Here is a 55,888-nt window from a genome sequence, read left to right as displayed (position 1 = left end):
GTGGTGGCGCTGGGCTGCGCGGTGGCGGTCTTGGTGGGGCGCGGGCTGCCGGCCGGGCGCAAAGCCCTGGCGGACTCCTTCGCCCCCGTGACCGGGCGGGAGGTGGGGGAGGCGGCTGAGGAGGTCGTGACGATGGCGGTGGTGTCGGCCGGGACGCGGAACACGGGCAGCCAGATCCAGGCTGCGACCAGCGCCCCGGTCACGGCCAGCGCCGTCCCGGCGGCGAGGAAGACGACTCCGGCCCGCCGGCGCGCGGCCGCATGCGTCGGACCGGTCCGCTCGAGCGCGCGCGGGCTCCTGTGACCAGGCCGTGCTCCCGCCTGCGCCGCGCCACCAGTGCCCGGGCCATCGACGGGTGGGGAGCCGTCGGCGAAAGGGGTCGCCGGTGATGGGCCGCCGATGAGGCGGAAGAGCACGTCCTGCATGGCCGGGCGGGCGTGCGGGTCCTTGGCCAGGCAGGCATGCACGATCGACCGCAGTGGCTCGGGCACGCCGTCCAGCCGCGGCTCCTCGTACTGGATCCGCCTGAGCACGGCAGGCAGGGAGTCGTTGCCGAACGGCGGGGCGCCGGTGGCGGCGTACACCATGACGGACGCCCAGGCGAACACGTCGGCGGCCGGTCCGACGGCGGCGCCCGCGAACTGCTCGGGCGCCATGTACGCCGGCGTCCCCACGATGCTGCTGGTCCGCGTCACCGCGTCGTCCATGGCACGGGCGATGCCGAAGTCGATGACCCGTGGCCCGTCGCGGCCGAGCAGGACGTTCGCGGGCTTGAAGTCGCGGTGCACGACACCGGCCCGGTGGATGGCGACGAGCGCGGTGGCGGTGGCGACGGCCAGCCGCTGCAGGTCGGCCCCGGTGTGGCGGCCCGCCTCGCGTAGGGACGGGCCCTCGACGTACTCGGTCACGATGTACGGCCGCCCGCCCAGCGACGCGTCCAGCACCTGCGCGATGCAGAAGGGCTCGACGCGCCGAGCGGCCGCGATCTCCTTGGCGAAGCGCCCGTCCCCGCGAATGCCCTCGCGCAGGACCTTGACCGCGACCCGCGTCCCGTCAGGGGCGGCGGCCAGGTAGACCATTCCCTGGCCGCCCTCGCCGAGCTGCCTGATCACCTTGTAGGGGCCGATGGAGTCCGTCATTCGTAGGACTCCACGTCGCACATGGTGATCGAGACGCTCTTGCTCGTCACGGACGGCGAGGTGACCCGCAGGGTGATCCGGTGAATTCCGGGCTTCAGGTCATAGTGATAGGAGGTCACGAACGCCGTGTACTCACCTTTCGACACCCATGACCTGCTGCGTGAGACGGCCTTGCCGTCCACCTCCCAGACATAGGAGACCCACACCTCGGACCGGGACGATTCCACGTTGGTCTGGAAGTGCACCGGCGGCATGTAGCAGCCCTCGGCGTTGGACTGGCCGGGCCCACCGGACAGCTGGATCTCGAGGATGCTGATCTTGGCGGTCGTGGCCGGCTTCTTGGTGGTCCGTGTGGGGGAGGGCGTCGGCCGTTCCGTCGTGCGGTCGGGGGTGGGGGAGGAAGAAGGTGTGGGTTTGGGGGTCTTCGTGCGGCTGGGCGTTCCCGTGGGGTTGCGTGTGGGCTTGCGCGTGGACTTGCGCGGCGGCGATGTCGTGGTCGCGGGCACCTGGGTGGCCGGGGCGGAGGGCGCCGGCGAGGAGGCCGCGAGCTGCACCGAGCCGGCCTGGACACCCGGCCACGGGGCCAGCCACACGACACCGGCGACCAGCACGGCCACCACGACGCCCGACACCCCGATGGCCACCGGCACACCGCTCCGCCTCCGCCGCCCTCGCCCGCCGCCGGCGGCAACGCCAGGTAAGCCTCCCGCCCCAGGCATCCCCGCTGCCGACGGCCCGGCTCCCGCCCACTGTCCGGGTCCAGGTGGCGGCATCGCTCCAGCGCCTGGCGCGGGCATCGCCATCGGCCCCGGCGCTGCCATCGGGCCCGGCGCCGCCATCGGGCCCGGTTCCGGCATCGGCGGTCCGGCAGGGCCGGGCGTCCGAGCGTGAGGAGGCTCTTGGGCCCCGCCCAGCAGGAACAGCAGCACGTCCTTCATGGTCGGCCGGGCACGCGGGTCCTTGGCCAGGCAGCCGTACACGATCGACCGCAGCGGAGGCGGCAGATCACCCAGCTGCGGCTCGTTGTGCAGGATCCGGTTGATGATCGCCGGCAGCGTGTCCTGGCCGAACGGCGGCGTGCCGGTCGCGGCGTACACCATGACGGCCGCCCACGCGAACACGTCGGCGGCCGGCCCCACCGCCTGCCCCGCCAATTGCTCCGGCGCCATGTACGCCGGCGTCCCCACGATGCCGCTCGAGACCGTGGCGGCGGTGTCCGCAGCCCGGGCGATGCCGAAGTCGATCACCCGCGGCCCACCGGGCCCGAGGAGCACGTTCGCGGGCTTGAAGTCCCGGTGCACGATGCCCGCCTGGTGGATGGCGGTCAGCGCGGTGGCGGTGGCGACGGCGAGCCGCTGCAGGTCGGCCCCGGTGTGCCGGCCGGCCTGTTGCAGCGAGGGCCCCTCGACGTACTCGGTCACGATGTACGGCCGCCGCCCCAGCGACGCGTCCAGCACCTGCGCGATGCAGAACGGCTCCACCCGCCGGGCGGCCTCGAGCTCCTTGGCGAACCGGTCGTCGAACCCCGCGCCGTCCCGCAGCACCTTGACCGCCACCGGCCGGCCGCCGGGAGCCTCCCCCAGATAGACGGTCCCCTGCCCGCCCGCGCCGAGCCGGCCGAGCAGGCGGTAGACCCCTACAACCGCTGGATCGTCCTCCCGCAGCGGTTCGACATGCGCCATGAGAGAAGTGACTCCTGGGACGGGTGCGGTGGACGTTACGTACGATAGCGATCTACTTCCGGAAGCGGCTCATTTCTCGGATTTGTAGTGAAGTCGTATGGAGGCGGTGAGTCCGGACGGCAAACGTCAGGCGTACCCCTCTTAGTGGCGGGCGCGGGGGAGTGAGGCGGTGACGACCAGTCCGCCGCCCTCGCGCGGCCGCGCCCTGACGTCGCCCCCGTGCGCCAGCGCCACCGACCGCACGATCGACAGGCCAAGACCTGCGCTCCGTGCGGTGACCACGCGCTCGGCGCCGTGCCGGTGGAAGGGCTTGAACAGCAGCGGGATGTCGTACGGCGGCACCTCCGGCCCGGTGTTGCTGACCTCCACCTCGACCTTCCCCTCCGACACGGTACGACTGACCACCCGCACCCACCCGGTGCCGTCGTCGACGTTGTACCGGATGCCGTTCTCGACCAGGTTGTGCACCAGCCGTTCGAGCAGCAGCGCGTCCCCGGTGGTCGGCGCCTGCGCGGTCACCTCGTACACGGTGATCTTGGCTTCGGCGGCGTCGCCCTCGGTCTGCCTGACCACGTGCGTCACCACGTCGGCCAGGTCCACAGGCGAGCGGTCCGCGATCTCCTGCTCGGACCGGGCCAGCAGCAGCAATCCGGAGATGAGCCGCTCATGGCGGGCGTTGATCTCCAGCAGGCTCTCGCCCAGCTCCTTGACGTCGGCCGAGGCCGTGCGGCGGTGCATGGCCAGCTCGACCAGCGCCCGGTTCAGCGTCAGTGGCGTCCGCAGCTCGTGCGAGGCGTTCGCCACGAACCGGCGCTGTCCGTCGAAGGAGTGGTCCAGCCGCTCCACCATGGTGTCGAACGTGTCGGCCAGCGTCTTGACCTCGTCCTCCGGCCCTTCGAGTCCGATCCGCTGGTGCAGGCCGCGCTCGGCCATGGGTTCGGCAGCGATCTTGCGGGCCGTGTCGGTGACCCGGTGCAGCGGGGCCAGCACCCGCCCCGCCACCACCCAGCCGAGCCCGACGGCGGCGCCGCCGACCACGATCAGCGCGATCGCGCCCTGCGTGAGGAGCGAGGTGATGGCGGCGCTGCGCAGCTCCAGCTCCTGCTGGCGCAGCCACTCGATCGCGGCCTGGCCCTCCATCAGGACGCCGTCCTTCATGAAGAACAGGTTCTTGACCTTGCCGGGCTCCGACGCGTACCGGCTCTCGAACGTCCGCGTCAGCTGCTGGTTGAACAGTAAATAGGTGACGCCGAGCAAGGTCAGCCCGGCGAGAAAGAAGACGGCGCCGTACACGAGCGTGAGCCGCAGCCGCAACGTGGGCTGGAGGCGCGGGAATCTCATGCGATCCGGTACCCCACTCCTGGCACGGTCTCCACGACCGGCGGGTCGGCGAGCTTGCGGCGGAGCTTGAGAATGGTGAGCCGGACCGCGCCCGTGAACGGGTCGGCGTGCTCGTCCCACGCCTTCTCCAGCAGTTGCTCGGCCGAGACCACGTTGCCGTTCGCCCGCATCAGCTCGGCCAGCACCGCGAACTCCTTCTTCGACAGCGGCACGAACCGCCCGTTCCTGAACACCTCCCTGCGCGCCGGGTCCAGCGTGATCCCGGCCCGGCGCAGCACCGGCGGCACGGCCGGCCGCGAGCGCCGCCCCAGCGCGAGGACGCGGGCGGCCAGCTCGGGGAACGCGAACGGCTTCGACAGGTAGTCGTCGGCCCCGATGGACAGCCCCGTCACCCGGTCGTCGATCTGCGCGGCGGCCGTCAGCATGAGCACCCGCGCGTCGGACTCCGAGGCGACCAGCTCCCTGCACACGTCGTCACCATGCACCCGCGGCAGGTCGCGATCCAGCACGACCACGTCGTAGTCGTTGACCGCGATCCGTTCCAGAGCCGCCTCGCCGTCGTGTGCCAGATCGACCGCGTGGGTCTCCTCGCGCAGCCACTCGGCAATCGCGTCGGCGAGCATCCGCTCGTCCTCAACCACCAGCACCCGCATGGCGTACCTCAGGCCCTCTCATTCGCTTACAGAGCTGAGTGTGGCGTAGGGGGCATTTGGTCAAAATAAGCCGCCGGAAGAAATCAGCACCTCCCCGGAAGAAATCAGCACGGACGGAAACGCTGAGGAAACGGCGGGCCCTATTGCATCTCCCCTCGAACGACGTTGATTCGACGGAGGAGACATCCATGAGAGCACGAGTTCTCGTCGCCCTGGCCGCAGCGACCATGCTGCTGGCCGGCTGCGGCGGCGGCGGCGACGCCGGTTCGGACGTGGCGTCGGTGAGCGGCACCGGAAACCAGGCCGCGGCCAGCGCGAAGCCGAGCGAGGACCCGCACGAGAGGGCGCTCAAGTACGCCCAGTGCATGCGGGAGAACGGCATCGACATGCCGGACCCCGAGCCGGGCAAGGGCGTCATGATGCGGCTCGACAAGAACACGCCCAGGGAGACGATGGAGAAGGCTCAGGAGGCCTGCAAGCAGTACGCCCCGAGCGGCCAGAAGGCGGGCGGGGGCGACCCCAAGCAGGCCGAGGCCCTGCGCAAGGTCGCGCAGTGCATGCGCGACAACGGGGTGGAGAAGTACCCGGACCCCGAGGGCGGCATGATGCGCATCACCGGCGACGTCGGCCAGGACCCCGACTTCAAGTCCGCCCAGGAGAAGTGCCAGAAGGAGATGGCCGAGGCGGGCATGGGAGGCATGTGATGGGGATGACCACCGTTGACGGGAAGGCGGAGCCCGACGCGACGCCCGCCCGCCCGCGCCGCCGTCGCGGGCGGGGCAAGGTGGTCGCCGGACTCCTGATCGTGCTGGCCGCCGCGGGCGGCGGCTTCGTGGCGATCAACAGCGCCGGACTGCTGAAAGGCGCCTCAGGCCCGACCCAGTCGGCCAACGTCCTGCCCCCGGCCACCGCCACGGTCGCCAAGCAGACGCTGAACGACACGATGGACGCCGACGGCGAGCTCGGCTACGGACCGGTCACCACGGCGGTGACCAGGAAGCCTGGCACGATCACCTGGCTGCCCGAGAGCGGCAGGCAGGTCACCCGCGGCAAGTCGCTGTACCGGCTGGACAACGACCCGGTCACGCTCATGTACGGCGACACGCCCGCCTACCGCGACCTCAAGATCGGCGTGGAGGGCAATGACGTGGAGAACCTGGAGCGCAATCTCAGCAAGCTGGGCTATGACGGCTTCACGGTCGACGACGAGTACACCTACGACACGGCCGAGGCCGTCATGGAATGGCAGGAGGACCGGGGCCTCGACGAGACCGGCGTGGTCGAGCTGGGCCGGGTCGTCTTCGCGCCCGGCAAGGTACGCGTGGAGAGCATCGAGTCCGAGGAAGGCCAGCCGGCCCAGCCCGGGCAGAAGGTCCTGACGTACACGGGCACGTCCAAGGTCGTCACCGTCGAACTGGAGGCCGAGGACCAGCGGATGGCCAAGAAGGGCGCCAAGGTCGAAGTCACGCTGCCCGACGGCAAGAGCGTGAAAGGCAAGGTCACCGAGGTCGCCACGGTCATCGTGCCGGGCGAGAGCCAGAACGCCGACCCCGAGACCCGGGTGGAGGCCCTGGTCTCGATCGGCAACGCCAAGGCCGCCAACGGGCTCGACAAGGCATCGGTGGATGTGACGTTCACCGCTTCGCAGCGCAAGAACGTGCTCACCGTGCCGGTCGCGGCGCTCGTGGCGCTGCAGGAGGGCGGGTTCGGCCTGGAGATCATCGAAGGCGGCACATCCCGGTACATCGCCGTGGAGACGGGGTTGTTCGCCGGCGGGCGGGTCGAGGTCGAAGGTGACGGGCTCACCGAAGGCATGACCGTGGGGATGCCGAAGTGACGTACCCCATGATCGCGCTGACGGATGTGTCCAAGTCCTACCCCGGCGGGGTGACGGCGCTGAACTCGGTGACATTGCGCATCGAGCACGGTGAGCTCATCGCCATCGTCGGCCCGTCGGGGTCGGGGAAGTCGACGATGCTCAACGTCATCGGCACCCTCGACCGGCCGACGTCGGGAACCATCCACATCGACGGCTACGACGTCTCGAAACTGTCCGACGGCCAGCTCTCGGCGCTGCGCGCCACCACGATCGGCTTCGTCTTCCAGCACTTCCACCTCGCCGCGAAGGTCCCCGCGCTGGACAATGTGGCCGACGGCCTCATCTACACCGGTATGAGCCGGTCCGAGCGGCGCCGCCGGGCGGCCGCCGCGCTCGAACGGGTCGGTCTCGGGCATCGCATGGACCACGAGCCGCACGAATTGTCCGGCGGCGAGCGGCAGCGCGTGGCCATCGCCAGGGCCGTGGCGGGCGAGCCGCCGCTGGTGCTGGCCGACGAGCCGACCGGGGCCCTGGACTCCGTGTCGGGCACGGGGGTCATGGAGTTGCTGCACGAGCTGAACACGTCCGGCACGACCATCGTGATCATCACGCACGACCGGGAGATCGCCGCCAGCCTGCCGCGGCAGGTGGGGATGCGTGACGGTGAGATCATCTCGGACACCGCAGCGCCGGAAATGGCCGAATCAGGAGTGGCGTGATGACCCTCGTCGAGGTGAAACGGCCCAAACTGGCCCCGGCCGGCATGCGGCTGGGCGACGTGATGCGGGTGGGCGCGATCGGTCTGCGGACGCGCCCGCTGCGGGCGTTCCTGTCCGCGCTCGGCATCGCCATCGGCATCGCGGCCATGGTGGGCGTTGTCGGGCTCTCGTCCTCCTCGGGCGCCGAGCTCGATCGTACGCTCTCCGCCCTCGGCACCAACCTGCTCACGGTCACGTCGGGCACCACGCTCGCGGGCGAGGCGGCGCAGATGCCGAAGGACGCCGAGGCGATGATCGAGCGCATCGGCCCGGTGCAGGCGGCCTCCGCGGTGGCGAAGGTCTCCGAGGCCAAGGTCTACCGGTCCGAGCAGATCCCCGAGGCCCAGACCGGCGGCATCACCACGTACGCCGCCCGCCTCGACCTGCTGGCCACCGTGGGCGCGACGCTGCGCAGCGGGACCTGGCTCAACCAGGCCACCGAACGGTACCCGGCCGCGGTGCTCGGCTCGGCCGCCGCCCAGCGGCTCGGCATCGGCTCGGTCAGCCAGGACACGCAGGTCGTCGTCGGCGGCGAGCGCTTCACCGTGGTCGGCGTGCTGAACCCGGTCGCGCTCGCCACCGACCTGGACAGCGGCGTCATGGTCGGCTGGCCGGTGGCGGAGGAACGGCTGGACTTCGACGGGCACCCGACCACGCTCTACACCCGGTCGGAGGAGGCCAAGCTGGAGGCGGTACGTCAGGTCCTCGCCGGCACCGCCAACCCGGAGGCGCCGAACGAGATCGACGTCTCCCGCCCGTCCGACGCGCTGGCCGCCAAGCAGGCGACCAGCCAGGCGTTCGCCAACCTCCTGCTGGGCGTGGGCGCGGTGGCCCTGCTCGTGGGCGGTGTCGGCGTGGCCAACACCATGGTGATCTCGGTGCTGGAACGCCGCGCGGAGATCGGCCTGCGCCGCTCGCTGGGCGCGACCCGCGGCCAGATCCGCACCCAGTTCCTGGCCGAGTCGCTGCTGCTGTCGGCGATCGGGGGAGCGGGCGGCGTGCTCCTGGGCACCGCCGTCACCATGGGGTACGCGCTCTACAGTGGCTGGCCTTCCGTGGTGCCGGCCTGGGCCACCGTCGGCGGCCTCGCGGCGACGCTGATGATCGGCGCCATGGCCGGCCTCTATCCGGCCATCCGCGCCTCCCGTCTGTCCCCGACGGAGGCGCTGGCCACGCCGTAGCCACGTGCTGTCACGTGGGTTGGAGGAGCTGGGCGGCCAGCGTACGGTGCGTCCACTCCTCCCACTGCTCGGGCGGCCACGCCACCGGCTCGTCGGCACCCGCGACGGTGACGTCCACCAGCTCCTTCAGCAGCGAGCGCTTGTCGCCGAAGACGACCAGGCCCGGCGTCACACGCCGCCGCCCCTGAGCTTGGCGATCAGTCCCAGGTCGTCGACACAGTGTCCGAGGCCGAGCGCCACGGACTCCAGCGGCCGCTCCGCCCTGCGCACCGGCATGCACAAGGCGGTACGCATCCGCCGGCACAGCCCGCGTAGCAGCGCGCCACCCCCCACCAGCACCGCACCCTGTTCCCCGAGGTCGGCCACCAACTCGGCCGGGCAGTGCTCCACGATCCCGGCCGCCGCCCGCTCGATGGACTCGACCGGCTGCCTCGTCGCCTCGTAGATCAGTTGCACCGGGAGCGCGGCCGTGCGCTCCTGGCCGGTCTCCGTGTCCTTGCCGCGGACCAGCACCTGCCGGTCCAGCGGCTTCCACTCCGAGCCCGCCCGGCGCTTGGCCGCCTCCGCCTCCTCCTCGTCGATCAGCAGCCCGTGGTCACGCTCGACCAGACGGACGATCGACTTGCTCATGGCATGGCCGCCGACGGCCACCGTGCCGGAGGCCACCACGGCCCCGTACGAGAGCACCGCGATCCTGGCCGCGTCGCGGCCGATGTCGATGACCATCCACCCGGCGCAGTCCTTGACCGGCACGCCCGCGCCGAGCGCCGCCGCCAGGGCGTGCGGGATCAGCAGGATGTCCCGCACCTCCGCCTCGAACGCCAGGTCCCGCAGCGCCGCCCGGTCGATCGGCGTGGAGTCCTCGGGCACGGCCATGACCACGCGCGGCCGGGCGAACGGATGTCTGTGCACTCTGCGGATGAAATACCGGAGCAGGCGCCGGGTGAGCTCACCGTCGGCAGGCAGACCGGCGCTGATCGGCCAGCACGTCTCGCCGGGCACGCCCACGGCTGCCGCGCCGTACCCGAGGACCTTGCCCGTCTCGGCGTCGAGCGCGACGGCCGAGGGCTCGTCCAGGACAATGCCCTTGCCCTTGACGTAGATCCGCGTCCTCGCCGCCCCGAGATCCATCGCCAGGTCGTGGCCGAGGACGCTCATCGCCGCTCCGGGGGGTTGACCGTCATGTGGCTTCTGTTTCCAGGTGCGCCCCAACGCAATACCAGGAACGGTTCGTCTTTACTCAAGGCATCTGAGCTCGGGCCGCGTGCCGCACCGCCCCGGTTTCGCGCCACAAGCGGGGCCGTGCGAAGCTGTGATTGTCCCCAACACCATGGAGGTCCTCATGGCGGATACACCGGAGCCGGAAACCAGCGAAACTTCCGAGGACGAGATGAAGCGCAAGTTCCGTGAGGCGCTGGAGCGCAAGCGCAACCAGCACGCGGGGTCGGGCGCGGGTGGCAGGGGTGGCGACCCATCGAAGATCCACGGGGCGCACGGCCCGGCTGCGAGTAAAAGATCGTTCAGGCGCAAGAGCGGCGGCTGAGGCTCGAATTTCGAGGGGGTACGGCATGCCGTGCCCCCTCTTTCTATGCCTTCATATGAAGGTAGATCTTTTGTCCGATTCATGATGAATCGTTTGCGTATGTCCGGAATACGTGGTTACAGTGTGGGCCATTACATAGCCGAATCCCGAGCGATCGGGAACCGGGGACCCATCCCTCAGGGGTGAATCCGGCCACCTGGCCGGTAGGGCATCCTCCAAGCCCGAACCCGTCAGCTAACCCGGTAGGCGTGATGGAGAGGACACCTCATTGATGTATCACCGCGTCGTACCCCCAGACAGCGTCGTGCCGGCCACCGGCTGATCGGCCCTTTTCCCAGGCTCTTTCCGCGCTCCGCGTAGTAACCCCCGCTCGGCTTTCTGCTTTGCTACGCCCTTTTTCAGGAGCGCGTGTCCCTGACCCCTCGCAAAGGACCTCACTGCTCTATGTCTGCACGTTTTGGCCTGCGTTCCTGCGCCCTGCTCGCCGCCTCCGCCGCCACCACGCTGACCATCGCCTGTACAGCCGCCCAGGCCGACTCCGACAACGAACAGAAGGTCCTGCTCAAGGGCTCGACCACAGCGTCCTATTTCTGGGACGACGGCTCCGGCCGCGCCGGTGACACCGGCATGCCGGCCAGTGGCAAGCCCATGCAGAAGGGGCTCGCCGCCAGCCCGAGCTGGCCGCTGCTGACCGAGGGATACGTCATCTACAAGGGCAAGAAGCTGCCCTTCTTCGTCGGCGACCGCGGCCCGGGCACGCCGTCCAACCGCGGCATCATGCTCGACCTGGACGCCAAGACCTTCGCCGAGCTGACCGGCGGCACGTTCAACCCCGACACGCTCCACGTGGACGGCGTCGGCGGCCAGGGCCACATCGACATCGACTACGTCATCACCAAGTGGGGTCCCGGTGTCGGCAAGAAGAACCAGCCGGTCCCCTTCTCCACCGGCGCCTGGGCCAGGAAGGACACCAACCCGGCCGAGCCCCCCAAGGTCGTGGCCGAAGAGGAGCCCACCGAGAAGCCGGCGGCCGGAAAGGCCGCTGAGCCCACCGAGGAGCCGGCGGGCGGGAAGGCCGTCGCCGCTCCTGAGCGTGTCTCCGCTCCCGCGAGCGCAGAGGACACCGAGGCCGAGGTCGGGGCGTCCAGTCCGGTGAGCGGCGCCGTTCTCGCCACGGGCATCCTGGCCCTGGCCGGCGGTGGCGCGGTGCTCGGCCGAAGGCTCCTCAAGAGCTGACTACGCGCCGCAGGCTCGTCAAGCGCTGACTTTACGTACGGAGACCAGAATGTCATTCTGGTCTCCGTGACCATGCGCGCAACCGCCAACGGCATTGACATCGCCTACGAGACCTTCGGCTCGCCGGCAGGACGACCCCTGCTCCTCATCATGGGGCTCGGTGCTCAGCTCATCCACTGGAACGAGGAGTTCTGCCGGCTGCTGGCGGAGCAGGGCCACCACGTCGTGCGGTTCGACAACCGCGACGCGGGCCTGTCCACGCACTTCCACGACAAGGGCGTCCCCGAGGCGGGGGCGCCCGCGCCGTACCTGCTCGACGACCTGGCGGACGACGCCGCCTGCCTCATGGACGCGCTTGCCTGGCCCGCCGCCCACGTGGTCGGGGCGTCGATGGGCGGGATGATCGCCCAGACCCTGGCCATCCGGCATCCCGAACGGGTGCTCACCCTGACCTCGATCATGTCGACACCGGGCACCGAGGTAGCCCCGCCGACCGCGGAGGCGCTCGCGGTGCTCATGGCCACGCCGCCGGCCGATCGGGACGGCGTGCTGGAGCAGGCGCTGCGGACCTGGTCCGTCATCGGTTCGCCAGGCTACGAGCTGGACCGCGAGTGGATCACCACCTTGGCCGGGACGGCCTACGACCGGTGCTTCGACCCTGCGGGCACGGCCAGGCAGCTGGCCGCCATCATGGCCTCGGGCAGCCGCACGGAGTCGCTCACGCAGGTGAAGGCGCCCACGCTCGTCCTGCACGGGGAGGCGGACCCGCTCGTCCCCGTGGCGGGAGGCCAGGCCACGGCGGCGGCCGTTCCCGGCGCCAGGCTGGTCACCTATCCCGGCATGGGCCACGACCTGCCGCGTGCGCTCTGGCCCGACATCGCCACCGAGATCACCAAGCTCACGAGCGCCTGAAAGCCTCGGCAGCGGCCCGTGCCCGGATGCGGGCCGCTCAGGCGGATTTCTCGCGGTACCGGAGAATCTCGGCCACGTTCCGCTCCGCCCACGCGGCCACCGCCGAGATCGGTTCGTGCAGCGAACGCCCGAGATCCGTCAGCGTGTACTCCACCCGCGGCGGCACCTCGGCGAACACCTCCCGCGTGACCAGCCCGTCCTGCTCCATGGCCCGCAACGTCTGCGTCAGCACCTTGGGCGTGACCCCACCCATCCGGGCCCGCAACTGCGTGAACCGCATCGGCCCGCCGATGAGGCTGAGCAACACCAGCACCGACCACTTGTCCCCAATCCGATCCAGAACCACCCTCGTCGGGCAGTTGGGGTCGAAGACATCACCGGTATCCATAAGGTACTTATAGCACGATGAAGTAACCAGTATCCGACGGATACTCTTGCCGGTATGAAGATTCTTGTCTTTGGCGCGACCGGCATGATCGGCCAGCGCATCGTCGCAGAGCTCACCCGTCGCGGGCACGAAGTGACCGGCGTCAGCCGCTCAGGGGGCCCGGTCAAGGGCGACGTCCACGACGCCGCCACGCTGGCCAAGGGGCACGACGCCGTGGTCAGCGCCATCTCCCCGCCGCGGGACGGCACCGAGCCGGAGGGGCCGTTCCTCGACGCCAACCGGGCCCTGATCGAGGGCGTGCGCGAGGCCGGGGTGCGTCGGCTGATCGTGGTCGGCGGCGCCGGCGGCCTCAAGGTCGCGCCCGACCTCGACCTGGTCGACACGCCCGAGTTCCCGGACATCTACAAAAAGGAAGCACTGGCCCAGCGCTCGGCGCTCGGCCTCTTCTTCCCGGTCGAGGACCTGGACTGGACCTACATCTCGCCGGCCGCCGAGGTCGCGCCGGGCGAGCGTACCGGGGTCTACCGGATCGGCCACGACTACCTGCTGGCCGACGCCGAGGGGCGCAGCTTCATCAGCGCCGAGGACTACGCGGTCGCCGTCGCGGACGAGCTGGACAACGGCGCTCACCCGCGCCGGCGCATCACGGTGGCCTACTGAGCGGCGTCCTCCGGCAGCAGCGCCTTCTCGTCGGGCTTGTGGACGAGCACGTTGTCCACGTACGACTTCACGGCCGCCTCCAGCCCGACGTCGGCGCCCGCCTGCTCGGACAGGTACCAGCGGTGGTCGAGTATCTCGTGGAACAGCTGCGCGGGCTCCAGCTTGCCGCGCAGCTCCGCGGGGATGGCCTCGACCGTCGGCTGGAACACCTCCGCCAGCCACTTGTGCGCCACGATGGCCTCGTCCTCGTGCCGCAGTCCCTTGGCCACCCGGAACCCGTCGAGGTCGTTGAGCAGCCGCCGCGCCTGGTTCTCCTCCACGTCGAGTCCGGTCAGCCGGAGCAGCCGTCGCTGGTGGTGCCCGGCGTCGACGACCTTGGGCCGGACGATGAGCCGCCCGGTGCCGACCTTGCGCCGCACCATCATCTCGGCCACGTCGAAGCCCAGCAGGTTGAGCCGCCTGATCCGCTGCTCCACGCGGTGCCAGTCCACCTCCTCGATGATCTCGCTCTCGTTGATCTCGTCCCACAGGCGGTGGTAGCGGGCGACGACGTCCTCGGCGGTCTCCATGGGGTCGATGGACGGATGCAGCAGGCCGCCGGCCTCCAGGTCGAGCATCTCGCCGAAGATGTTGGTGTGCGCCGCGTCGATGTCGGCCAGCCGCTGGCCGTTGCTGATCATCGGGTGCATCTCGCCGGTCTCGGCGTCCACCAGGTACGCCGCGAACGCCCCGGCATCCCTGCGGAACAACGTGTTGGACAGCGAGCAGTCGCCCCAGTAGAAGCCGTTGAGATGCAGCCGCACCAGCAGCACGGCCAGGGCGTCGAGCAGCCGGGTGAGCGTGTCCGGGCGTAGCGTGCCGGACATGACGGCCCGGTAGGGCAGCGAGAACTGCAGGTGCCTGGTGATCAGGGCCGCGTCCAGCCCGTGCTCGCGGCCGGTGACGTACGCGACCGGCTCCACGGCCGGTGCGTCGAGCCGGGCCAGGTCCCACAACAACTGGTATTCGCGCTTGGCGTAGCGCTCGCTGATCTCCTTGATCGCGTACACCTTGCCCGAGAGCCGGGCGAAGCGCACCACGTGCCGCGAGATGCCGCGCGGGAGATCGACCAGATGGTGTTGCGGCCAGTCGGCCAGAGGGACGTCCCAGGGGAGGCGAATGAGGTCGGGGTCGCCGAGCGCGCCGGTCATCTGCAGGGGCATTTGCTCAGGATAAGGTGCACCGGTGGACGAGTTTCTCAAGTGGTACTTTTCTGACCGTCCCGTCGTCGCCAGCCTCCTGGGAGCCGACGGCTACGATCACACCCTCGGCGATTTCACCGCCTCCGCCTGGACCGCCCGCGAGCAGGAAGAGGCTCGCTGGCTGGATCGCCTGTCGGCGACCGAGGCCGCGTCCCTCGACGACGCGATCGACAGAGACCTTGTCCTCTCGCAGCTGAGAGGGTCCATCGCGCTGGCGTCCTGGCCCGAGTGGCGCCGCGACCCCGCGGCCTACCTCTCGCCGATCTTCGGCGCCATGTACACGCCGTTCCAGCGGCGACTGAAGCCTGAGCCCGAGCTGGTGTCGGCCGCGATCTCCCGGTTAGCGGAGGTTCCCGCCGTGCTGGCGGCCTGCCGGGCGAACCTCGACCCCGACCTGGCGGCGCCGCTGCTCGTCCAGCGAGGGCTCGGCCAGGCCCGCACCGGCCGCAACTTCCTCACCCGGACGATCCCCGGCATGGTCGAGGACCCCGAGCTGCGTGCCAAGCTGGCGGCCGCCGCCGAGCCGGCCGGCGAGGCGTTCGACCAGCTTGTCACCTTCCTCGAGGAGTTCCAGTGCGGCGGCACCTGGCGGATGGGGGAGCGGCTCTACTCCACGCTGCTGCGCGAGCGCGAGCTCCTCGGGTACGGCGCCGCCGAGCTGCACGAGAAGGGCAAGAACGCGTGGGCCGAGCTGGACGCCAGGATGCGGGAGGTCGCGGTCCGGGTCAACGGAACCGAGGACTGGCGGGCCGCGATGGAGTTCCTCATGGACGACCATCCGCCGACCTTGGCGGACATGCGGGCCGAGTACGAGGCGGAGACCCGGCGGGCACGGGAGTTCGTCAGGGAGCGTGACCTGGTGACGTTCGCCGACGGCGAGGAGTGCCACGTGCTGCCGTCTGCGGAGTACACCCGGCCGATCTTGTCCGTCGCCCACTATCTCGCGCCGCCGCCGCTGGCCAGTTCGCGGACCGGCGTCTTCTTCGTGCCGTACACGCCTGACGACTTCACGCCCGAGCAGGTGCGCCAGCGCCTGCGGACGAATTCGCGGGCCCAGATGCCCTCGATCTCTGTCCACGAGGCGTACCCGGGGCACCACTGGCACCTGTCGTACATGGCGGGCAACCCGCGCACGGTCAGGAAGGTCTTCCGCACCTCGTACTTCACCGAGGGCTGGGCCCTGTATGTCGAGAAGCTGCTGCACGAGCAGGGTTACTTCGACACCCCGGCCACCGAGCTGGCCCACCTGGACTGCCGGATCTTCCGTGCCGCCAGGATCGTCGTCGACACGGCGCTGCACTGCGAGGACATGTCGATCGAGGAGGCCGAGACGTTCATGGCCACGAAGGCGTCGCTCTCGCCCGGCACCGCCCAGGGCGAGGTGAACCGCTACTGCGCCTGGCCCACGCAGGCGCCGTCCTACCTCACCGGCGCCATCGAGATCGACCGCATCCGCGGGTCGTTCCAGGGCTCGCTGAAGGAGTTCCACGACACGATCGCCGGGTCCGGGGGACTGCCGCTCGGCCTGGCGGAGAAGGTGGCCCTGGCCTAACGCCGGGGGAACTCGGGCGGGTTGAGCGCGCGCTCGACCACGGCGGCGAGCTGCTCTTCCGTCAGGATGGTCGGCTTGCCCACGCCCAGGCCGCGGACGTAGACCTCGCAGAGCCACTCGAGCAGCCGGGTGGCCTCGAACGCCTGCTCAAGCGTCGCCCCGATGGTCACCCCGCCGTGGTTGGCCATCAGGGCGGCGCGCTTGCCCTCCAGCGCCGCCCGCACGTTGGCGGCCAGCTCCGGAGTGCCGTACGTGGCGTACTCGGCGACCCTGATCACGCCGCCGAGAAGCAGCGCGTTGTAGTGGACCGGCGGCAGCTCGGTCATCGTGGTCGCCACGACGGTCCCGAACACCGAGTGGGTGTGCACGATGGCCTGCGCGTCGGTGGTCTCGTAGACGGCCAGATGCATGGGCGTCTCGCTCGACGGCTGCAGCTCGCCTTCCACCAGATAGCCCTCCACGTCCACGATGGGGCACATCTCCGGGGTGAGCCGGTCCAGCGCGGCGCCCGACGGGGTCACCGCGACCAGGTCGCCCTGGCGCACGCTCAGGTTGCCCGAGGTGCCGATGACCAGGCCGAGCTCGACGGCGCGCCGGCCGTACTCGCACAGCTGCTCGCGGAGGCTCATACGCTGGCAATGTAGTCGGTCGTCCGATATACAGCAAAGCCCTGCCCATGGCCTCACTCCGTTCGGCAGGTCGGTCGCCGGACGCCGCCGCCTTCCCCCGCTCTGGTCGCTGCGCTCCCGCCGCTCCTCCAGGCGACGGCACTCCCTCACAGGCGGTCGAGTGCCTGCAGCATGATCCGCTCCAGGTCGACGCGGGTCAGCCGGCCGGGATAGAGCAGCAGGTGCAGGCTGAGGCCGTCGACCAAAGCGAGCAGGTGCTCGGTCAGGTCGTCGAGGTTGTCGTCCGCGCGCAGCTCGCCGGCCGAGCGCGCCTCGCCCAGCAGATCGCGTACGGCGGCCCGCAGCTCCTCCGCCTCCGTCCGCTGCACCTCCGCCAGCCGCTCCGAGGCCAGGCTGCGACTCCAGAAGCTGACCTCCAGCCGCGTCTCCTGAGTACGCTCCGCGTCCAGCGGCAAGTTGTCGAGCAGCAGCTCGCGCAGGGCCGCGAGCCCCGTCACGCCCTCCACCTTGCGGGTCAGCCGCGCCCTGATGCGCTGGTGCGACTGCCGCAGCGCCGACAGCAGGATCTCGTCCTTGTCGGCGAAGTAGTGCGCGAGCACCCCGTTGGAGTACCCGGCCTCCTTGGCGATGGCCCTGGTGGTGGCGGCGTCGATGCCGTCCCTGACGATCACCCGGCGGGCCGCCGACAACACCTCGCGCCTGCGCTCGTCGTGATCGACGATCTTCGGCATCGGTCGCCTCCATTGACTTTTTATTCGGACGTCTGTCTATTTAGACTATGACCGTCGCCACCGTCGGCGTCCACATCGTCGACATCCTCGCCAGGCCCATCGACCACATTCCCGAGGGCCAGGACACCGTGCTGGTCGACCAGCTCCGCCTCACCGCCGCGGGCTCCGCCGCGGGGACGGCGGTCGATCTGGTCAAGCTGGGCAACGCCGTGGTCACGATGGGCGCCATCGGCGACGACGAGCTCGGCGACTTCCTGCTGATGGTGCTGGCCAAGCGGGGAGTGGACACCTCGTTCCTGGTCCGCAGGACGGGGGAGCAGACGGCCGCCTCGATCCTGCCGATCCGGCCGGACGGCGGGCGGCCCAGCTTCCACGTGCCCGGCGCGAACCTGTCCGTGACCTACGCCGACCTGGACGTCGCCGCGCTGCGCGGCGTGCGGGCGATCCATCTGGGCGGCATGGACGTCACGTTCGGCCTGGGGGATCCGGCCTTCTTCGCCCTTCTGGACGAGGTACGGGCGGCGGGGACCATCGTCACCATGGACCTCCTGTCGGAGATGCCCGACTTACTAGGCATGGCCCGCGCCTTCCTCCCCCACGTCGACTACGTGCTGCCGAACGAATCCCAGGCCCTCCTCATGACCGGCTGCACGGACATCCCCGAGGCCGCGGCCGCTCTGCTCGGCGACGGCCCGCGCGGCGTGCTGATCACGATGGGCTCGGAAGGCAGCCTCGTCGTCACCGACGCCGGCTCCGAACACGTGCCCGCGCTCAAGACGGACGTGGTGGACACGACCGGCTGCGGCGACGCGTACTGCGCGGGTTTCCTCACCGGCCTCCTCCACGATCAGGACGTCCTGACGGCCGCGCGATGGGGCACGGCCGCCGCCGCCCGGGTCGCCACCGGCCTCGGCTCGGACGCCGGGCTCACCGACCTCGACTCGACCCTAAGGATGCTCACGTGAACGACGCCGAACTCCGCCTGCGCGCCGCGAAGGTCGTCCCCGGCGGCATGTACGGGCACCTCAACGCCGCCATCTTCGCCCCCGGCTACCCGCAGTTCTTCGAGCGCGGCGAAGGGTGCCGGCAGTGGGACGTGGACGGGCGCGAGTACATCGACTTCATGTGCAGCTGGGGTCCCATCGTGCTGGGGCACCGGCATCCGCGCGTGGAGGAGGCCGCCGCCCGCCAGGCCGCGCTCGGCGACTGCCTCAACGGTCCCGGCGCGATCATGGTGGAGCTGGCCGAGCTGCTCGTGGACACCATCCCGAGCGCCGACTGGGCGATGTTCTCCAAGAACGGCACCGACGCCACCACCCAGGCGTTGATGGTCGCCAGAGCCGCCACCGGCCGCACCAAGGTCCTGATGGCCCACGGCGCTTACCACGGGGCCGACCCGTGGTGCACGCCCTCCCTGGCGGGCACGACGCCGAACGAGCGGGCCGACCTGGTCGAGTTCACGTACAATTCGCTGGAGTCGCTGGAGGCCGCGGCGGCCACCGTGGAAGGGGACGTGGCGGCGATCATCGTGACGCCGTTCAAGCACGACTCGTTCGAGGACCAGGAGCTGGTCGAGCCGGCCTTCGCCCGCGGCGCCCGCGCCCTGGCCGACCGGCTGGGGGCGGCGCTGGTGATCGACGACGTGCGGGCCGGTTTCCGCATCGACCTGCGAGGCTCGTGGGAGCCCTATGGGGTGCGGCCGGATCTGACGGCCTGGTCCAAGGCCATGGCCAACGGCTACCCGATCGCCGCCGTCACCGGCACCGACGCGCTGCGCGGACCCGCGCAGACGTTGTACTCGACGGGCTCGTTCTGGTTCTCGGCGGTCGCCATGGCGGCGGCCAAGGCCACCATCGAGACCCTGCGTGACACGGACGGCATCGCCGCCATGGAACGCGCCGGCACGCTCCTGCGCGAGGGCCTGAACGACCAGGCCAAGTCCCACGGCTTCGTGGTGAACCAGACGGGGCCGGTCACGATCCCGTGGCTCAGCTTCGACGGCGACGCCGACCTGTCCGTCGCCATGTACTGGAGCGACGCCTGCCTGCGGCACGGGGTGTATCTGCACCCGTGGCACAACTGGTTCATGTCGGCCGCGCACACGGAAGACGACGTCGCCAAGGCACTGGAGGGCACCGACCGGGCCTTCGCCGAAACCCGGGCCCACTTCGGCTGACATCTCCTCGGTAATGCGTCCGGGATTCCGGACATGGGGTTGATGTCAATGACCCCAAGTGAGGAGACCGGATGGGAGCCGATCCCGCGAGCCGGTTCGAGGAGATCTACGGATCCTCGTACGGACCGCTGCTGGGGTACGCGTTACGCCGTTGCGCGGACCCCGATGACGCGGCCGACGTGGTGGCCGAGACCTTCATGATCGCCTGGCGCCGGATAGCCGAAGTCCCCGCGGGCGACGAGGCGAAGTTGTGGTTGTTCGGCGTGGCCAGGAAGGTGCTGGCCAACCACCGGCGCGGCGAGCGCCGCCACGAGCAGCGCACCGCCGCCCTGCGTGCCCAGCTGGCCGCCACGCCGCTGGTCGCGCAGGGCCCGCCCGCCGCTGACCTGTCGCAGCTCGGCCGGGTCTTCCGCGCGCTGTCCGACGACGACAGGGAGCTGCTGTCCCTGGTCGCCTGGGAGCGCCTCGACCCCGGCCAGATCGCCAAGACGCTCGGCATCTCGCGCAACGCCGCCAGGGTGAGGCTCTATCGCGCCCGCAGGCGCTTCGCCCGTGCCCTGGCCGAGGCCGGAATCGATGCCCCACGTGCCGTCGCAGTCGAAGGGAGTGTCCTGTGAACATCGCCGATCTCGCCCGCGTGCGCGACGAGGACCTGCTCAAGGAGCCGGTGGGACAGGCGTCCGGCGCGGGGGCGCGGGCACTGATGCAGTCGATCATGTCGGATGAGCGAGCTCCCGTGTCCGGGAAGCCCACGCCGGCCCTCGGGTCGCGCCTGCGACGCGGCCTGGCGCTGGGAGTGCTGGTGACCGGGCTGGCCGCCGCGCTCGTCGTCGGGCTGCCCTTCGGCGACCCCGTCACCGAGTACGCCAACGCGGCGGTCTCTGTCGAGACCCGCGACGGCTACCTCCACGTCACGATCACGGACCCCGAGGCCGACGTCGCGGCCTTCACCGAGGCCTTCCGCGCCGTCGGGCTGGATGCCGAGGTGAAGAGCGCCCCGGTGGCCCCGGAGGAGGTGGGCACGTTGGTGGGACCCGTCACGCCGGGCGACTTCCCGGAGGGGATGGGCATGACGCGCTCCTGGCGCCGGGAGAACTGCGCGTCCGCCTACTGCGGCAAGATCTCCATGCCGATCGACTACAAGGGCAGGATCATCTTCGGCATCGGCCGGCCGGCCGCGCCCGGCGAGCCCTATGCCCAGCGCGTCCAGATCCATCCGGTCAACGGCGACGACCACAACCCGCGAGGCAAGCCGGTCGCCGAGGTCAGGGCCGACATGGAGAAGCGCGGACTGAAGGTCACGTATGTAGTGATGTGGTCGCACCCCGACGGCACCGGCTCGGGCTACAAGGTCGATGGCGAGCACATCAAGGACGACTGGCTCGTCGGGGCGGTCTTCAAGACGGCGTCCGACGCCGCCGAGGTGACCGTCGAGGTCGGCCCGGACGTGCCGCTCGACTCGCTGCCCAAGTCCGCGGCGCCGGAACCGCGCGCCTGGTGGGAGGATTGACGCTCACCGGCGGCGGGCCCCATGGGTGGATGTCCGGGCTGCTCTTGCTCTCTTCGCGCAGGTGGACGATGCTGTCGTCTGCTCTCAGGTCACGGGTGCGGTGCACGCGGTCACGGCCAGGTCACGGGTCGATTGCGGCCCTTGACGCAGGTCGGCGGCCGTTCGTACCTTCGGGCAAACGTTAGGAAACTTTCCTAATTCGGGAGCCTCCATGACCCACCCGGGTGAGATCACACGACGCCAACTGCTTCGCCGTATCGGCATGACCGCGTTCGTGGCCGGCCCCGGCGCGGGCCTGCTGAGCGCCTGCGCCACCGCCGGCGGAGGCGGCGATCCCACGGCCGCCCCGGCGACCTCGATCGCCGCCTCCGCCGACCCGAAGAACCCGTTCGGGGTCGACGCCAAGAAACCGCTCGAAGTGGTCATCTTCAGCGGCGGGTACGGTGACGCGTACGCCAAGGACCTGCACGAGGAGCTCTACAAGAAGGCGTTCCCCGGGGTGTCGATCAAGCACACCGCCACGCAGCAGATCGGCACCCAGCTCCGCCCCCGCTTCGTCGGCGGCGACGTGCCTGACGTGCTCAACAACTCCGGCCCCGAGGCGCTGGACCTGGCCGCGCTGGCCGCAGAGGGTCATCTGGCGGACCTGGCCCCGCTGTTCGACGCGCCGTCGGTGGACGAGCCGGGCAAGAAGGTGCGCGACACCATCACGCCCGCCGTGCTCGACAACGCCAAGATCGACGGCAAGGACCTGGTGCTGAACTACACCGTGTCCCATCGTGCGCTCTGGTACAACGCCAAGCTGTTCGAGTCCAGGGGATGGGCGGTTCCGAAGACGTGGGCCGAGTTCACGGCGCTGGGGGAGACCGCGAAGAAGGACGGCATCCTGCTCTTCGCGTACCCGGGTCAGAAGGGCCCGTACTACCAGCTCTGGAACGTGCTTTACACCGCTGCCAAGATCGGCGGCAACCAGGTCATCATCGACATCGACAACCTGGTGGACAACGCCTGGAACGCCGAGCCCATGAAGCAGGCGGTCACGGCGTGGGCCGACATCCAGGCGAAATATGGCGACAAGGCATACTTCGGGCTCGACCACACGCAGACCCAGATCAAGCACCTGCAGAACAAGGTGCTGTTCTATCCGGTCGGGTCGTGGATCGAGAACGAGATGACCAAGGAGATCCCGCTGGACTTCCAGTACGCCATCGCCCCCATTCCCGACGTCACCGCCGCCGACAAGATGCCGTACGGCGCCATCCAAGTCGGCGTCGGCGAGAACTTCGTCGTCGCCGCCAAGGGCAAGAACCCGCAGGGAGGGCTCGAATACCTGCGCGTCATGCTCTCCAAGGAAGGCGCGAAGGGCTTCACCGAGAAGACCAAGAACCTCACGGTGGTCAACGGCGCCGCCGAGGGCGTGGACCTGCCCGCCGGTCTGAAGAGCGCGGCCAAGGCCCAGGACGCGGCCGGCGAGAACATCATCACCGACGCCCGGTTCGAAGGCTGGTACAAGGAGCTTTTCGACTACGGCACCGAGCAGATCAACGTGGTCATGGCCGGGCGGATCACGCCGGAGAAGTTCTGCGCCAACATGCAGAAGAAGGCCGACGCCATCAAGCAGGACGACGCCGTCGCCAAGCAGACGCGGAGCCAATAGCCCGATGGAGCGGTTGCGCAGGTACGGGTTCGTCGCCGGATTCCTCGTCGTCCCCGTCGCCCTCTATTCGGTCTTCGTCATCAGCCCCTACATCCAGGCGTTCCAGCTCTCGCTGACGAGCTGGAACGGAATCTCGTCGGTCGTCCGTTATGTGGGCTTGGGCAACTTCGGCCGGTTGTTCGAGGACGAGGTGTTCTGGCGGGCCCTGCGCAATCACGGAATCCTGCTGCTCGTCTTGCCGATCGTCACCATCGTCATCGCGCTCTTCCTGTCGTTCCTGCTCAACCTGGGCGGCGGCACCCGGGGCGCGGGCATGAAAGGCGTCTGGGGGTCGAAGTTCTACCGGGTGGTGTACTTCTTTCCCCAGGTGCTCGCCGTGGCCGTGGTCGGGGTGTTGTTCCAGGCCGTCTACCGGCCGGACGCGGACGGCGTGCTCAATGGCGTGCTCGCCAGGGTCGGCGTCGATCCGGTCGGCTGGCTCACCGAGCCCGGGCTGGCCCTCTGGTCGATCATCGCGGTGATGGTCTGGCAGGCCGTCGGGTTCTACGTCGTGCTCTTCTCCGCGGGAATGGCCGCCATTTCCCGGGACTACTTCGAGGCCGCTGCGCTCGACGGCGCCGGACGCGTGCGGCTGTTCTTCTCGATCACGCTGCCGCTGCTGCGCGACACGGTCCAGGTCGGCTGGATCTACCTCGGCATCGCCGCCTTCGACGGGTTCGCGCTGATCCTGGTGCTGGCGGGGGACAAGGGCGAGCCCGACGGGGCCACGACCATCCTGCCGATCACCATCTACAAAACGGCCTTCGCCTTCAACAAGGTCGGGTACGCCAGCGCGATGGGCGTGGCGCTGTTCTTCCTGACCGTGACGTTCGCCGTGCTGACGTTGCGTACGACCAGGCGCGAGAGGGTTGAGCTGTAGTGACCGCGAGGGGGATGGGCGGGCCGCGGCTCGGCGTGCTCAACGCGCTGTCGCACGTGGCGCTGGCGGTCTGGGCGTTGCTGATCATCGCGCCGCTGGCGTGGACGTTCCTGGCGTCGTTCAAGACCAACACCGAGATCTTCGGCGACCCGCTGCAGTTGCCCGGCGCGTTGCGGCTCGATTCGTGGGGCCGGGCCTGGGACAAGGCGCATATCGGGCAGTACATGCTCAACACGGTTGTCGTCGTGTTCTTCGGGACGGCCGGGACGATGCTGTTCGGGTCGATGGCGGCGTACGTGCTGGCGCGCTACCGGTTCATCGGCAACAAGCTGATTTATTACTACTTCGTGGCGGGTCTCGCGTTCCCGGTCTTCCTGGCGCTGGGGCCGCTCTTCTTCGTCGTCAAGCAGTTCGGCCTGCTGAATTCGCACATCGGGCTGGTCCTGGTGTACATCGCGTATTCCCTGCCGTTCACGGTGTTCTTTTTGGCGGCATTTTTCCGGACGTTGCCGGATGCTGTCGCCGAAGCGGCCCTTATCGACGGCGCCTCGCACACCCGCACGTTCTTCCAGATCATGGTTCCCATGGCCAAGCCCGGCCTGATCAGCATCACCATCTTCAACGTGCTCGGCCAGTGGAACCAGTATCTGCTGCCCCTCGTCCTCCTCGCCGGCGACCCGGACAAATGGGTGCTCACGCAGGGCATCGCCGCGATCTCCACCTTGGCCGGGTACGAGGCCGACTGGCCGGCCCTGTTCGCCGCCCTGAGCATGACGATCCTGCCGGTAATGATCGTCTACATCATCTTCCAGCGTCAGATCCAGTCCGGGCTCGGCACGGGCGCGCTGAAATAAGGTGCTGTCATGGACGTCGAGAGCAAGCTCAAAACCCTGCCGGAGTGGCGGCGCGAGGGCGACGAGATCCGGCGCACGGTCACCGCGCCCGACTTCCCCACCGCCATCCGCATCGTCGACGAGATCGCGGTCAAGGCCGAGGAGCTCAACCACCATCCCGACATCGACATCCGGTGGCGCACCCTCCATCTGGCGCTCACCACGCACGACCAGGGCGGACTCACCGACCTCGACTTCACCCTGGCCGCCGTGATCGATGACATCGCGGCGAAACACGGCGCTTGAAAGACTCCGCGTCGAATACTCACCGTAGTTGGTCGATCACTCGTTAGAGTGGGTGGCGTCTCGGAGCTCCGTCAGCCGTGGGGCTCTGACTATGGGGAGTTCTCATGCGTATGCCCGCCTACCTGCTCATCCCGCTCGCCGCAGCCGGCGCCGTGGCCTGTGCGGGCCCATCGGCCCCGCTGCAGAACGCGTCCGTGCACGGCGCGTCCCCGCACAGCCGGGTCACGCTGTCCGCATCCGGCGACTTCACACGCAACAACGCCGACGCCATCGTCTACGACCGCAAGCTGGCCCCGAAGGGCGCCCGGGCCAGCGTCACCGCCGAGTCCTCCGGCGGGCAGACCCGCACGTCACTCGTCGTCGAGGGTTTCCTGCCCAACCGCGCCTACGGCGCTCACCTGCACGCCAACGCGTGCGGCAAGAAACCCGACGAATCGGGGCCGCACTACCAGCACCAGCAGGGCAAGATCGACCCGGTCAGCGAGGTCTGGCTGGGCTTCACCACCGACGGCGAGGGCGCGGGCCGCGCGTCCTCCCGCAACCCCTGGTCGTTCGACCCCGACCGCCTGCCCCGCTCGCTCGTGATCCACGCCAAGCCCACCATCACCAGCGGCCCGCAGGTCGGCCAGGCAGGCGACCGCGTCGCCTGCCTCACGCTACGCTGAGCCTCGCAGAGAGGGCATAATTACACAATTACATAGCGGAGGTAAGAGTGACCAGCAGCCGCCAATGGCAGCCACCCCGATTAAGGCTCTTCGAGGACGCCCACCGCCGGGCCACCTGGCTCGAGTTACTCTACGACCTCGTCTTCGTCGTGGCGGTGGCGGAGCTGGCCGCGGTTCTCGCCGAAGGCGACAACGTCGGCGCGTTCGTAGGGCTGTTCGTCCCTGTCTGGTGGGCGTGGGCGGGATACGTCTTCTACGCCAACAGGTTCGACACCGACGACGTCAGTCACCGGCTGCTCGCGCTGCCCCAGATCCTGGCCGTCGCCACCATGGCCGCCAGCGTGGGCGACATCGAGCAGCGTTCCGGGCTCTTCGCGATCGCGTACGCGGTGGCCAGGGTGCTGCTCATCGTGGCCTACGCCCGCGCCGGCCGCCACGTGCCCGAGGCCCGGCCGCTGACCGTGCGCTACGTGTCCGGCTTCGCCGTGGCCGTGGTCATCTGGCTGGCCTCGCTCGCCGTCGAGCCGCCCACGCGTTACTGGTTCTGGGCCGTCGCCATCGTCATCGACCTGGCCACGCCCCTGCTGGCCCGCCGCTATCAGGGCAAACTGCCTCCGCAAACCGAGCACCTGCCCGAGCGTTTCGGCCTCTTCGTCGTGATCGTGCTCGGTGAGGTCGTCGCCGCGGTCGTGATCGGGCTCAAGGGCCACGACGTCACGCCGGGCACGTTGCTGATCGCGCTGGCCGGCGTGGCCATCGCGATGGGCTTCTGGTGGCTCTACTTCGGCCACCTCGACGAATCCGTCGTCCTGCGCACCCGGCTGGCCGGTCAGGTGTGGGTCTACTCGCACCTGCCGCTGTCGCTCGGCCTGGTGGCGTTCGGGATCGGCATCGAGCACGCCATAGCCCACCCGTCCAGCACGAGCTGGGCCATCGGGCTGCCTGCCGCGCTGGTGTTCGCGACCCTCGGGGTGCAGCACCTGTGCTCGCTCGACCGCCGCGCCGCCGCCATCCGCCTGGCCGCGGCCGTGCTCGCCCTCGCCACGTCCGCGCTGCCCACCGCGGCGGCGCTCCCCCTCATTCTTGTGTACGCGGCCGCGCAGGTGGCCCACGACCTGCTCCGCCCACGACCGGAAGGCGCCGCATGACCACCAGGGACCTGTTCGACCGCCAGCTTGCCGCCATCGCCGGCCAGGACCTCGAGGCTCTTCTGGCTCAATACCACGACGACGCCACGGTGGTCCGCTTCGACCGCGTCGCCAGGGGGCCCGCCGAGATCAGGGAGTTGTTCACGGCGTATCTGTCGGCGAAGCCCCAGGTCGACGAGATCGTCTCGCTGCAGGTGACGGATGACGTGATCTTCTACAACGCGGTGATGACGATCGGCGGCAACCGCGTCACCACCTACGGCACCCTGGTGGTCAGGGACGGCAGGGTCTGGCGCCAGACGGCCGCCGCGCTCCCGGTCACCTGATCATTCCTCGACCAGCGCGAACGCGCCCCGGACCAGGGCGAGCAGGTCCAGTCCCACCTGCTCGCCGAACGGCGCGTCAGGGTTGGTCGCCATGGCCGTCACGACGTACGACGTGCCGCCGGAGGTCCGGGCCAGGAAGCTCAGGTCGAGCACGCCCGGCTCCGAACCGCCCTTGTACCACACCGTCCGCCACTCACCCCGGTCCAGGCCCAGCCCGGCGTCGTTGATCGACATCACTTCGCCGATGCGCTGGTCGCCGAGCTTCACCAGCTGCGCGTAGGCCCGGCAGAGGTCGGCGGGGGAGGCGTACCACTCGAGCGTGTCCAGCTCTCGCGGGGTGGTCCACGGCCGGACGGTGGACAGCGGTGTCTTGGCGACGACCTTGTCCAGGTACGCGCGCCGCTGCGCCGTCCCCAGCGACAGGTAACGCTTGGCGTGACGCGGGTAGTCGGCGCCCTTGAGCACGAACAGCTCCCTCGTCGTGAGCAGGGGCACGTTGCGCTTGTCGTGGGCGCCCCACGCCCGCATCGTGCGCTCGACCGCCTTGCGGCCCACTTTGTGGATCAGCAGGTCCGTGGCGGTGTTGTCACTGATGGAGATCATCAGCTTGGCGGCCTCCAGCACGGACACCTTGCTGTAGTCGGGCCGGTTCTGGAGTTCACCGCTCGGCAGGCTCTTCAGCTCGGGTGTGATCGTGAGCCGGGTGTTCCAGCCGAACGCGCCGCTCTTGATGCGCTCGGCCACCGTGCCCAGCACGTACAGCTTGAACATGGAGCCGAGCGGGCGCGCCGTGTCGCGGGCGACGGCGTGTGCGGGGCGGCAGTCGCCCCGCTTGGTCAGCTCGGCCGCCAGGAAGCCGGTCTCCGGTGCGACCTTGCTCAGCCGCTCGTCCAGTTCGGCCCAACTCGTGGGTGCGGGCGGGCGGAACTGCAGGCCGTCGATCAGGCCCGCGGCGTCGACCGACAGGATGACCTCGTACGACGTGCCGCCTGCCGCCACGCGGGCGATCAGCGCCCTGTCCTGCGACTTGGTGAGCCGCTCCAGCCGCATGCCGGTGAAGTTCGCCAGGACCTGGTTGATCTGGGCGGGCGGGATGCTCTTGAGGAAGCCGGCGCTGAAGTGCTGCGCGAGCTCGCTCTCTGAGATCGGCGGGCGGGCTGCCGCGTCGAGCAGCCAGCGCAACTGGTTCCCCGCCGGAGTGCTAGGGATCTCGGGCGCGGTGACAGTGGCGGTCGCCGGCGCCATGGTGGCCTGGGCAGGTACGGCCTGGCCCGCGCAGGCCGTCATCGCGACCGCCGTCACGGCCGCCGCCAGGATCCGGACGGGCTTCGACGGAGTGTTCATGGAGTGCTCCGTTCATAAGGAGTGTCCTTTCCAGGCAATCGCAGCCGGGAGGGCGAGGCCACCAAGGGGGCCACCGTTCCCGCAGGTGCGGATGACCGCGACAATTGTGCGGTTAACCTCATAGACGTTCGCCTGACCACTGATGACGATGGGGGCCTATGGGTTCCAGGCTCGTGGCCGGGCTGCTGGCGCTTACGGCAGCCGGCGGCATCGTGGCCGGGGCGCTGTTGGAGACCGGCCTGCCCGCCCCGGCGACGCAGTGGGCGTACATCGTCATCGGCGTGATCCTGCCCGCGCTCGGATGGCTGCTGGCCGCCAGGCGTCCCGAGGTCCGCTACGGCTGGCTGCTCCTGGCCGACGGGCTGTGCCTCGGTCTCGGCACGCTGGGCGTGGGGTTGTCGGCCCGCGGCGGGTATCCGGACCTCCTCGTGTCCTCGCTCAACGCCGCGTTCGCCGGGTTCTACGGCCTCACCTGGATCTTCGTCCCACTGCTGTTCCCCGACGGACGGCTGCCCACGCGCCGGTGGCGGCCCGTCGCGTGGATCTCCGGCGCCGCGATCGCCGTGCACGCCGCCGGTGCGGTGCTGATGGGCGCCGACCCGTACGACATGTCGACGGCGCCGCCGTCGCTGGCCGCCGCGCTGGTGGCCGGGGTGGCGCAGTTGGTGACCTGGATCATGGCGGTGGTCGTGTTCTGCGGGCTCGTGGTCCGCTGGCGGCGCAGCGGCCGGGACGAGCGCGGGCAGTACGCCTGGATGGTCGGGGGCATGGCCGCCAGCCTGGCGGGCGGCGTGCTGCTCGGGCTCGCCATCTTCGGCGGCGTCTGGGAGGCCGCGCTGCTCGGCGTCGTGGTGGTGCTCGGGGCGCTGCCGGCCGCCATCGGCGTGGCCGTCGTGCGGCACCGGCTGCTCGACCTCCGGCTCGGCATCCGGGGATCGCGCCTGCACCTGGTGTTCGACATGCGCCCCACGGTGGACGAGGTGCTGTCCGACCTCGGCACGGCGCTCGACGACACGCCCGAGCCGGTGGAGCAGGTGGGCCGGCTGGCCGCGGCGGTGCGTACCGGGCTGGAGGTCACGTGGGCGGCCGTGACGCTCGCGGACGGGACCCGCGTGGTCTCGGGCCACGAGAGCGGCCCCGCCGCGCTGACGGTGCCGGTACGCGGCGGACTCGGGCGGATCGAGTGCGGTCCCAGGGAGGCGGGCCGGCTGACCCGCGATGACCGCAGGTTCCTGGACGCGCTGGCGGTGCCCGCAGGGCTGGCCATCCAGAGCGCTGCCCTGGTCACCCGCCTGGTCAACGCCCAGGAGGCCGAGCGCAGGCGCATCGAACGCAACATCCACGACGGCGTGCAACAACAGCTCGTCGCGCTCATCGCCGGGCTCGAGCTGGCCCGCGCCACGGGCGGCGGCCCCGACCTGCTCGCCCAGCTGCGCGAGCAGGCCCGCCAGACGCTCGCCGACCTGCGCTCCCTGGCGGCCGGCATCCACCCGCCGGTCCTCAGCCAGGGCGGCCTGGTGGAGGCCGTCGAGGAGCGCTGCGCCGGGCTTCCCGTGCACACGACCGTCACGTCGGCTCCGGGCCTGCGCTCCCGGCGTTTCGCCGACGAGATCGAGGGCGCGATGTACTTCACGGTGAGCGAGGCCGTGGCCAACGCGCTCAAGCACGCGGAAGCCACCACCATAGAGGTACGCCTGTCGCAGGCCGACGGCCGCCTGCGTGCCATGGTCGCCGACGACGGGAAGGGCTTCGACCCGGGCGCCGCACTCCAGCGCGGGCTGGCGACCCTGGCCGACCGGCTGGACGCCCTCGGCGGCAGCCTGGAACTCGACAGCCGGCCGGGAAGGGGAACACGGATGAACGCATGGGTGCCGGTCGATGGGTGAGCGGATCCGCACGGTGGTGGCCGACGACCACTACCTCGTACGCGAAGGCACCCGGCGGCTGCTCGAGATGTCGGGCGAGGTGACGGTCGAGGGCGCGGTCGGTACCGCCGACGAGCTCATGGACGCCGTCCGCAGACTCGGCCCCGACGTCGTGATCACGGACATCCGGATGCCGGGAGGGGACTGGCGGCCGGGGTTCGAGGGCATCGACGCCGCCCACCGCATCCGGGCCGCCGGAGCTCGGCATCCCGGAGTCGTGGTGCTGTCGCAGTTCTCGGACGCGTTGTACGCGTTCGAGCTGTTCAAGCACGGCACGGAGGGATACGCGTACCTGCTCAAGGACCGTGTGGGGGACCTGGAGGAGTTACTGGGCGCGATCAAGGCCGTCGCCTCGGGCGGCTCGGTCATCGACCCCAAGGTGGTGGAGGGCCTGCTGGCCAGGCGGGACGTACGCGGCCAGCGGGAGGCGCTGACGGCGCGGGAGCGCGACGTGCTGCGCGAGATGGCGCACGGCCGCTCCAACTCGGCCATCGCCAGGGCCCTGCACCTGTCGATCTCCTCGGTGGAGAAGAACGTCAACGCCATCTTCACCAAGCTCGGGCTGGAGAACAGCGGCGACGTCCATCGCCGGGTGGCCGCCGTCCTCGCATACCTCGGTCCAGATTCGTCCTGATTCAGAAGTACGTGCGGATCAGATCCACCACGGTGTGGGCCTCGTCGATCACCGGGATCACCTGCCACTTGTCGAACGCCGTGCAGGGATGGGAGACCCCGAAGCGGATCAGCTCGCCCGGCGCCACCGCGGCGGGCGCGGTCACCTCGACGTACGCGTGGTGGTCGTTCACCGCTCTCACGCGGAGCCCGCCGGCCGGGCGCAGCGTGCCGTCGAGGGCGCGGACCTGCTGCGGCATGGGCAGGCCCTCGTCATAGGCCACCTCGCGCTTGCCCATGCCCACGATGGCGAGGCCGTCCTCCGGCGTCGAGAGCACCTGGGCCCACACGTGCAGCGCCGGCTCCAGCGAGCCTTCCTCGGGTATGCGCCGGAACGGCGTCCAGTCCTGATAAATCCCGTCATCGTGGGAGATGTAGGCGCCGCTGCGGAGCACCACCCGCAGCCGGTGCCCCGGCAACCACGTACCGGCCAGCCGATCGGCGACCACGTCGAAATACTTGCTGCCGCCCGCGGTGACGACGACCTCGTCACCCAGCAGGCGCTCCACCGACAGCCGGTGCACGGCCGCCCGCACCCCCGCCAGGTAACGCCCGGCCGCCTCCGCGTCGGGCAGGCCGCCCTCGTAGGCCGCCACCCCGGCCAGCTCCAGCCCGGGGGCCTCCGCGACGGCCCGCGCCACGTCGCACAGCTCCGCGACCGTACGGCATCCCGTCCGACCGCCTGGATGACCCAGCTCGGCGAGCACCCGGAGCGGCCGCCGGCCCGGCACGGAGGCGACGGCGGCCGCCATGGTGCGCACGCCGCTCACCGAGTCGGCGCAGCACAGGAAGTCGAAGCCCTGCTGGACCTGCTCGGCCGCCCAGCGCAGCGGACCCGGGTCGAGAAGCTCGTTGGCGAGCAGCACGCTCGGCACGCCGAACGCCCGGCACGCCAGCGCCTGGCCCGCCGTGGCCACCGTGATCGCCGTCGCTCCCGCGGCGAGCTGGGCCGCGAAGAGCGAGGGCGCCATGGTGGTCTTGCCGTGCGGGGCGAACTCCAGGCCGTGCCGGGCGCAGAAGCGGGCCAGGGTGTCGATGTTGTGCAGGAGGGCCGCGCGGCCGGCCACCATGACGGGCCAGGTGAAGGCCCCGCCGAAGAGGTGGTGCCGCTGGGCAGCGAACTCGTCGAGCGACACCGCGGGCCCCGGCCACCACAGGCCCTTGGTCCGCCAGTCGATGCGCTCCGCGGGGATGGACAGCTTGATCGTCACGTGGTGCTCTCCGGTAGGAGCCCGCAAGCGAGGACGTCGCGGGCGGTGGTCAGGTGCCGGTGGGCCCGGCGCAGCGAGATCTCGCGATGCCCGGGGAAGAGCGCGTCCACCTCCAGCTCGGCCAGGCGGGCCAGGCTGGCGGCGTACGCGGGGATCCGGCAGTCGTGCAGGTTCTGCAGCGACACCCGGCCGCCGGTGAAGACGCAGTCGCCGGAGAACAGGGCGCGGTGCCCGGGCGCCTCCAGCAGGTAACAGGTGTGGCCGTCGGCGTGGCCGGGCGTCGCCACCGCGCGGAGCGTCACGCCGCCCAGGTCGATCAGCGCGCCGTCGGCGATGGGATCGACGCCCGGACAGGCCGCGAACGTGTAGTCCCCCGGGTACGTGCCTCCCGCCCGAGCCCGGTCGAGGCTGATCATCCGCTCGTCGCCGGTCGCGATCCACCGGTCCGCCGGCGGGCCGGCGAGCACCCGCAGGCCCGGTATCCGCCGCGCCAGCGCGGCCGCCCCGCCCGCGTGGTCGGCGTGGGCATGGGTGAGCAGCAGGTACGCGGGGACGCCACCGGCGAGGTTGCCCATGATGGCCGCCACGTCCCGCCCCGCTCCGGCGTCGATCAGCGCGCACGCCCGCTCGCCTCGGACGAGGTAGACGTGGCAGTCCAGGGAATCGGTGAGATCGAAACCCGCGGCGCCGCTGCCGACGAGGTCCACGTGATCGTTCAGCCGCACGTGCCCGCCCGGACCAGATCGACGACGAGGCCGGCGGCGAGGCGCACGTCGGCGAGGGCGATCGACTCGTCCACCGAGTGCGCGTCGAGGATCGAGCCGGGCCCGAAGACCACCGCGGGGATGCCCGCCCGCGCGATCTTGCTGGCGTCCGTGCAGAACGGCATGCCGTGCACGCTCGCGTCCAGGCCGCGGGCGGCGAGCACCCGGCACAGGCCGGTGACGACCGGGCTGTCGGCCGGGGTGCCGAGTGCGTGGTCCACGGTGAACGGCGGGTCGAGCTCGATCCGCCCGGGCAACAGGCGCGTCAACTCCTCCCGGTCGTGCTCCCACACCTCCAGCGGATCCTCGCCGGGCAACGTGCGCCGGTCCACGTCGATCTCGCACCGCCCGGGCACGATGTTCGGGCCGGTGCCGCCGCGGATCCGGGTGACGCACCGGGTGGCCTGTCCGAGCAGCGGATGGCGAGGCACGCCGGGCGCGGTGGCGTCCAGATGGGCGAGGACGCGGATCATCAAGGTCACGGCGTTGACCGCATCGTCCGGGCGGGAGGCGTGGCCGGCCTCGCCCAGCGTACGCACCGTGTAGCGCACCACGCCCTTGTGCGCGATGCCCGCCGCGAGCCCGGTCGGCTCGCCGACCACCGCCGCGGCCACCTCGGGCACGGGCAGGTCCTCCAGGAGCCCGAGCACACCCCGGTAGCGGTGCTCCTCGTCGATCACCCCGGCGAGCACCACGGTGCACGGCGGCTCAGGACCGCCGGCCAGCTCGGCTGCGGCCAGCATGAACGCCGCCAGGGAGCCCTTGGCGTCGCAGGCGCCCCGTCCGTACATCCGGCCGTCGCGGACCTCGCCCGCGTACGGGTCCACGGTCATGCCCTCGACCTCGACCGTGTCCAGGTGCGACACCAGCAGGAGAGCCCGCGGGTCGCGCCCGGGCACCACGGCCACGACGTTGGGCCGCCCGGGCAACACCTCGCGGATCGAGGCCGCGACGCCGTGCCCGGCCAGCCAGTCGCGGACGGCGATGGCCAGCGCGGCCTCGCCCGCCCCCGATCGGTCGCGCGGGTTGACGCTGGGCACGCGTACCAGCTCGCGCAGCAGCGCCTCGGAGCCGCTCATGACGTGCGCCGTTCGCGGGCGTAGACGAGCAGCAGCACGATGATGAGCAGCCCGAGCGTCACCTGGCGCAGCCCTTCGCCGAGGTTCCAGGCCACCAGCAGCGCGGTCAGCAGGGTCAGCAACAACGCGCCGGCGACCGTGCCGAGCAGGTGCCCGCGTCCGCCCAGGATCGACGTGCCGCCGAGGACGACGGCCGCGATCGACAGCAGCTGGTACGGGTTGCCCATGGTGAGCGAGCTGGTCCCGGTGAACCCGAGCAACACCAGCCCGGCGACCCCGGCGAGCAACGCGCAGGCCGCGTACATCACGAGGGTGGTGACCGGCACGGGCACGCCGGACGCCCGCGAGGCCGGCTCGCTGGTGCCGAGCGCGAAGGCGTAACCGCCGAGCCGCGACAGGTGCAGCAGCCAGACGGCGACGGCCGCGATGCCGAGCCACAGGACGGTGGCCAGCGGGATCCCGGCCACGCTGCCGTTGGCGAGTGCGTCGAGCAGCGGGATGCTCGCCGACTTGGGTGAGCCGTTGGTGTAGATGAGCAGCGCGCCGGAGATGACCGTGGCGCTCGCGAGCGTCATGACCATGGGCGGCAGGCGCAGCCACACGATGCCGGCGGCGTTCACCACCCCGACCAGCGCGCTGACCGCCAGCGCGACGAGGACGGCCACCGTGCTGCCCGACCCCGCGGCCACCTGAGCGCAGACGACCGCCGACAGCGCCACCACCGCGGAGACCGACAGGTCGATGCCGCTCATCATCACCACGAGCGTCTGCCCGACGGCGACGATGCCGAGGAACGAGGCGGTCTGCACCAGGTAACGCACGCTCGCGAGACTGTCGAACCCACGCGCGAACAGGATCGCCGCGACCCATGTCAGCGCCAGCACCCCGAACGCCCACAGGGCCCGGTTGCCGCGCAGCCCGTCGAAGGAGCGCCGCGGCCCCGCGTTGTCCGCCCGCACGTCCGAGTCCTGGACGGCCTGCGTCATCAGGCCACCGCCTTCCTGGTCGCCAGCGTCTTCACCGCGACCGCCACGATCAGCACGACACCCTGCAGGATCATCTGGTAGAAGGTCGAGATCCCGGTGAACAGCAGCAGGTTGGTCAGCAGCCCGAGCAGCAGCGCGCCGAGCAGCGTGCCGCGCATCTGCCCCACCCCGCCGAAGAAGCTGATCCCGCCGAGCACGGCCACCGCGATGGAGTTCAGCGTGTACGGCACGCCGATCGTCGGATCGCCCGACCCGGTCTGGATCGCCAGGCCGATCCCGGCCAGCCCGGTGAAGAGGCCGGCGAAGCCGTACGCGTAGATCTTGACGCGGCGCGTGTCGATGCCGTTGGCGTAGGCGCCGTGCTCGTTGCCGCCGACGGCGTAGAGCGCCAGCCCGAAGTGGGTCGTCTTGATCAGTTTCCACAGGCCCAAGGCCACGCCGATGGCCACGGCGGGCAGTGCCAGGCCGTACCAGCCGAAGTTGTAGGCCCGCACCAGCCCCTCAGGCACGTGCCCGCCCGGCTGGGGGAGCACGATCAGCGTGACCCCGCCCCACAGGAACGACGCCGCCAGCGTGACGATGATCGGCGGCAGGCCGGCGTACGCGACCAGCACCCCGTTGGCCGCGCCCGCCAGCATGGTGACCGCGAGCGCGAGCGCCATGGCGGCCACCACGCCTCCGGGGGCATCGGGAGGATAGATGACGAACACCGCCATGCCCAGCGACAACACGGCGCCGAGCGACAGGTCGATGCCGCCGGTCAGCATGACGATGGTCTGCCCGGCGGCGGCCAGGATCAGCGGCAGGAACTGCGCGGACAGGATGGTGATCGTCGACGGGTGGAGCAGGGTCGGGTCGAGCCGCTGGTAGGCGATGAGCACCACGGCCAGCAGCGCGCACAGTCCCAGCAGGTCGAGGCGATTACGCACCGGACACCTCCGCGGCCGTGCTCCTGCCCGCCACGGATGCCTGGACCAGGCGTTCCTCGGTCAGCTCGGCGCCGGTCAGCCGGTCCACGACCGCGCCCTCGTACATGACCAGGACTTCGTCGCACAGGCCCACCAGCTCCATGGTGTCGCCGGAGGTGACGAGCACGGCCAGGCCGTCGCCGGCCAGTTCGCGCAGCAGGTGGTAGATCTCGCGCTTGGTGCCGACGTCGATGCCGCGGGTCGGCTCGGCGAGCAGGAGGACGCGGGGCCGGTTCGGCAACCACTTGGCCAGCGCGACCTTCTGCTGGTTGCCGCCGGACAGGCGGCGGGCCTCCTGAGCGGGTGAGGTGGTCTTGATCCGCATGCGTGCGATCAGGTCGTTCACGAGCCGGTCCTCCCGCCGCCTGGAGACGGTGGTCAGCGTGCGGGCGGGGGCGAGGGTGCGCAGGCTGGTCAGCGCGAGGTTGGCGCGAACGCTCCGGACCACGTGCAGCCCTTCGGTCTTGCGGTCCTCCGGCACGTAGCCGATGCCGCGGCGGATCGCCTCACGAGGGGAGGCGAGGCGGCAGGGCCGCCCGTCCACCGTGATCCGGCCGCTGTGGGGACGCAGGCCGAACAGGGCGCGCAGCACCTCCCGCTGGCCCTGGCCCTGCAGCCCGCCCAGGCCGACGATTCGCCCCGGCGTCAGCTCCAGGTCCGCGCCCCGAGCTCCGGTGAACAGACCTGAGGCGGTCAGAACCGGCCCCTCGTCAGGCGGCGGAATGTCCGCCTTGGGCGGGAACATGTCCGAGAGCTCGCGGCCCACCATCAGCCGGACGAGGTCGTCGTGATCGGTCTGCGCGCGCTCGCGGGTGGCCATGACCTCGCCGTCCTTGAGCACGGTCAGCCGGTCGGCGACCGCGAGCAGCTCACCCATGCGGTGGCTGACGATCACGACGGAGCGACCGCGCTCGCGCAGGTCGTCGATCACCCGGAAGACCGCGCCCACCTGGTCGTCGTCGAGCGCCGACGTGGCCTCGTCGAGTATCAGCAGACGCGGGTCCGCGGTGAGCGCCTTGGCCAGCTCCACGAGCTGCTGCGCGCCGAGCGGCAGCCGCCCGGCAGGCGTGCGCGGGTCGACGTCCAGGCCGACCCGCTCCAGCAGCGGACGGGCGCGGGCCGCCAGGTCGCGGTGCCGTACCAGGCCGCGGCGGCTGGGCCAGGCCCCGAGGAACACGTTCTCCGCGATGCTCTGATGCGGGTTCAGGCTCAGCTCCTGGTGCACCGAGGCGATGCCGGCGGCCCGCGCGCGGTGCGGTGACCACGCGCGGACGGCTTCGCCGTCGTACCGGATGGTGCCGGAGTCCGGGGTGAGCAGGCCGGTGATCAGTGAGAGCACGGTGCTCTTGCCGGCGCCGTTCTCGCCCACCAGGGCGAGCACCTCTCCGGCGCGGACGTCGAAGCCGACCTCGCGCAGGACGGTGACGCCGGCGAAGGACTTCGACACCCGCTCGACGTTCAGCAGCGTCATCCGGGTCCCTCCGCTACGCGCCGAGCAGCTTGTCGATCTCGCTCTGCGGGATCGGCTGGATGGGGTAGGAGTCGTCGGGCTGGTCCGGCTTGACGTACTGGTCGAGGTTCTCATCGGTGATCTTGGGGAGGGGGACGGTGATGGTGGACGGGACGGCGGTGCCGGCGGCCTTGGCCACCGCGGCCCGCAACGCGATCACCGAGAGGTAGTTGGGCTGCGCCGTGGCGATGGAGGAGAAACCGTCCTTGCGCTTGTCGGCCCACAGCTTGAGGAAGCCGTTGTAGTTCTCGCCGGTGATCGGGACGAGCTTCTTGTCCTGCTTGACCAGGGTCTGCAGGGCCGCGGCGGACAGCGCGCCGCCCTGGGAGAAGACGCCGGTGATGGACGGGTGCGCCGAATAGGCCGAGGCGAACGCCTGCGCGGCCGGGGCCAGGTTGTACTCGCTGTGGACGTTCGCCGCGATCTTGATGTCGGGATACTTCTTGAACACCTCTTCCGCGCCCTTCCAGCGTTCCTCGCTGACGGACACGCCTGCCGGGCCGTTCATCGCGATGATCTCGCCCTTGCCGCCGAGCTTGTCGGCCAGCCACTGGGCCGTCATCCTGCCCCACTCGACCTGGTCGGTGCCGACCCTGATGACCTTCTCGCTGGTGACGAGGCTGTCGAAGTTCGCGACCACGATGCCCGCGGCCACGGCCTTCTCCATCACCGGGTTGAGCGCGGTGGAGGAGCCGGCGTCGACGAGGATGACGTCGTACTTCTGGGTGATCATGGCCTGGATCTGGGCGATCTGCTGGGAGGTGTCGCCGTTGGCGTTGAAGGTCTCGTAGCTCGCGACCTTGCCCTCGGCCTTGAGCTTGGCCACGTCCTCCTCGAGCATCCGCAGCGTCTGCTGCATCCACGAGGGGGCGAGGTAGATGGTGGACCAGCCGACCTTGAGCGCCTTGGGCGGGGCGCTGGACGCGCCGCCGGTCGCCCCGGCGGGGGAGGCCGTGGTATTTCCCTGGTCGACGTTGCACGCCGCGGTCCCCAGAAGTGCGCCGAGTGCCGCCGAGGCGATCAGGGCGCGTCGCGTCATCCTCGTCATGAAGCCCTCCTCTAACGGACCACGTTCGTAAGTGGTTCGTAGTATGGTGGGATCAGGATGCTCCTAAGGAGATGTTTCGGTCAACAGTGAGTGCGTTAAAACGGTGTGTCCGGCGCTGGGGCACGGTTTATTGTGAGCTACTTATGAACATCGGTCGTATAGGGGGATCATGACGATCGTGATCGGGCTCGTCATCCACGCGAGCCACCGAGCCGTCTTTGAGGAGGCGGCCCGCACACTGTCGGGCGTGCGGCTGGAGTGGGTGATCTACGAGGACGAGGAGGAGATCCGGCCGCGGGTCCAGGAGCTCCTCGAGCGCGAGCAGGTGCACGGCCTGCTGCTCGGCCAGGTGCCCTATGCCAAGTCACGCGACCTGCTCCCGGCCGGCCTGTCCGTCGCGGTCACCAGGTCCGCCGCCCTCGACCTGTCCTTCGCCTTCTTCCGCGCGCTGGCGGGCGGCCGGCCCGCGGTGCCGGTCAGCATCGACACGTTCGACCCCGAGACGGTCGGCGAGGTCGTCCAGGCGCTCGGGCTCGACCACGACCGGGTGGCCTGCCTGCCGTACGACCCCGAGCAGACCGTCGACGAGATCGTCGGCTTCCACTGCCGCTTCGCCGAGCGGACCGGCGCCGCCTACGCCATCAGCCTGCGCACCGCCGTCACCGCCCGGCTGACCGCGGGCTCGGTCCCCGTGGTGAACGCCCTGCAAGGGCCCGCCACCATCCGGGCCGACCTCCACGAGCTCGCCCTGCGCATCCAGTCGCGGCAGGCCAGCGCGTCGCGGTTCGCCGCGGGGGTCTTCCTCGTGGGGGCCCAGGACGCCCAGGCCGATCTCGACCGTGCCCGCATCGGGCTGATGAACCTGCTGGTCAACACGCCGGAGTTCGGCGAGGCGTGGATCGAGAACCGCGACCGTCGCGGCGTCGTCGTCTTCGCGCACAAGGCGCTGTTCGAGGAGGTCACCCACAACTGGGTGTCCCTGCCCATCCTCGGCCTGGCCCAGGAGACCCTGGGCGTGCGGCTCGCCGCCGGATTCGGCATCGGCGCGTCGGCCCGCACCTGCGTCCAGCTCGCCGAGTGGGCGGCCTCCCGCGCCGAGCAGGAGACCGCGCCCTCGGCCTACCTCGTGGAGGACAGCGGCGTCATCATCGGCCCCATGAGCGGGTCCGGCTCGCCGCTGGCCTTCACCTATCGTGACCACGGCGGCGATCTGGAGGAGCTGGCGCGGCGCGCCGGGCTCAGCCCCGCGACCCTGTCCCGGCTCGCCGCGGTCGAGCGCAGCCTCGCCGGGCGCTTGATCTCGCCGAGCGACCTCGCGGGACAGCTCGGCATCACCAACCCGAGCGGGCGCCGGCTGATCCGCAAGCTCAGCGAGTCCGGCCTGGTCACCGAGGAGGGCAGCGAGCAGATGCACCGCAAGGGCCGCCCGACCCGCCTCTATCGCCTCGGCATCAGCAGCGCCCTCGCCCCCGCCTCCCGGCAGGGCGACACCCTCGCCCCCGCCTCCCGGCAGGGCGACACCCTCGCGACCGGCCCCGCCCTCCGGCAGGGTGACGCTCCCGCGAGCGAGCTCGGCGCCGGACCGGGCGGCGCCCGCGCGGGCGGCGCCGACCCACGACTGGGCGGCGCCCGTGCGGGCCAGACCGCCTCCCGACAGGGATAGGAGCAGGATGTCCTACGATCTGCTGCTGGCCGGCGGCGAGGTCATCGACGTCGGCGGCGGGCATGTCGGCCGCTACGACGTCGGCGTGCGGGGCGGCCGGATCGCCGCGGTCGCCCCCGCCCTGCCCCGGCACGAGGCCCGCGAGGTCGTCGACGCCCGCGGCAAACTGATCACGCCCGGCCTGATCGACCTGCACACGCACGTCCACCCCGGCGCCACCTACTGGGGGATCGACCCCGACCCCGTCGCCTGGTACACCGGGGTGACCACCTGGGTCGACGCCGGCTCGGCCGGCGCGTACGCCATCGAGTCCCTGCGTGCCGCCGTCACCGACTACCAGGTGCGGGTCGCGGCCCTGCTCAACGTCTCGGCCGTCGGTCTGACCGCGCCGGACGGGGAGAGCCGCGAGCTGGCCAACTGCGACGTCGACCTCGCCGCGGCGACCCTGGCGGGCAATCGCGACCTGCTCTTCGGCGTGAAGGTCCGCATGGACGGCAAGACCGTGGGCGCCAACGGGCTGGAGCCGCTGCGCCGGGCGATCAAGGTGGCCGAAGCGGGCGAGGTCCCGGTCATGGTGCACATCGGCGTCGCGCCACCGTCCGTGGACGAGGTGCTGCGCCTGCTGCGGCCCGGCGACATCGTCACCCACTGCGCCAGCGGGCTGGCCAGCGGCATGGTCGAAGGAGACGGCATCGCACCCGCCGTGGTCGAGGCGTACGCCGCCGGCGTGCTGTTCGACATCGGGCACGGGTCCGGAGGGTTCGCGTTCGACGTGCTCGACGCACAGCTCAAGGCCGGCATGACCCCCCACACGATCTCCTCCGACCTGCACGCGCGGTGCCTGTACGGGCCCGTGTTCGACCTGCCGACGACGATGACGAAGCTGCTCGCCGTCGGCCTGCCGCTGGAGGAGGTGGTCGCCGCGGCCACGGTGCGTCCCGCCCAGGCGCTCGGCCTGCCCGGCGGCGCGGGCACGCTGGCCGTCGGCGCCCGGGCCGACCTCGCGGTGTTCGCGCTGGAGGAAGGCGCGTTCGAGCTGGTCGACTCGCACCGGCAGCTCCGGGTCTCGGACCGGCGGCTGGTCAACGAGCTCACCTATGTCGCCGGCCGCCCCCTGCCTCCCCGGCTGCCGCCGCACCCCAAGCCCTGGATCCCGCTCACGGACGCCCAGCACGAGGCGTTGCGCCGGCGGTCCGGCCGGGTCCGCGCGCTGCTCTCCGCTCCCCTGGTCGGCGCGGACGGGCTGGCCGAGCAGTTCCCCCGGACACCCTGAGGGGTTCACCAACAGGCGGCGATCCTGTCCAGCACCGGCGCCGGGTACATCCCGTAGTTGTAGAAGTCGACGGCCGCCGCGCCGGCGGAGGCGCAGGCGGCCACTTTGGCGGCCAGATGCGCGGCGTCGAGGGTGTCCGGGTGACCCGGCCGCAACACCACCCGCACCGGGCACCTGCCGCCGGCCGCCGCCGCGACCGAGGCCACGTCGGCACGGACCCGTGCCACGTCCCGCACGTAGCCCAGGCACGCATAGCCGTCGGCCACGGCCGTCAGCGCGGGCACGTCCACCCCGAGCCGCCAGCCCTGCTCGGCCGCGGGCGGACCCTCAGGGGCTCCGTCGCCGTAGCCGAGCAGCGCGCCGGTCAAGTCCAGATACACCAGCTCGCCACCGTCCTCGTGCACGGCGGCCGCCACATTCCGGGTCAACGCGGTCACCACACCCTGCCGTACGGCGAGAAAGTCGTCGAGCTCGTCACCCACCGCGGCACGTAGCGCCGGCAGGTCGGCGGGCGTGGCCGGGGCGCCGCCCTCCAGCGCCCGGTCGAGATGGCCGGCCACGGCCGCGCGCAGCCGCTCGGCGTCCACCCCCGCAGCCTGCGCCGCGTTCCGGCAATCGACGCAGAAGCACAACCCCATCAGCAGCCGCTCACCCGGGCCCAGCGGGACGAAGGAGCGCTCGTGGTGGTGTCCGTGGTCGAAGGTCCCGTACGAGAGCGCCTCGGCCACCACCGGCCCCACCGCCGCCGCCGTGCGGGCCAGCGCCACCGCGTAATCGGCCACGTCCGGGTTCGCCGGGCACAGGTCGGCGATCAGCCGGTCGCCGAAGCAGGTCTCGGCGCACACCTCGGGAAACGCGCTGCCCAGCGTGGTGTTGTGCAGGAACACCGTCCAGGCGAGCACGTCGCCCGCCCGCTCCCGCAGCCGCGCCACGGCCTCCTGCTCCACGAGCGGCTGCCCGGGCGGGCGCAGCCGCACTCCCTTCCAGACCTCCGGAGGCAGCGGCAGGAACACGCCGTCACGCCGGTGCACCACCCGCCCGGCCTTTCCCCGCGGCACCACGTCGCGCGCCTGATGGTAGGCGACGGCGACGGTCACCGCCGCGACGCCCCGCTCGCGCACCCGCGCCAGCACCTCGTCCACACCCTCGTCCACCAGGTCGGAGGGAAAGACGAAGAGGCTGCTGCGGGGAAGCATGGACAGATTGCACCACACGGCCCGGGGGCCCGCGGGAAGCGCCCTACCCGAAGACGGCGGGCGGGGGCACCGGGGCCAGGACGGAGTCGCCGTCCTTGATGGGGTACGCGCCCGCGATGAAGTTCGTCAGCGCCTCTCCGTGCACGCACCTGGCCTGGGTCAGCCCGCCTGCCGCGCGCCTCGCGAGCAGGTCCACCGGCAGACCCGTACGCGAGGCCGCCACGATGAGGTTGCCGAAACGGCGGCCCCGCATGACGCCCGGCTCGGCCAGCAACGCCACATGGCGGAACGTGCCGGTCACGGTGGCCAGCAGGCGCCTGGCGAAGGCCAGCCCCTTGCCGTCCGCCAGGTTGATCAACAGGGTGCCGTCCGGGCGCAACACCCGGGCGATGTCGCCCATGTACTCGGCCGTGGCCAGCTCCACCGGCATCGTCGCCCCGGTGAACGCGTCCAGCACCACCAGGTCCGCCGAGCCGTCCCACACCTTGGCGGTGCCCTCACGGCCGCCTTCCACGATGACCTTCAGCCGGGGCACGGATCGCAGCTCCAGCTGCTCGCGTACCAGATTGACCAGCAGGCCGTCGGGCTCGATCACGATGTGCCTGGAGCCGGGGCGGGTGGCGGCGACGTAGCGGGGGATCGTGCAGGCGCCGCCGCCCACGTGGACGCAGCTGAGCGGTCCGTCCTGGAGAAGGTCGATAACGTCCGCCATGAGACGGACGTACTCGAATTCGAGGAATGTGGGGTCTTTCAGATCCACATACGACTGAGGTACGCCATCCTTGGACAGCACCCAGCCGTCCTGCCTGTCCAGATCCCGGAGGAGTTCGACCTCTCCGAACGTCACCGGATAAAGGCCGGGCATCGGTTCCCGCTGTCCACGTGTCACGCTGATCCCTCCCGGGAGAAACCGTATGCGACGACGAAGGCTGATTGTGCTCGTTATCGCGGTTGTCGCGATAGTCGGGGCGAGCGCGTTCGCGGTCTTGGCGTCCAGCCGGGTCAAGGGGAGTGCGTCGAAGACGGCGGCCGCGTACTTCGCCGCGTGGCGCAAGGGGGACATCACGGGCATGGAGCGGTTGGTGCACGAGCCGCCGCCCGACTTCGTGGCCCGGCATCGGGCGTTGTCGGACGAGCTGCACGTCGAGTCCATCCAGCTGACCCCAGGGCCGTTGAAGAGCCTGGGGGAGGGGGCCGCCGAGGTGCCGTTCGCGGGGGTGCGGCAGTTGGCCGAGTTCGGGGCGTGGCCGTTCGACAGCACGCTGCGGCTGGCCGTTCGGGACCGGGCGTGGAAGGTGTTATGGGCGCCCGAGACGCTCCACCCGCTGCTCAAGGACGGCGGGCGGCTGGAGCTGGGCGAGATCGACCTGACGACGGCCGAGCTGGTCACCAGCGAGGGCGAGCCGATCCCCAACGACAGCTACGCCGAGGCGTACCTCGACCCGCTCAAACCCGAGTTCGCCGAGGCCAACCAGGGCTGGGAGCTGGTGCTGAAGGTGCCTGGGCAGCCGGACCGGCCGCTGCTCAGCAAGCAGCCCGAGGCGAACGTCGAGCGCACGACACTGTCGCGGCCCGTCCAGGCGGCGGCCGCCCGGGCGCTGGACGGCGTGAAGGACTCCGCGATCGTCGCCATCCGCCCGAGCACCGGCGAGATCCTGGGGCTGGCCGACCGCCTCGAAGAGAACTACAGCGCCGTGCAGGACCTTTTCCCGCCGGGCTCCGTCTTCAAGACGATCACGGCGGCGGCGCTGCTCGCGAACGGCCTCGAGCCGTTCGCGGAGGTCCCATGCCCGGGCAGCTACACCGTCCCCGGCCATCGGACCATCGTCAACGACGGGGAGGTGGATCGCGGCCTCATCAGCTTCACCGACGCGTTCGCCCATTCGTGCAACACGGCCTTCGTCGAGCAGGCCACGACCAGGCTGAGCTGGGAGGACCTGGTGGAGACGGCGAACGAGTGGGGGTTCGGCCGGCCGATCATGACAGGCATCCGCGGAAGCTGCGGCACCGTCGGGCAGAGCGGCGACATGGACACGTTCGCCGAGGACGTGATCGGCCAGGGCGAGGTCGTCACCACCCCGCTCTGCATGGCGGCGCTCGCCGCGGCCGTGCAGAGCGGCACCTGGCGCTCGCCCAGGCTGCTGTCAGAGGAACAGGTGAGCCGCATCGAGGGCACGCCGCCCAAGCCGGCGCCCATGGACGAAGGCGTCGTGACGGCGCTGAGGGACATGATGACCGCCGTGGTCGACTACGGCACGGCGGCCGACGCCGGGCTGCCGGACGGCGTGGCGGGCAAGACCGGCACCGCGGAGGTGGTCGACGGGGAGGCCCATGCCTGGTTCATCGGTTACCGCGACGACCTGGCGTTCTGTGTGTTCGTCCGGCACGGCGGCAGCGGCGGCGCGGTCGCCGCTCCTATAGCCGCCCGTTTCCTTAATGGGCTCTAACCTACGGTACCGTAGGTTTCATGACGACCATCACCGTTAAGCCTAGGCTGCGAGGCTGGTTGCACACTGGAGCGCTGCCCGTGACGCTGATCGCCGGGTTCGTGCTCGTGGCGCTCGGCCCGACCTTGCAGGCCCGTGTGGCCTCCGCTGTCTACGCCGTCACGTCGGCGTTGTTGTTCGGCATTTCGGCCACCTATCACCGCAGCACGCTCGGCCCGAAGCTGGCGGAGTTACTACGCAGGTTCGATCATGCCAACATCTATTTGATCATTGCTGGCACGTATACGCCGTTCGCCCTGCTGGCTCTGGACGGGGTCCCCCGGCTGGCGGTGTTGAGCGTCATCTGGGGCGGCGCGCTGGCGGGCGTGTTGTTCCGGGTGTTCTGGCTAGGTGCGCCGCGCTGGCTCTACACCGTGCTCTATCTGGTGCTCGGCTGGACCGCGATCTTCGTCATGCCGCAGTTGCTCGAGGGGGCGGGCGTGGCCGCGGTCGTGCTGGTGGCCCTCGGGGGCGTGTTCTACTCGGCCGGGGCCGTGGTCTACGGGCTGCGCCGCCCCGACCCGTCACCACGCTGGTTCGGCTTCCACGAGGTGTTCCACGCGTTCACCATCGCCGCTTACCTGGTCCAGTACATCGCGGTGTCGATTGTGGTCTACTCCCATGCATAAAGAACTCCACTTTGTGGGTAGATGTACCGTAAATTTTACGCACGTGTCGGCGTTCCGCCGGAGGAACGTACGGCCGATCTGCCCACAGTGGAGTGGACATGGACGTACACACCCGCCTTGCCCGCCACCTGCTCGTCGACGGCTACCGCCTGGTGCTCGACCTGGAGCTGAGCCGGGGCTCCTGGCTCGTCGACGCCCGCAACGGCCGCCGCTACCTCGACTTCTACACGTTCTTCGCCTCCGCCCCGCTCGGCGTGAACCCGCCGTTCGACCCCGACTTCGTCCAGCTGCTCGGCCAGGTGGCGCGGAACAAGCCCGCCAACCCGGACATGTACACCGAGCATCTGGCCGACTTCGTCGACACCTTCGTCCGCGTGCTGGGCGACCCTGAGCTGCCGCACCTCTTCTTCGTCGAGGGCGGCGCCCTGGCCGTCGAGAACGCGCTCAAGACCGCCTTCGACTGGAAGAGCCGCCACAACGAGGCGGCGGGCCGCCCGCGCGAGCTGGGGACCAAGGTCCTGCATCTGACGCGGGCCTTCCACGGCCGCAGCGGCTACACCATGAGCCTCACCAACACCGAGCCCGGCAAAACCGACCGTTTCCCCAGGTTCGACTGGCCGCGCATCGACGTCCCCGCCATCCACTTCGGCGACGTCGAGGCGGCCGAGGAGCGCGCGCTGGCACAGGCGCGGGAGGCGTTCGAACGCCATCCGCACGACATCGCCTGCTTCATCGCCGAGCCGATCCAGGGCGAGGGCGGCGACAACCACATGCGTCCGGAGTTCCTGCAGGCCATGCAGCACATGTGCCATGAGTACGACGCGTTGTTCGTGCTCGACGAGGTCCAGACGGGCGGCGGGACGACCGGGACGCCGTGGGCGTACCAGCAGCTGGGGCTGGCCCCCGACGTGGTGGCGTTCGCCAAGAAGGTCCAGGTGGGCGGAATCATGGCGGGCCGGAGGGCCGACCAGGTCACCGACAACGTGTTCCAGCTGAGCGGCCGGATCAACTCGACGTGGGGAGGCGGGCTGGTGGACATGGTCCGCAGCCGGGGCATCCTCGAGATCATCGAACGTGACGGCCTCGTCCAGCGCGCCGCCGCGCTGGGCAACGTGCTGCTCGAACGCCTCACCAAGCTGGAGGCCGAACGCCCTGAAGCGGTGTCGGGCGTGCGCGGGCGCGGCCTGATGTGCGCCTTCGACCTGCCCGATCAGGCCGCGCGCGACGCTCTGGTGACCCGGCTCAGGGAGGAGCACGGCGTGCTCGTGCTGCCCTGCGGCCCCCGCTCGGTACGCCTGCGGCCGGCCCTCAACATCCCTGAGCCCGACCTCGACCATGGCTTGAGCGCCCTGTCGGAGGCTCTTACTGGGTGACGCTGGTCGCGGTGCGGCGCGGCCCGAAGTACCGCCAGAAGAAGTTGATCAGTACGGTCACGGGATCGCCGGCTGGGCGAGCTGGGGCAGCGGCTCAGGCGGCCCGGCCAGGTCGCCGGCCACGAAGATCTCGGGATGGCCGGAGACACGCAGCTCTTCCGTGGTCGTGATCCTGCCGCCCTTGCCCTGCGGCAACCCCCAGTCGGCCAGCGTCCGGAGGGGCACGCACCACCGGGCCGGGACCGGTTGGTGCAGCCCACCGGCACCAGAACGTGACGACGATCAGCACACCCACCAGACGGCACCATACACGCGGGGCCGTGTTAGGAGCGGGCTTCCACCTGCACGCTCACGCCACCCCGCCACGGTGGGCACATCTCATGCCAGACGCTGCGACTGACATGGGATCGCCAAGCTGATTAAAGACGCTCACGCTCGTCTGGGGGCCAGTGGCCGGGTCCTCCAGGTAGTGCTGCGATCGCCGCTACAGGGTCGCCGCGTCGCTCAGGGAGCAGATCGGCACGTTCGGCCACCGAGCGGCGGAGGTGCGCGGCCTGCTGCGGGCACACGGCACACCTACATCGTAGAGAACTCGCCACGAGCGGGCCCACGCCGCACGACCGTGCCCGGCCAGGGCGGCAACGTGATCCTGGCGGGCACGGCAGTCCACGCCGCGATCGACTCGGTCCCGGGCACCGGCTATTGCCGACGGGACAACCAGAGGCCGATGGCCGTGACGCGGGAGTCCACACCCAGTTTGGCGTAGATGCGATTGACGTGGTTCTTGACGGTCTTCTCGCTGAGGAACAGGAGTTGTGCGATCTGGCCGTTGGACTGGCCAGTGGCGATGAGGTCCATGACCTCGGCCTCGCGTTTGCTCAGGGACGTGAACACGCTATCGAACGCTGTGTCGTCGACTCTCATCCGGCCTCCGGGGCGCGAAGACGGTCAGATCGCCGAGGGCCCCCGTGCTTCCGGCGTTAGCGGTAGACAGCGAGCATAACTCGCAAAGTCAGGATTTGGGGGCGTTGTCGGGAGAAAACGACGACGGCCGGTCCTCTTCGGACCGGCCGTCGTGCTCTGGGGTGAGTGAAGGGACTTGAACCCTCGACATCCAGGACCACAACCTGGCGCTCTGCCAACTGAGCTACACCCACCACGGCCACCCGTTGCGTGGCGGCACAGGAAAAGTGTAGCGGGGTTCGGGAGTCTTTACGCCACTCCTTTAGCCGCTGACATGCTCTGCCAGCGATCTCGCGGTCGCCGAGTCGGGTCCCGGCTGGTCCACGAAGATCGCCGCACGGTAGTAACGCAGCTCCCTGATGCTCTCCGTGATGTCGGCCAGCGCGCGGTGCCCGCCCTGCTTCTCGGGCGCGGCGAAGTAGACCCGTGGGTACCAGCGGCGGACCAGCTCCTTGATCGACGAAACGTCGATCATCCGATAGTGCAGATAGGCGTCCACCGCCGGCATGTCCCTGGCGAGGAACGTGCGGTCGGTGCCGATCGAGTTGCCGCACAGCGGCGCCTTCTTCGGCTCCGGCACATGGCGGCGGATGTAGTCGAGCACGAGCGACTCCGCCTCCGACAACGTCACCCCGCTCCCCAGCGCGGGCAGCAGCCCGGAGGCGGTGTGCATCTCGCGCACCACTTCCGACATCTGCTCCAGCGACTCGGGCGGCGGTTTGATGACCACGTCCACGCCCTCGTCGAGCTGATTGAGCTCGCTGTCGGTGATGACGCACGCCACCTCCACCAGCGCGTCACGCCCGAGGTCGAGCCCGGTCATCTCGCAGTCGATCCAGACCAGCAAGTCACTCATGAGATCTCCTCGCCCAGCGGCTCGGAGCAATCCGCCCGCTTGTTACCCCACCAGACTAGTGCCACTGCTCACGCGGGCTTGAGCGAGCTCAAAACCTTGCTCACCACATCGGTGCCCAGATTGTCCGGTACGGAGATGTAGAGGAGGGCAGGGCGCTCACCGGAGCCGCGATCCATGAGCACGATCGCCCCGTTCTCCTTCTTCCACTTGTAGCCCTTCTCCTCCGACACCTTGGTGAAGTCGAGCTCGAACTGCAGCAGCCACGCGTCGCGATCGCCGATCTTCATGGCCTTGTCCGCCACGATCTTGCTCTCGTGCGGCGGCGAGTAGAACCTGGCGAAGTCCACGAAGACGGCCTTCGCCGTGTCTCCCATGCCGGCGGCGCCGCTATAGGGGTAGAGCTCGTTGAGCAGCCCCGAGTAGACGTTGCCGATCCAGTCGTCGTCCTCGACGAAGTCCTCCTGCGAGACGGCCTGCACCCCGGCCGACCACAGCTGCTGCGTCGGGCTCGGGGTCGCGGGATTGAGCTGCGCGGGCACCGTCCAGCCCTGCGGCACCGGGTACGAGATCCCGGCCCGCGAGTCGGTGATCCGGCCGTCGACCGGCTGGGGCGGCGGCTCGCCGGTGCCCTGGCTGGGCGGCTCGTTGGACGGCGGTTCATTGCCGGGCGGCTCCTGGGACTCCGACTGCTCCGTCGGCGACGGCAGCGCGACCTCGGGGCTGCTCCTGTTGACGAAGAAGATCCCCGCTACCACGATGAGCGCGACCACCACCAGCGCCGCCAGCCCGCCGAACACCCAGGGCAGCGGATTGCTCTGCTTGGGCGGCGGGCCGTAGCCGGGGCCGGGCAGCTGCGCGCCGCTCCACTGCTGGGCGGGCGGCGTGGGCTGCCCGTAGGCGGATTGCCCGAAGGTGGGCTGTCCGTACTGGAGCGTGGGGTTCGCCGGCGTCGCCGACCAGTCCGGCCGTGACTGCTGCTGCGGTCCGGAGGCGGCCTGCGGCTGGGGGTGCTGCGGCCCGGAGGCGGGCTGTTGCGCCGGCTCCTGCGCATGTGTGGCGTCGGTCCACTGGTTGCCGTCCCACCAGCGCAACTTGGGCTCGCCGTACGGGTCCGGATACCAGCCCGCGGGGGTCTGCGAGGTCATGTTCGCCAGATTAGTAAGAACTCCCTTGATATGCATTGCTGCGAAGGCATCAACACTTGTAGGTGAAGGTGGCCTTGTCCGTACGCACCGGGCCCGGCGTCAGGATCCGCAGCGTGGCGGTGGCCTTGACGTTGCTCTTGCCCGACAGCGACCACCTCAGCGGCAGCTCGTAGGACGTCTCGTCGGACCTCGTACGCAATGTTCCCTTGACGACTGTCTTGTCCAGGTTCTTGCGCCATTCGAAGGTGATCTCGCCGGGCGCCCCGTTGGTGACGACCTTTCCTGTGATCAGGACCTTGCTGTCGCAGCCTTGCGTCTTCTTCGGCGCCACCACGTCGATCGACTGGACCGCCAGCTCCGGCGCGCTGCCCGCCTTCAACCAGGCCAGGATCGCCCCGGCCATGATCACGGCGAAAACGGCCGTGGCCCAGATCGTCCGCCACCGGCGTGCCCGCGAGGCCCTGGGCCGCTTGCCGTCCGGGCGGTGCACGGTGCGCGCCTCGTCCCGTCCTGCCCGCCAGATCCGCTCCGCCGTCGTCTCCGGCCGCTGCTCCTGCGTGCCGATCCCCGGCCCGAACTGCAGCGGCCGTGCCGCCGACGCCCCCTTGGGCACGTGCAGCAGCGTGACGATGTCGCCTTCGTCCCTGGGCGGGGCGGGCGGCTGCGCGTACGTCCGCGGCTGCGCGAACACCGACCTGCCGCGTGCCGCCTGCGCCAGCCCTTCCCGGCTGATCGCGCCGCCGGGCAGCGCCGACTGCTCGCTGATCAGCGTGCTGCGCGCGGCCGCCAGGCCGAGTGTGCCGGCCATGGCCGCGACACGTTCTAACAGCTGAGCGACCTGCGCCGCGGCCGGCGGGGAAGGGCCGACCTGCGGCGAGCCGGCGCCGACGTGTGGCGTGCCCGGCCCGACGGAGCTCGAGGAGGCGGCCAGCCCGCGGGCGAGGGCCGCCCAGCCGGCCACGTCCCGCTCGGGCGGGGACACCTGGCCGCGGATCGCGTCGGACAGGCCGCGCTCGGACAACAACGCGGCGCCCTCCGCGGTGATCACCACGGTGCCCGGGTGCACGGAGCCGTGCGTGACTCCCGCCGTGTGCAGCGCGATCAGCGTCTGGGCGGTCTCCACCAGGACGGACACCGCGCCCGCCGGGTCGATGGGACCGCCGGCGAGGAGGTCGCCCACGGTCGGGCTGACCGCTTGTGCCGTCAGCAACCACACCTGGTCGCCTGCCGCCACCACGTCCGCCACCGGGATCAGGCCGGTCATCCCGCCCAGCACCAGTCGCTGGTCGGTCATGACCGCCTGGACCACGCGGTCGCGTACGCCGGGCAGGCCGATGATCCTCGGATCGAAGAGCAAGGCCCCGGCCCTGCGACCGTCGGGCGAGATCGCGTCGATCCAGTTGCCCAGTTCGGTCATCCAGGTGTGCTCGGTGAGCCGGAATCCAGCGATATCGTTCGTAGGGTTGTTCATCGCCGTCGCCCCCCGGCGCTGCTAGCGCTTCCTTCTCTGGCGTCCCGCCACACGGCGTCCCACCGCAAGTGTGACCGGAACCGCGCCGGACGTCATCAGGCCGAACGCGACGAACGCGGACTGCGCCACGCCGACGGCCTCGATCCTGGGCACTTCGGTCGGCACCTCGTCTCCTGGGCCGTCCGTGTTCGTGCCCGTGGGCGACGCGGTATCCGACGATGTCGGCGATTGCGTGGACGGGGTCGGCCGGATGGTGGGCTGTGTCTGCGTCGGAGTGGGTGTGGCGGAGGCCGGCGGGCGGGTGCCGTCCGGCACAGTCGCCGTGCCGCTCACCTCGGGCCCGGCCGTCTCGGTCGGGGTGGGGGCCGGCTTCTTGGTCTTGGTGGGCTTCTTGGTCTTGGTCCTGACCGGCGTGGGTGTGGCGGTGGCCGTCGTGGTGGGGGCGGCGGCGGCGCTCGTCGTCGGGGCGGGCGCCGGAGTGTCGCTCGTCGTGGCCGTCGGCTCGGGTGTGGTCTCCTCCGGCGTGGGCGACGCCTCTTCGGTCTCGGCCGGTTCGCCTGTGTACGGCGACGCGGCGCTCGGCGTGGTCCTGGTGGTCTGCGCCTGGAGCACCGGCTCGTCGGCGGAGGACGTGCTGATGATCACAATGGCGCCGATCAGCACGCCGGCCGCGACCGCGCCGATGCCGATCTTCGCGGGAAGCCTGCCCAGCACGCCGGACGGGTCGCGAAAGCGTGTCTCGGCGAGCGAGGTCTGAGTCTCCGGGGGGTCCTCGAGCGGGCTGGGGAAGAGCAGGACCAGCAGGCCGGCGAGGGCGGCCAGGCGGCGCCGCCCGCGTTCCTCCCAGTCCGGGCCGTACCCCTCGGCCGCGACGGCCTCCAGCTCGGTCAGGAACGCCTCCGCCGAGGGCGGGCGCTCGGCGGGATCCTTGGCCAGGCCGCGCTCGACCAGGCCGCGCAGCGCCGCGGGCACCTCCTCGGTCGGGGGAGGGGCGCTCTGGTGCTGATGGGCCAGCGCGACCAGGTTCGTTGCTCGGTAGGGGCGGGTGCCGGTCAGACACTCGAAGAACACCACGGTGGCCGCGTACACGTCGGTCGTGGGTCCGGCGGGCGTGCCCGTCCACTGCTCGGGCGCCATGTACGGCGGGGTGCCCGCCGCGCTGGCCTCCTCGCCCGCCCGGACCGCGATGCCGAAGTCCACGAGCTTGCTGGTGCCGTCGCCCTGCACCATGACGTTCTCGGGCTTGAAGTCGCGGTGGACGACGCCGATGGCGTGCGCCGAGGCCAGGCCCTGGAGCGAGCCCTTGAGCACCGTCAGCGCGGCCTCAGGCCCCGTGGGGCCCTCGGACCTGAGGAGCTCGCGGAGCGAGACCCCGTTGATCAGCTCCATGATGATCGCCGCGCCCTGGCCGGACTCGACGTAGTCGATCAGGCGGGCGTGGTGCGCGCTCTGCAACGTGGCCAGCAGCCTCGCCTCGTGACGGAAGCGGGCGACGAAGCCCATGTCGGATCTCAGCTCGTCGCTGAGAAACTTGATGGCAACCTCTACACCGTCGTAGTCGCGCCTGGCCAGCACGACTCGACCGGCGGCTCCCGAGCCCAGTTCGCGAACCCCGGTATAGCCGGGGACCCCCCATTGCCCTTCGCCGTACATAACGGCCTCCTCTGGACTTGTCTGGGCCCCCACCCGCACCAACCGGGCGTAGCTTAACCAGAAGGAACCGCTTTCCCGCTACCAATATCCTGAAAAGTCTGGATTACGACTCCTAGTCAACCTTGCCGGGAGTGTCGGACGTCTCGGGCCGCGGCTCCTTGGTGGGCCCATCCTCGGACGGGCACTCGGGCGTGACGCCGGAGGCCGTGTCGCTGCCGTTGGCCGCCGCCGGGTCCGTCGAGGCCGTCACGGACCACTTCGTCCCGCAGGGGAGCTCTTTGACCGGGAGCGTGAAGGTCCTGGTGTAGGACGTCTCGCCGGACAGCGTCTCCGATCTCGTGTCGCCGAGTTCGCCCGCCGAGAACGCCACGGTGAGGCGTACCGGCTGGGTGTTCGAGGTGAGCACCTGGACGGTGGCCGTGAGGCCGTCGCCGGGACCGGCCCGCAGGATCGACACCCGCCGCACCTCTGCGGGTTTCGGTGGGCACGGGACCGAGGTCTGCGCGGTGGCCGTCCGGCCGCCCGCGGTCACCTTCACCGACAACGTCGCGCCGCAGGGGCGGGACCTGAAGGTGTGGGTGAGCGTGCGGGAGTAGGAGGTCTGGCCGGACAGGTTCGCCGTGCGGGTGCCGATCGGGTCGCCGTTCAGCGCGAACTCGGCCTGGACCGGGATCTCGGCGGTGCCGCTCGCCGTGACCCTGATCCTGGCCTGGGCGACGCGGGAGGGCGCGGCGGGGATGACGAGGCCGACACGCAACCCGGTCACCCTCGTGGGACAGGGCGGCACGGTCACCGAGGCTGTCCTGTCGCCGCCGGGGGCCGCGGGGGAGGTGCTGACGGTCAGCGTGATCGTCTTGCCGCACGGGCGCCCTCCCATGGACCAGGTGAGCGTGCGCGTGTAGGTCGTGGAACCGGCCAGGCGCACGCGCTCGGTGCGGCCGTCCGTGCCGGAGGCCGCCCAGGTCGCGGTGGCGGTGACGGCCGCCGTGCCGCTGGCACGCACGTTGATCGTGGTGGCGACCCCGTTCTCGGTGACGATGAGGTCACCGAGGCCGATCGCGAGCACCGACGTGGCCGGCGACGGCGTGATCACCGTCGGCGTCGGGGTCAGGGTGGCCGTCGCGGTCGGAATCGAGGTGGGTGTGGTGGTCGGGGTCGGGGTCGGGGTGGGCGTCCGGGTCCGCGTGGGCGTGGTCGCGGGTCTGGTGGACGCCGGAGGCGACACACTCGGGCTCTCCTCGGGCAGGACCGCCGCCGGTGTGTTCTCGGAGTCGGTCCCGGGCGTGCTCTCCGGGCTGCTCTCAGGCGTCTCCTCCGGCGTCGGCTCCGGTGTCGTCGGAGGGGCCGAGGCCGGCTCGGGGGTGAGCTCGGTCGGCGGCACGGCCGCCGCCGCGCCGATCGGGCCCGCGGGCGTGGGCTCCCTGTTGGCCACCACGACCACGACCGCCACCGCCACGGCGGCCGCCAGCGCACCGCCTATCGCCACCCGCGCGACAGAGCTCGCGTTCGAGCGCAGCCCGCGGAAGACCGTCCTCGCCAGCGACGTGGACACCTCCGGCGTCGCCGCCGGCGGCGGTGTGGGCAGCAGCAGGGCGAGCAGGGCCACCAGCGCGGCCAGCCGCCGTTTGCCCCGCTCCTCCCAGTCCTCGCCGTACGCCGCCCTGGCCACCGCATCCAGCTCGGCCACGAAGTCCAGCGCGCTCTCCGGCCGCTGCCCCGGATCCTTGGCCAGACCGCGCCTGATCAGCCTGTGCACCGGCTCGGGCGTGTCGTGGAACGGTACAGGGGCGTGGACGTGCTGGTAGCCGAGCACGCTCGGCTCGGTCGAGCGGTACGGCCGATGCCCGGTCAGGCATTCGAAGAAGACCGCGGTGGCCGCGTACACGTCGGTCGAGGGCGAGGCCGGCCGCCCCTCCCACAGCTCGGGCGCCATGTACGGCGGCGTGCCCTCCGGGCGGGCGACCGTGCCCCGCCGCACGGCGATGCCGAAGTCGACGAGCTTGCTGATCCCGTCGTCCCTGACGATGACGTTCTCGGGCTTGTAGTCCCGGTGCACGAGCCCCAGCGTGTGCGCCCTGGCCAGGCCGAGCAGCGAGCCCTTCAGCACGACCAGCGCCGCCTCGGGCTCGGTCGCGCCGTGCTCGCGCAGCAACGCCCGCAACGAGACCCCGTTGACCAGCTCCATCACGATGCAGGCCCCGCCGGCGTCCTGGATGTACTCCCACATCGTGGCGATGTGGGGGTCGCGGAGCGTGGTCAGCAGCCGCGCCTCCGACTGGAACCTGGCCAGCGCGGCAGGATCGCCCAGCAGGTCCGCGGCCAGATACTTGATCGCGACCTTGACGCCGGTCTCGTCGTGCACGGCCAGCACGACCCGCCCGCTGGCGCCCGTGCCGAGTTGTCTGACTTCCGTGTATCCGGGAGCGCTCCACTCCATATGCCTCTCCCATCAGGAGCCGGCCCACCTAATGAGACGTGCGATCAAGGAGTCGGGTTTGCCAGGTGGTACCGGATTTATGGAACTACTCCCGATGGAGGATGTGAACAGGAGCATCGATACCTTCTGGGAGCAACGGATCTGGCTCGGGCTCGCCCCACGACGTGACCAGCGGCAGCACGCCGGCCCATACCGGAAGGGCGTGGTCCTCCTCCTCGTCGACCGGCGCGC

55 protein-coding genes, 1 tRNA gene and 1 riboswitch (2 of these 57 only partly in view) are annotated in these 55,888 nt (G+C 70.6%); of the genes, 27 read left to right on the top strand and 29 right to left on the bottom strand.

The window, feature by feature from the left end; translation table 11 throughout:
- The 4 genes from EDD27_RS55900 to EDD27_RS33195 all read right to left on the bottom strand — a co-directional run.
- Positions 1–1,139 carry the 5' portion of a serine/threonine-protein kinase gene (locus EDD27_RS55900; RefSeq protein ID WP_206641773.1) on the bottom strand. Its footprint begins 382 nt before the window's first position, so 1,139 of the gene's 1,521 nt are visible here — the first part of the coding sequence; its start codon is at positions 1,137–1,139; its stop codon lies beyond the left edge, outside the window.
- Positions 1,136–2,821, bottom strand: a complete 1,686-nt coding sequence (locus tag EDD27_RS57985; RefSeq protein ID WP_206641772.1) for a serine/threonine protein kinase — start codon at positions 2,819–2,821, stop codon at positions 1,136–1,138. Before EDD27_RS57985 ends, EDD27_RS55900 begins: the two co-directional genes overlap by 4 nt.
- Before the next feature lie 141 nt (positions 2,822–2,962).
- A complete protein-coding gene (locus EDD27_RS33200; RefSeq protein WP_127935898.1) occupies positions 2,963–4,162 on the bottom strand; it encodes a sensor histidine kinase in 1,200 nt (399 codons plus the stop codon).
- Positions 4,159–4,815 carry a response regulator transcription factor gene (locus EDD27_RS33195; protein ID WP_127935897.1) on the bottom strand — a complete coding sequence of 219 codons (657 nt, stop codon included), beginning with the start codon at positions 4,813–4,815 and terminating at the stop codon, positions 4,159–4,161. The genes EDD27_RS33200 and EDD27_RS33195 overlap by 4 nt, the downstream gene beginning before the upstream one ends.
- Positions 4,816–5,003: 188 nt before the next feature.
- Here EDD27_RS33195 and EDD27_RS33190 point away from each other — a divergent pair, with 188 nt between their 5' ends.
- The 4 genes from EDD27_RS33190 to EDD27_RS33175 are packed head-to-tail and all read left to right on the top strand — an operon-like array spanning position 5,004 to position 8,573.
- Entirely contained in the window at positions 5,004–5,519 is a 516-nt protein-coding gene (locus tag EDD27_RS33190; protein WP_127935896.1) for a hypothetical protein, read from the top strand.
- A 5-nt stretch (positions 5,520–5,524) separates the two neighbouring features.
- On the top strand, positions 5,525–6,652 hold the full coding sequence (locus EDD27_RS33185) for an efflux RND transporter periplasmic adaptor subunit (RefSeq protein ID WP_241564387.1): 1,128 nt from the start codon (positions 5,525–5,527) through the stop codon (positions 6,650–6,652).
- Positions 6,649–7,353, top strand: coding sequence for an ABC transporter ATP-binding protein (locus EDD27_RS33180; protein WP_421916177.1), 705 nt, complete (start codon positions 6,649–6,651; stop codon positions 7,351–7,353). Before EDD27_RS33185 ends, EDD27_RS33180 begins: the two co-directional genes overlap by 4 nt.
- Complete coding sequence (locus EDD27_RS33175; RefSeq protein ID WP_241564386.1) at positions 7,353–8,573, top strand: ABC transporter permease; 1,221 nt, start codon at positions 7,353–7,355, stop codon at positions 8,571–8,573. The genes EDD27_RS33180 and EDD27_RS33175 overlap by 1 nt, the downstream gene beginning before the upstream one ends.
- Before the next feature lie 10 nt (positions 8,574–8,583).
- On the opposite strand, the gene EDD27_RS54715 is transcribed toward EDD27_RS33175, so the two are convergent.
- Together EDD27_RS54715 and EDD27_RS33170 are read right to left on the bottom strand one after the other, a co-directional pair.
- Positions 8,584–8,745, bottom strand: coding sequence for a hypothetical protein (locus EDD27_RS54715; RefSeq protein WP_164903899.1), 162 nt, complete (start codon positions 8,743–8,745; stop codon positions 8,584–8,586).
- A complete protein-coding gene (locus tag EDD27_RS33170; protein WP_127935894.1) occupies positions 8,742–9,731 on the bottom strand; it encodes a rod shape-determining protein in 990 nt (329 codons plus the stop codon). Before EDD27_RS33170 ends, EDD27_RS54715 begins: the two co-directional genes overlap by 4 nt.
- Positions 9,732–9,915: 184 nt before the next feature.
- Between EDD27_RS33170 and EDD27_RS33165 the strand changes: the two genes are divergently transcribed.
- The 3 genes from EDD27_RS33165 to EDD27_RS33155 all read left to right on the top strand — a co-directional run bounded on the left by EDD27_RS33165 (position 9,916) and on the right by EDD27_RS33155 (position 12,264).
- Positions 9,916–10,116 (top strand): DUF5302 domain-containing protein, encoded by a 201-nt coding sequence (locus EDD27_RS33165; protein ID WP_127935893.1) that lies wholly within the window; start codon positions 9,916–9,918, stop codon positions 10,114–10,116.
- A gap of 127 nt (positions 10,117–10,243) precedes the next feature.
- A riboswitch (cyclic di-AMP (ydaO/yuaA leader) is annotated at positions 10,244–10,380 on the top strand.
- 180 nt (positions 10,381–10,560) lie between these two features.
- Positions 10,561–11,352, top strand: coding sequence for a hypothetical protein (locus tag EDD27_RS33160; RefSeq protein WP_241564385.1), 792 nt, complete (start codon positions 10,561–10,563; stop codon positions 11,350–11,352).
- Positions 11,353–11,424: 72 nt separating this feature from the next.
- Positions 11,425–12,264, top strand: a complete 840-nt coding sequence (locus EDD27_RS33155) for an alpha/beta fold hydrolase (RefSeq protein WP_164904255.1) — start codon at positions 11,425–11,427, stop codon at positions 12,262–12,264.
- 37 nt (positions 12,265–12,301) lie between these two features.
- Here EDD27_RS33155 and EDD27_RS33150 read toward each other — a convergent pair whose 3' ends face one another.
- Positions 12,302–12,652 carry a winged helix-turn-helix transcriptional regulator gene (locus EDD27_RS33150; protein ID WP_127935891.1) on the bottom strand — a complete coding sequence of 117 codons (351 nt, stop codon included), beginning with the start codon at positions 12,650–12,652 and terminating at the stop codon, positions 12,302–12,304.
- Between the two features lie 54 nt (positions 12,653–12,706).
- Between EDD27_RS33150 and EDD27_RS33145 the strand changes: the two genes are divergently transcribed.
- Positions 12,707–13,312: an NAD(P)-dependent oxidoreductase gene (locus EDD27_RS33145; RefSeq protein ID WP_127935890.1), complete on the top strand. Its 606-nt coding sequence runs from the start codon at positions 12,707–12,709 to the stop codon at positions 13,310–13,312.
- Here EDD27_RS33145 and EDD27_RS33140 read toward each other — a convergent pair.
- Positions 13,306–14,514: a DUF4032 domain-containing protein gene (locus EDD27_RS33140; protein WP_206641771.1), complete on the bottom strand. Its 1,209-nt coding sequence runs from the start codon at positions 14,512–14,514 to the stop codon at positions 13,306–13,308. The genes EDD27_RS33145 and EDD27_RS33140 overlap by 7 nt on opposite strands.
- A 22-nt stretch (positions 14,515–14,536) precedes the next feature.
- Here EDD27_RS33140 and EDD27_RS33135 point away from each other — a divergent pair, with 22 nt between their 5' ends.
- On the top strand, positions 14,537–16,105 hold the full coding sequence (locus tag EDD27_RS33135; protein WP_127935889.1) for a DUF885 domain-containing protein: 1,569 nt from the start codon (positions 14,537–14,539) through the stop codon (positions 16,103–16,105).
- Here EDD27_RS33135 and EDD27_RS33130 read toward each other — a convergent pair.
- Entirely contained in the window at positions 16,102–16,734 is a 633-nt protein-coding gene (locus EDD27_RS33130) for a class II aldolase/adducin family protein (protein WP_127935888.1), read from the bottom strand. The two genes, EDD27_RS33135 and EDD27_RS33130, sit on opposite strands and share 4 nt — an antisense overlap.
- A gap of 146 nt (positions 16,735–16,880) precedes the next feature.
- The gene (locus tag EDD27_RS33125) at positions 16,881–17,465 is read right to left on the bottom strand and encodes a TetR/AcrR family transcriptional regulator (protein WP_127935887.1); all 585 of its coding nucleotides are present in this window, start codon (positions 17,463–17,465) and stop codon (positions 16,881–16,883) included.
- Between the two features lie 47 nt (positions 17,466–17,512).
- Here EDD27_RS33125 and EDD27_RS33120 point away from each other — a divergent pair, with 47 nt between their 5' ends.
- The 11 genes from EDD27_RS33120 (at position 17,513) to EDD27_RS33070 (ending at position 27,005) form a co-directional block, all read left to right on the top strand.
- Positions 17,513–18,430: a carbohydrate kinase family protein gene (locus EDD27_RS33120; RefSeq protein ID WP_127935886.1), complete on the top strand. Its 918-nt coding sequence runs from the start codon at positions 17,513–17,515 to the stop codon at positions 18,428–18,430.
- The gene (locus EDD27_RS33115) at positions 18,427–19,641 is read left to right on the top strand and encodes an aminotransferase class III-fold pyridoxal phosphate-dependent enzyme (RefSeq protein ID WP_127935885.1); all 1,215 of its coding nucleotides are present in this window, start codon (positions 18,427–18,429) and stop codon (positions 19,639–19,641) included. The genes EDD27_RS33120 and EDD27_RS33115 overlap by 4 nt, the downstream gene beginning before the upstream one ends.
- 71 nt (positions 19,642–19,712) lie before the next feature.
- Positions 19,713–20,258, top strand: a complete 546-nt coding sequence (locus EDD27_RS33110; protein ID WP_127935884.1) for an RNA polymerase sigma factor — start codon at positions 19,713–19,715, stop codon at positions 20,256–20,258.
- On the top strand, positions 20,255–21,151 hold the full coding sequence (locus EDD27_RS33105; protein ID WP_127935883.1) for a hypothetical protein: 897 nt from the start codon (positions 20,255–20,257) through the stop codon (positions 21,149–21,151). Before EDD27_RS33110 ends, EDD27_RS33105 begins: the two co-directional genes overlap by 4 nt.
- Before the next feature lie 211 nt (positions 21,152–21,362).
- A complete protein-coding gene (gene ngcE, locus EDD27_RS33100) occupies positions 21,363–22,808 on the top strand; it encodes an N-acetylglucosamine/diacetylchitobiose ABC transporter substrate-binding protein (RefSeq protein WP_127935882.1) in 1,446 nt (481 codons plus the stop codon).
- 4 nt (positions 22,809–22,812) lie between these two features.
- Complete coding sequence (locus EDD27_RS33095; RefSeq protein WP_127935881.1) at positions 22,813–23,727, top strand: carbohydrate ABC transporter permease; 915 nt, start codon at positions 22,813–22,815, stop codon at positions 23,725–23,727.
- On the top strand, positions 23,727–24,581 hold the full coding sequence (locus EDD27_RS33090) for a carbohydrate ABC transporter permease (RefSeq protein WP_241564384.1): 855 nt from the start codon (positions 23,727–23,729) through the stop codon (positions 24,579–24,581). The genes EDD27_RS33095 and EDD27_RS33090 overlap by 1 nt, the downstream gene beginning before the upstream one ends.
- A gap of 9 nt (positions 24,582–24,590) precedes the next feature.
- Entirely contained in the window at positions 24,591–24,866 is a 276-nt protein-coding gene (locus EDD27_RS33085) for a 4a-hydroxytetrahydrobiopterin dehydratase (RefSeq protein ID WP_127935880.1), read from the top strand.
- 104 nt (positions 24,867–24,970) lie between these two features.
- Positions 24,971–25,531: a superoxide dismutase family protein gene (locus EDD27_RS33080; protein WP_127935879.1), complete on the top strand. Its 561-nt coding sequence runs from the start codon at positions 24,971–24,973 to the stop codon at positions 25,529–25,531.
- Between the two features lie 47 nt (positions 25,532–25,578).
- Positions 25,579–26,679, top strand: a complete 1,101-nt coding sequence (locus tag EDD27_RS33075) for a low temperature requirement protein A (protein ID WP_164903898.1) — start codon at positions 25,579–25,581, stop codon at positions 26,677–26,679.
- Positions 26,676–27,005, top strand: coding sequence for a nuclear transport factor 2 family protein (locus EDD27_RS33070; RefSeq protein ID WP_127935877.1), 330 nt, complete (start codon positions 26,676–26,678; stop codon positions 27,003–27,005). The genes EDD27_RS33075 and EDD27_RS33070 overlap by 4 nt, the downstream gene beginning before the upstream one ends.
- On the opposite strand, the gene EDD27_RS33065 is transcribed toward EDD27_RS33070, so the two are convergent.
- A complete protein-coding gene (locus EDD27_RS33065; protein WP_127935876.1) occupies positions 27,006–28,349 on the bottom strand; it encodes a serine hydrolase in 1,344 nt (447 codons plus the stop codon). It lies immediately after the preceding gene.
- 158 nt (positions 28,350–28,507) lie between these two features.
- Between EDD27_RS33065 and EDD27_RS33060 the strand changes: the two genes are divergently transcribed.
- The gene (locus EDD27_RS33060; RefSeq protein WP_127935875.1) at positions 28,508–30,235 is read left to right on the top strand and encodes a sensor histidine kinase; all 1,728 of its coding nucleotides are present in this window, start codon (positions 28,508–28,510) and stop codon (positions 30,233–30,235) included.
- Positions 30,228–30,908, top strand: a complete 681-nt coding sequence (locus EDD27_RS33055; protein WP_127935874.1) for a response regulator transcription factor — start codon at positions 30,228–30,230, stop codon at positions 30,906–30,908. The genes EDD27_RS33060 and EDD27_RS33055 overlap by 8 nt, the downstream gene beginning before the upstream one ends.
- Before the next feature lies 1 nt (position 30,909).
- Here EDD27_RS33055 and EDD27_RS33050 read toward each other — a convergent pair whose 3' ends face one another.
- Genes EDD27_RS33050 through EDD27_RS33020 form a run of 7 tightly spaced genes read right to left on the bottom strand, consistent with a single transcriptional unit; the run spans position 30,910 to position 38,512 of the window.
- Positions 30,910–32,157: an alanine racemase gene (locus tag EDD27_RS33050; protein WP_127935873.1), complete on the bottom strand. Its 1,248-nt coding sequence runs from the start codon at positions 32,155–32,157 to the stop codon at positions 30,910–30,912.
- Positions 32,154–32,882, bottom strand: coding sequence for an MBL fold metallo-hydrolase (locus tag EDD27_RS33045; protein ID WP_127935872.1), 729 nt, complete (start codon positions 32,880–32,882; stop codon positions 32,154–32,156). The genes EDD27_RS33050 and EDD27_RS33045 overlap by 4 nt, the downstream gene beginning before the upstream one ends.
- On the bottom strand, positions 32,873–34,000 hold the full coding sequence (locus EDD27_RS33040; RefSeq protein ID WP_127935871.1) for a M20/M25/M40 family metallo-hydrolase: 1,128 nt from the start codon (positions 33,998–34,000) through the stop codon (positions 32,873–32,875). The genes EDD27_RS33045 and EDD27_RS33040 overlap by 10 nt, the downstream gene beginning before the upstream one ends.
- Positions 33,997–34,986, bottom strand: a complete 990-nt coding sequence (locus EDD27_RS33035; protein WP_127935870.1) for an ABC transporter permease — start codon at positions 34,984–34,986, stop codon at positions 33,997–33,999. Before EDD27_RS33035 ends, EDD27_RS33040 begins: the two co-directional genes overlap by 4 nt.
- Entirely contained in the window at positions 34,986–35,915 is a 930-nt protein-coding gene (locus tag EDD27_RS33030) for an ABC transporter permease (RefSeq protein ID WP_127935869.1), read from the bottom strand. The genes EDD27_RS33035 and EDD27_RS33030 overlap by 1 nt, the downstream gene beginning before the upstream one ends.
- Positions 35,908–37,425, bottom strand: a complete 1,518-nt coding sequence (locus tag EDD27_RS33025) for a sugar ABC transporter ATP-binding protein (RefSeq protein WP_164903897.1) — start codon at positions 37,423–37,425, stop codon at positions 35,908–35,910. The genes EDD27_RS33030 and EDD27_RS33025 overlap by 8 nt, the downstream gene beginning before the upstream one ends.
- 13 nt (positions 37,426–37,438) lie before the next feature.
- Positions 37,439–38,512, bottom strand: a complete 1,074-nt coding sequence (locus EDD27_RS33020; protein ID WP_127935867.1) for an ABC transporter substrate-binding protein — start codon at positions 38,510–38,512, stop codon at positions 37,439–37,441.
- Positions 38,513–38,681: 169 nt separating this feature from the next.
- Here EDD27_RS33020 and EDD27_RS33015 point away from each other — a divergent pair, with 169 nt between their 5' ends.
- Entirely contained in the window at positions 38,682–40,175 is a 1,494-nt protein-coding gene (locus tag EDD27_RS33015) for a hypothetical protein (RefSeq protein WP_206641770.1), read from the top strand.
- Between the two features lie 7 nt (positions 40,176–40,182).
- Positions 40,183–41,448 carry an amidohydrolase/deacetylase family metallohydrolase gene (locus tag EDD27_RS33010; protein WP_127935866.1) on the top strand — a complete coding sequence of 422 codons (1,266 nt, stop codon included), beginning with the start codon at positions 40,183–40,185 and terminating at the stop codon, positions 41,446–41,448.
- A gap of 5 nt (positions 41,449–41,453) precedes the next feature.
- Here the strand turns inward: EDD27_RS33010 and EDD27_RS33005 are convergent, their stop codons facing one another.
- Both EDD27_RS33005 and EDD27_RS33000 read right to left on the bottom strand, forming a co-directional pair.
- Positions 41,454–42,644, bottom strand: a complete 1,191-nt coding sequence (locus EDD27_RS33005) for a hypothetical protein (RefSeq protein WP_127935865.1) — start codon at positions 42,642–42,644, stop codon at positions 41,454–41,456.
- Between the two features lie 43 nt (positions 42,645–42,687).
- The gene (locus tag EDD27_RS33000) at positions 42,688–43,533 is read right to left on the bottom strand and encodes a spermidine synthase (RefSeq protein ID WP_338324676.1); all 846 of its coding nucleotides are present in this window, start codon (positions 43,531–43,533) and stop codon (positions 42,688–42,690) included.
- Between the two features lie 46 nt (positions 43,534–43,579).
- On the opposite strand from EDD27_RS33000, the gene EDD27_RS32995 reads away from it, so the two are divergent.
- The 3 genes from EDD27_RS32995 to lat all read left to right on the top strand — a co-directional run bounded on the left by EDD27_RS32995 (position 43,580) and on the right by lat (position 47,132).
- Positions 43,580–45,091, top strand: coding sequence for a penicillin-binding transpeptidase domain-containing protein (locus tag EDD27_RS32995; protein ID WP_164903896.1), 1,512 nt, complete (start codon positions 43,580–43,582; stop codon positions 45,089–45,091).
- 20 nt (positions 45,092–45,111) lie between these two features.
- A complete protein-coding gene (gene trhA / locus EDD27_RS32990; protein WP_127935863.1) occupies positions 45,112–45,759 on the top strand; it encodes a PAQR family membrane homeostasis protein TrhA in 648 nt (215 codons plus the stop codon).
- Positions 45,760–45,857: 98 nt separating this feature from the next.
- Entirely contained in the window at positions 45,858–47,132 is a 1,275-nt protein-coding gene (lat, locus tag EDD27_RS32985; protein ID WP_127935862.1) for an L-lysine 6-transaminase, read from the top strand.
- A 57-nt stretch (positions 47,133–47,189) separates the two neighbouring features.
- Here lat and EDD27_RS54710 read toward each other — a convergent pair whose 3' ends face one another.
- From EDD27_RS54710 to EDD27_RS32945, 9 genes are all read right to left on the bottom strand, one after another.
- The gene (locus tag EDD27_RS54710) at positions 47,190–47,357 is read right to left on the bottom strand and encodes an FAD-dependent oxidoreductase (RefSeq protein WP_164903895.1); all 168 of its coding nucleotides are present in this window, start codon (positions 47,355–47,357) and stop codon (positions 47,190–47,192) included.
- Between the two features lie 474 nt (positions 47,358–47,831).
- Entirely contained in the window at positions 47,832–48,026 is a 195-nt protein-coding gene (locus EDD27_RS32980; RefSeq protein ID WP_241564383.1) for a helix-turn-helix domain-containing protein, read from the bottom strand.
- Positions 48,027–48,213: 187 nt separating this feature from the next.
- Positions 48,214–48,289, bottom strand: a tRNA-His gene (locus tag EDD27_RS32975).
- A 68-nt stretch (positions 48,290–48,357) separates the two neighbouring features.
- Positions 48,358–48,951, bottom strand: a complete 594-nt coding sequence (gene orn, locus EDD27_RS32970; RefSeq protein WP_127935860.1) for an oligoribonuclease — start codon at positions 48,949–48,951, stop codon at positions 48,358–48,360.
- Positions 48,952–49,019: 68 nt separating this feature from the next.
- Complete coding sequence (locus EDD27_RS54705; RefSeq protein ID WP_164903894.1) at positions 49,020–50,096, bottom strand: DUF2510 domain-containing protein; 1,077 nt, start codon at positions 50,094–50,096, stop codon at positions 49,020–49,022.
- A gap of 49 nt (positions 50,097–50,145) precedes the next feature.
- Positions 50,146–51,567, bottom strand: a complete 1,422-nt coding sequence (locus EDD27_RS32960; protein ID WP_127935859.1) for a protein kinase family protein — start codon at positions 51,565–51,567, stop codon at positions 50,146–50,148.
- Positions 51,568–51,588: 21 nt separating this feature from the next.
- Positions 51,589–53,220: a serine/threonine-protein kinase gene (locus EDD27_RS32955; protein ID WP_127935858.1), complete on the bottom strand. Its 1,632-nt coding sequence runs from the start codon at positions 53,218–53,220 to the stop codon at positions 51,589–51,591.
- A gap of 112 nt (positions 53,221–53,332) precedes the next feature.
- Complete coding sequence (locus EDD27_RS32950; protein WP_206641769.1) at positions 53,333–55,657, bottom strand: serine/threonine-protein kinase; 2,325 nt, start codon at positions 55,655–55,657, stop codon at positions 53,333–53,335.
- Between the two features lie 85 nt (positions 55,658–55,742).
- A protein-coding gene (locus tag EDD27_RS32945) for a pyridoxamine 5'-phosphate oxidase family protein (protein WP_127935857.1) crosses the window boundary here: on the bottom strand, positions 55,743–55,888 show its 3' portion. It continues 493 nt past the right edge of the window; 146 of the gene's 639 nt are visible here — the last part of the coding sequence; its start codon lies beyond the right edge, outside the window; it ends in the stop codon at positions 55,743–55,745.

Source organism: Nonomuraea polychroma (assembly GCF_004011505.1).
GTDB lineage: Bacteria > Actinomycetota > Actinomycetes > Streptosporangiales > Streptosporangiaceae > Nonomuraea > Nonomuraea polychroma.
This window is presented reverse-complemented; position numbering and strand designations above follow the sequence as displayed.

Excerpts from the sequence above, each read along its gene's own strand:
- EDD27_RS57985 (WP_206641772.1), bottom strand. The coding sequence starts at position 2,821 with ATGGCGCATGTCGAACCGCTGCGGGAGGACGATCCAGCGGTTGTAGGG.
- EDD27_RS33200 (WP_127935898.1), bottom strand. The coding sequence starts at position 4,162 with ATGAGATTCCCGCGCCTCCAGCCCACGTTGCGGCTGCGGCTCACGCTC.
- EDD27_RS33195 (WP_127935897.1), bottom strand. The coding sequence starts at position 4,815 with ATGCGGGTGCTGGTGGTTGAGGACGAGCGGATGCTCGCCGACGCGATT.
- EDD27_RS33190 (WP_127935896.1), top strand. The coding sequence starts at position 5,004 with ATGAGAGCACGAGTTCTCGTCGCCCTGGCCGCAGCGACCATGCTGCTG.
- EDD27_RS33185 (WP_241564387.1), top strand. The coding sequence starts at position 5,525 with ATGACCACCGTTGACGGGAAGGCGGAGCCCGACGCGACGCCCGCCCGC.
- EDD27_RS33175 (WP_241564386.1), top strand. The coding sequence starts at position 7,353 with ATGACCCTCGTCGAGGTGAAACGGCCCAAACTGGCCCCGGCCGGCATG.
- EDD27_RS33170 (WP_127935894.1), bottom strand. The coding sequence starts at position 9,731 with ATGAGCGTCCTCGGCCACGACCTGGCGATGGATCTCGGGGCGGCGAGG.
- EDD27_RS33165 (WP_127935893.1), top strand. The coding sequence starts at position 9,916 with ATGGCGGATACACCGGAGCCGGAAACCAGCGAAACTTCCGAGGACGAG.
- EDD27_RS33160 (WP_241564385.1), top strand. The coding sequence starts at position 10,561 with ATGTCTGCACGTTTTGGCCTGCGTTCCTGCGCCCTGCTCGCCGCCTCC.
- EDD27_RS33155 (WP_164904255.1), top strand. The coding sequence starts at position 11,425 with ATGCGCGCAACCGCCAACGGCATTGACATCGCCTACGAGACCTTCGGC.
- EDD27_RS33150 (WP_127935891.1), bottom strand. The coding sequence starts at position 12,652 with ATGGATACCGGTGATGTCTTCGACCCCAACTGCCCGACGAGGGTGGTT.
- EDD27_RS33145 (WP_127935890.1), top strand. The coding sequence starts at position 12,707 with ATGAAGATTCTTGTCTTTGGCGCGACCGGCATGATCGGCCAGCGCATC.
- EDD27_RS33140 (WP_206641771.1), bottom strand. The coding sequence starts at position 14,514 with ATGCCCCTGCAGATGACCGGCGCGCTCGGCGACCCCGACCTCATTCGC.
- EDD27_RS33130 (WP_127935888.1), bottom strand. The coding sequence starts at position 16,734 with ATGAGCCTCCGCGAGCAGCTGTGCGAGTACGGCCGGCGCGCCGTCGAG.
- EDD27_RS33125 (WP_127935887.1), bottom strand. The coding sequence starts at position 17,465 with ATGCCGAAGATCGTCGATCACGACGAGCGCAGGCGCGAGGTGTTGTCG.
- EDD27_RS33120 (WP_127935886.1), top strand. The coding sequence starts at position 17,513 with ATGACCGTCGCCACCGTCGGCGTCCACATCGTCGACATCCTCGCCAGG.
- EDD27_RS33110 (WP_127935884.1), top strand. The coding sequence starts at position 19,713 with ATGGGAGCCGATCCCGCGAGCCGGTTCGAGGAGATCTACGGATCCTCG.
- ngcE (WP_127935882.1), top strand. The coding sequence starts at position 21,363 with ATGACCCACCCGGGTGAGATCACACGACGCCAACTGCTTCGCCGTATC.
- EDD27_RS33095 (WP_127935881.1), top strand. The coding sequence starts at position 22,813 with ATGGAGCGGTTGCGCAGGTACGGGTTCGTCGCCGGATTCCTCGTCGTC.
- EDD27_RS33085 (WP_127935880.1), top strand. The coding sequence starts at position 24,591 with ATGGACGTCGAGAGCAAGCTCAAAACCCTGCCGGAGTGGCGGCGCGAG.
- EDD27_RS33080 (WP_127935879.1), top strand. The coding sequence starts at position 24,971 with ATGCGTATGCCCGCCTACCTGCTCATCCCGCTCGCCGCAGCCGGCGCC.
- EDD27_RS33070 (WP_127935877.1), top strand. The coding sequence starts at position 26,676 with ATGACCACCAGGGACCTGTTCGACCGCCAGCTTGCCGCCATCGCCGGC.
- EDD27_RS33065 (WP_127935876.1), bottom strand. The coding sequence starts at position 28,349 with ATGAACACTCCGTCGAAGCCCGTCCGGATCCTGGCGGCGGCCGTGACG.
- EDD27_RS33060 (WP_127935875.1), top strand. The coding sequence starts at position 28,508 with ATGGGTTCCAGGCTCGTGGCCGGGCTGCTGGCGCTTACGGCAGCCGGC.
- EDD27_RS33055 (WP_127935874.1), top strand. The coding sequence starts at position 30,228 with ATGGGTGAGCGGATCCGCACGGTGGTGGCCGACGACCACTACCTCGTA.
- EDD27_RS33040 (WP_127935871.1), bottom strand. The coding sequence starts at position 34,000 with ATGAGCGGCTCCGAGGCGCTGCTGCGCGAGCTGGTACGCGTGCCCAGC.
- EDD27_RS33035 (WP_127935870.1), bottom strand. The coding sequence starts at position 34,986 with ATGACGCAGGCCGTCCAGGACTCGGACGTGCGGGCGGACAACGCGGGG.
- EDD27_RS33025 (WP_164903897.1), bottom strand. The coding sequence starts at position 37,425 with ATGACGCTGCTGAACGTCGAGCGGGTGTCGAAGTCCTTCGCCGGCGTC.
- EDD27_RS33020 (WP_127935867.1), bottom strand. The coding sequence starts at position 38,512 with ATGACGAGGATGACGCGACGCGCCCTGATCGCCTCGGCGGCACTCGGC.
- EDD27_RS33015 (WP_206641770.1), top strand. The coding sequence starts at position 38,682 with ATGACGATCGTGATCGGGCTCGTCATCCACGCGAGCCACCGAGCCGTC.
- EDD27_RS33010 (WP_127935866.1), top strand. The coding sequence starts at position 40,183 with ATGTCCTACGATCTGCTGCTGGCCGGCGGCGAGGTCATCGACGTCGGC.
- EDD27_RS33005 (WP_127935865.1), bottom strand. The coding sequence starts at position 42,644 with ATGCTTCCCCGCAGCAGCCTCTTCGTCTTTCCCTCCGACCTGGTGGAC.
- trhA (WP_127935863.1), top strand. The coding sequence starts at position 45,112 with ATGACGACCATCACCGTTAAGCCTAGGCTGCGAGGCTGGTTGCACACT.
- lat (WP_127935862.1), top strand. The coding sequence starts at position 45,858 with ATGGACGTACACACCCGCCTTGCCCGCCACCTGCTCGTCGACGGCTAC.
- orn (WP_127935860.1), bottom strand. The coding sequence starts at position 48,951 with ATGAGTGACTTGCTGGTCTGGATCGACTGCGAGATGACCGGGCTCGAC.
- EDD27_RS54705 (WP_164903894.1), bottom strand. The coding sequence starts at position 50,096 with ATGACCTCGCAGACCCCCGCGGGCTGGTATCCGGACCCGTACGGCGAG.
- EDD27_RS32960 (WP_127935859.1), bottom strand. The coding sequence starts at position 51,567 with ATGAACAACCCTACGAACGATATCGCTGGATTCCGGCTCACCGAGCAC.
- EDD27_RS32955 (WP_127935858.1), bottom strand. The coding sequence starts at position 53,220 with ATGTACGGCGAAGGGCAATGGGGGGTCCCCGGCTATACCGGGGTTCGC.
- EDD27_RS32950 (WP_206641769.1), bottom strand. The coding sequence starts at position 55,657 with ATGGAGTGGAGCGCTCCCGGATACACGGAAGTCAGACAACTCGGCACG.